Here is a 55,876-nt window from a genome sequence, read left to right on the forward strand (position 1 = left end):
GCGACCCGGTCTCCGCCGAGGCGTTCGCGCAGATCGGCCGGTGGCTGGGCACCAGCCTCGCCGACATGGCGCAAATCCTCGACCCGCAGACCCTTGTCGTCGGCGGCGGCGTGATCGACGCCGGTGACCTGCTGCTCGGCCCGACGCGCCGCTCGTACCTCGACGCGCTCGCCCAGCGGGGTCGCCTGCCGGTGGCCGAGGTGCTCCCCGCCGAGTTGGGCAACAGCGCAGGCGTGATCGGCGCGGCCGACCTGGCCCGCCGGATCTGAGGCGGCAGGCGATGGGCGAGGCTGCCGGCGTACCGCTGCGCGTGGTGTCGTACAACATCCACAGCCAGCGCGACGACACCGCCGCGCTGGCGGCGGTGGTCCGGGCCGCGAGGCCGGACGTGGTGATCGTGCAGGAGGGGCCCCGCCGGTTCCGGTGGCGGCAGAAGTCAGTCACCCTGGCCGAGTCCTTCGGCCTGGTGGTGGCCGCCGGCGGTCTGCCCGCGCTGGGCAACCTTCTGCTGACCAGCCTGCGCGTGCAGGTGCGCGGCACCCGTTGTCAGCGCTTCCCGCTGACACCGGGTCGACACCTGCGCGGCGCCGCGTACGCCGATTGCCGGGTCGGCGACGCCCGGTTCACCCTCGCCGGCTCGCACCTGTCCACCGACCCGGCCGAGCGGCCCGCGCAGGCCGCCGAGTTCCGGCGCGGGCTGGCCGCGGCGAGCAGTCCGGTGGTGGCCGGGGCCGACCTGAACGAGGGCCCGGACGGGCCGGCCTGGGCCACTGTGGCGCGTGACCTGACCGACACGGCGATCGCCGCCGACCGGGCGGAACGGCTCACCTACTCGTGCGCCGACCCGCGCCGACGCATCGACGCGCTGTTCGTCGATCCTCGGATCAGCGTGGTCGACTACGACGTGGTGGACACCCCGCAGACCCGCCGGGCCAGTGACCACTTCCCGATCCTCGTCGACCTGCTGCTGCCCACCGCGGTCTGACCCCACCGGTCGGACCCGCCGACCGGTCCGCGCCGGGGCTGGACATCCGGCTCCGATGTGGAGAGGATTTCGCGGCGACCGGCACCCGTGCCGCACAAAGGAGATGTCCCGGTGTCCACCTCCACCGACCACGGCCGGCCCGACCCGGATGCGACCCCGTCCGCGCAGAGCCGCGACGGCCGTCCGCTCTCCGACCGGGGCGACACGGTCTGCGTCATCGGGGCCGGGGCCAGCGGCCTGACGGCCATCAAGAATCTGCGTGAGCACGGGTTCGGGGTGGACTGCTACGAACGGGAGACAGGCGTCGGCGGCGCCTGGAACTGGCGACACGACCGCAGCCCGGTGTACGCCAGCACCCACCTGATCTCGTCGAAGCCGTTCACCCAGTTCCCCGACTTCCCGATGCCGGACTCGTGGCCGGACTATCCGCACCACAGCCAGCTCCTGGCGTACTTCGAGCGGTACGCCGACCACTTCGACCTGCGGTCGCACGTCTGGTTCGGCACGGAGGTGATCCGGGTGGAGCCCGCCGAGGGGGACCGCTGGGACGTCACCACCCGTTCCACAGGCGGCTACGGGCCCGAGCGCACCTCCCGGTACGCCGCCGTGGTCATCGCCAACGGGCACAACTGGTCGCCGAAACTGCCCCGCTACGAGGGGTTGGAGGAGTTCCGCGGCGAGATCATGCACGCGTCGTCCTACAAGGACCCGGCGCAGTTGCGCGGCAAGCGGGTGCTGGTCGTGGGCGCCGGCAACACCGGCTGTGACATCGCCGTCGAGGCCGCCCAGCAGGCGTCGCGCTGCTGGCACTCCACCCGACGCGGCTACTGGTACGCCCCGAAGTACGTCCTCGGGCGCCCGGCCGACCAGGTCAACGACGCCCTGCTGGCGATGCGGGTGCCGCTGCGGGTCCGCCAGTGGCTCTACCACTGGACGCTGCGCCTGACCGTCGGCGACCTGACCCGCTTCGGCCTGCCCAAACCCGACCACCGGGTGTACGAGACGCACCCGATCGCCAACAGCCAGCTCGTCTACTACGTGGGCCACGGCGGGATCGGCCCGGTACCGGACCTGGCCCGCTTCCGCCCGTACGCCGTGGAGTTGGCCGACGGCCGCGAGATCGACCCCGACCTGGTCATCTTCGCCACCGGTTACCTGCCGCGGTTCGAGTTCCTCGACGCCTCGGTCTTCAGTGACAGCGCCGGCACGGGTCGGCCCACGCTCTGGCTCAACGCCTTCACGCCGGGGCACCCCACGCTGGCGGTCGCCGGCCTGGTGCAGCCGGACTCCGGGATCTTCACCCTGGCGCACTGGCAGACGGTGCTCTTCGCCCGGCTGTTGCAGGCCCGTCGGGACCGGCCCGAGCGGGCCGCGGCCTTCGCGCAGCGGGTGCGCGACCGGGCCGGGGAGCGCTACTCCGGGCAGGTCAAGGACAGCAGCCGACACTGGTTCGAGGTCGGGCACGCCGACTACCTGCGCGCCGTCCAGCGCGCCCTGCACGACCTGGAGGCCAAATGACCGAGCTGCGGATCATGCGGGGGCGGGAGTGGTCCCGGCCGGTCCGGCCGGCGCGACGTGAGGTGCTCAGTGCCATTCCCGAGGTGGAGGAGGGGCGGCCTCCGCTGCTCTTCGTGCCCGGGTTCGGCCACGGCGCGTGGGCGTTCGCCGAGCACTGGTTGGGCCACGCCGCGTCGCGGGGCTTCCCGGCGTACGCGCTGAGCCTGCGGGGGCACGGCGGCAGCGAGCCTGCGCCGGAGGCGACGCTGCGCGCGTACGCCCATGATGTGGTCCAGGTGGCGGCGGGCCTGCCGCGCCAGGCGGTGCTGGTGGGGCACGGCGCCGGGGCGCTCGTGGTGGCGCACGCGCTGGCGCGCTACCCGGCGCGCGGCGCGGTGCTTGTCGCGCCGGTCTTCGGTGGCTGGGGCATGTTGTCCACGGCGCTGCGCCGCAACCCGGCCGGGACGCTGCCTGCGGTGTTCGGCGGGCCGCTGCGGCTCAGCCGCGCGCAGCTGTTCAGCCGCGAGCTGCCCGACGAGGAGGCCCGGCGGCACGTGGCGCGGCTGGGCCGGGCCGGTCGGCGGGCGCAGTGGGCGCTGCTGGGCGAGCCGGAGGCCGAGCCGGCAGTGGGCGCGCCGCCGGTCCTGGTGCTGGGCAGCCCGGACGACCGGGTCGTGCCGGCGTCGACGTTGACGCGGATCGCCCGCCGCTACGGGTCGGCGCCGCTGCTCTTTCCCGGCATGGGGCACGACCTGATGCTCGACGCGCGCTGGGCCGAGCCGATCGACGCGATCCTCGACTGGCTGGAGAAGGAGCCTGCGGCGCGTTGAGTGGGCGGGCCGGTCAGCCGCCGGTGTGTTGCGTGGCAGTGGTGACCCGGGTCGCCGGGCGCGGCACCACGGCGGCGCCGTCGGTGCTGGTGAGGCGGCTGACCATGGCGCCGCTCTCGTCCAGGGCGCTCAGGTAGGAGCGTGCCCAGGCCCGGATGTCGTGCTGGTGCAGGTGGGCGCGCATGGCCCGCATGCGTGCGGTGACGTCGGCGGGGCTGGCCCGCAGCGCCGTCCGCAGCGCCTGCTTGAGCCCTTCCAGGTCGTGGGGGTTCACCAGGTACGCCTGGGACAGCTCGGCTGCCGTGCCGGCGAACTCGCTGAGCAGCAGCGCGCCGGTGTCGTCCACCCGGGCGGCGACGTACTCCTTGGCGACCAGGTTCATGCCGTCGCGCAGCGGGGTCACCGCCATCACGTCGGCCACCCGGTAGAGCGCGGCCAGCTCGGCCCGGTCGAAGGGCTGGGTGAGGTAGTGGATGGCGGGCTCACCGACCCGGCCGAACTCGCCGTTGATCCGGCCCACCTCGCGCTCGATACGTTCGCGCAGGATCTGGTACTGCCCGACGCGTTCCCGGCTCGGCATGGCGACCTGCACGAGCACCGTGTCGCGGACCTTGACGTCGCCGCTGGCGAGCAGCTCGCTGTACGCCTTGAGGCGCTGCTCGATGCCCTTGGTGTAGTCCATCCGGTCCACGCTGAGGATGACCTGACGGGGATCGCCGAGATCCTGGCGGAGACGGCGGGCCCGCGCGGCCACGTCGGGGCGGGCGGCGAGGGCGGCCATCTCGGCGGTGTCGATGGAGACCGGGAAGGCCCCGATGCGGACCACCCGGTCGTCGATCCCGATCCGGCGGTCGGTGGCCGGCAGCTCCAGCACGCGGGTGACCAGTTGGGCGAAGTTGTGCGCTGCCTGGGCGCGCTGGAAGCCGACCAGGTCGGCGCCGAGCATGCCGCGCAGCAGTTCGGTGCGGCGGGGCAACTGCATGAACAGCTCCGGCGGTGGGAACGGCACGTGCAGGAAGAAGCCGATGCGCAGGTCGGGGCGCAGCGCGCGCAGTAGCCCGGGGACCAGTTGCAGGTGGTAATCCTGCACCCAGACGACGCCACCCGGCTCGGCCACCTCGGCGGTCGCCTCGGCGAAGCGCTTGTTGACCCGCTGGTAAGCCTCCCACCAGCGGCGGTGGTGCTCGGGTTGCTCGACGGCGTCGTGGTAGAGCGGCCAGAGGGTGGCGTTGGCGAAGCCCTCGTAGTGGTCGCGCAGATCCTCCTGGCTGAGGGCGACGGTGTGCATGTGGACGCCGTCCACGTCCGGCAGGGCGGGCGCCGAACCGGTGCCGCCGGCCCAGCCGACCCAGATCGCCGGGGTGTGCCGGAGCAGGGGGTGCAGCGCGCTGACCAGCCCACCCGGGCTGCGGCGCCACTCGCAGGCTCCGTCGGGCGCCTGGCTGTCGTCGATGGGGAGGCGGTTGGCCACCACCACGAGGGAACTCTGTCGCATCTCGGGCATTCCGATCAGCAGAGGACTGACCGCCACGAGCAAGGAAAAACCGGTCAGTCAGCGGGGGAAGTGACGTACAGCGGTATTCCTACTGACAGTAAGTTACACCATTGTTACGCCCCGGGCGGGGGCGTCGTCGTCCCGCGATGCGGTCCACGGGCGCGGGCGTCAGACGACGGCGCCGTTGTCCGGGTCGTCGTCGTTCTCGTCGCCCGGACGCAGCCGCCAGATCAGCGTGACGAAGCCGGCCAGGATGCCTGTGAACCCGAACAGGGTGACCGCCGAGCGGTCCACCGGGAGTAGCGACGGGAAGAGGAAGAGCACGAACCCGACGACCACCGCGAGCGCGCCGACGACCGCGTACTTGGAGATCCGGGGCAGCGGTGGCGGGGGTGGCGGGTGGTAACCCTCGTCCTCGTCGTCGTCGGGCAGGTCGGCGCCGAAGGTGTCCAGACCGTCCAGCAGCGAGGGCTCGTCGCCCCGGGTGCTCCGGCCGACCGAGATCCCGGAGAAGTCGGTCGCCGACGGCAGCCGACGGACGTCGGTGGCGGTCGGCCCGGGCTCGTCGGCGCCGGAGCGGGCGAGCGGACCGGCAGTCGACTCGTCCCGGGTGTCCCGGTCGTCGTGCTCGTCCACGTCCTCCGCGGCCGGCCACGGGCGCTCGTCGGTGGTCGAGGTGGTGTGGAAGCCGGCCACGATCCGGGCCCACTCGGCGTCGATGTCCGGCTCGTCGCGGGCCGGCGGCTGCTCCGGGGCGCTCTCGTCGGCGAGCTGCGTGAGGTAGTCGCGGGCGGTGGTCAGGTGCGAGCGGTCGACGTAGAGCCGGTCGACCGGACGGGCCGGAACCGTGGTGGTGCGGGTGACCGGGTTGAGGTCGGCGGAGGGCTGCAGGTAAGCGGCGATCCCGCCGGCGGCAAGCACGTCGAGCAGGTGCTCACCGACGCGCGGATCGACGTCGCCCACGATGGCGTACTCGTTCGCGTCGAGCCCGTTGTCCCGCCGTCCCCGGCGGGCCCCACCCGCTGACACCCGGCAATCCTCCTCAACGCGCCCTGCGGCGCGGCCCCCTCGGCGCCCGTACGCACGCCGTGCTCTGAATCGTGACACGTCGGAGGCCGGTTCCGGGAGTGCGTTGTGTCGCGTCTTCCAAAGTCAGGGGCGCTGCCGCAGGTCGTGGGGGTGGCTCTTTGTCCGTTCTTGCGCGACACGTGCGATCTCGGTGATCGTTGGCTACCGGTCGGTTCGACACTCCCACGCCGCGCTGCGGAGCCATCGACGATCGGAAAGCTGAGAGGCATCAACGTCCGTTGTGGTGTGCGCGCGGGCTTCGTAGGCTCGTCGCGACGACGGCGCTCCCGGCATGGTGCCGTCGCGGGCACACCACGGGAAAGGACGCCGGTGCTCTACTGGCTGTTGAAGTACGTTCTCCTCGGTCCGCTGCTCAAGCTGATCTTCCGCCCGCAGGTCGAGGGTCTGCACCACGTGCCGGCGACCGGGCCGGTGATCCTGGCCAGCAACCACCTCTCCTTCTCCGACTCGATCTTCACCCCGTTGATCATCTCGCGGAGGGTCACCTTCGTGGCCAAGGCCGAGTACTTCACCGGCAAGGGCATCAAGGGCTGGTTGACGAAGATGTTCTTCGTCGGCACCGGCACCATCCCGGTGGACCGCTCCGGCGGCCAGGCCGCCCGCGCCGCCCTGGACACCCAACTGCGGGTGCTGCGCGCCGGGGGAGTGGCGGGCATCTACCCCGAGGGCACCCGCTCCCCGGACGGGCGGCTCTACCGGGGCAAGACCGGCGTCGCCCGGCTCGCGCTGGAGAGCGGCGCGGTGGTGGTCCCCGTGGCCATGCTCAACGCCGACGAGATCCAGCCGCCCGGCACGCTCATCCCGCGGATCGACCGGGTGCGGATCCGCTTCGGCGCCCCGCTGGACTTCTCCCGCTACGCCGGGCTGGCCGGCGACCGGTTCGTCGAGCGCGCGGTCACCGACGAGATCATGTACGAGCTGATGGAGCTCTCCGGCCGCGAGTACGTCGACATCTACGCGCAGAAGCTCAAGCCGGTGCCCGCCTGAGTCGTCTCAGCAGGCCACGGCCGGCCCGGTCGGGCTGATCGGCCGGCCGGCCAGCGCCAGCAGGCCCGGGGCGTCGTTACGCAGCGCGAAGGTGCGGACCTCGGCCCGCGGCAGCCGGGCGCCCACCGGGTCGCCAGCGCGGGTCAGCTCCGCCGCCGCGAGGGCCAGCGCCAGCACCCGGTCGCTGACGTCCGGGATCCGCCCGTACGTCTCGGCGGCCGCCAGGTGCAGCTCGGCCGCCCGCCGGTGGTCGCCGTCGGCGGCCGCCACCGCCGCCGTCACCGTCCGCAGCGCGGCCTCCGACCACGGTGTCCGATGCCCGACCCGGTCGAGCATCGCCCGAACCCGCACGGAGGTGTCCCGCCCGGCCAGGGCGGCGGCGTACGAGGCGGCGGCGATCCACTCCCCACTGGCCAGCGCCGGCACCGACGACCACGACCGATCCAGCTCGTCGATCAACGCCGCCGCCTCGGTGTCGCGGCCCTGCAGCGCCCGACACAGCGCCGCCATGCTCAGCATCGTCCAGCGCAGCCGGTGGAAGTCGCTGCGCCGCGCGGTGGTCAGCGCGTCGATCAGGTCGGTCGGATCCTCGTCGTCGCGTAGCACCAGCAGGCAGCAGCGCAACCCCCGTACCTGCATGTCCCAACTGCCGGTCGGCGTGTCCACGAACGCCTCCGCCGCGGCGAGCAGCCGGCCGAAGTCACCCTCGAACCAGGCCCGCATCGCCTCGGCCGAATAGCTGGTGGTGAGCGTCTGGCCGCTTGCCGTACGCGCCGGCGCGGCCGAGAGCAGGGCGTTCGAGCGCAGCCAGTCGCCCTCCTCGCGGATGGCCCAGGCCAGGTTCTGGGTGGCCCGGGGCAGCGCGAGCAGTTGACCGGCGCGGGCGAACTCGACTATCGCGTGCAGCTCGTCCAGGCCGACCCGGTCACCGGCCTGGTAGCGGGCGGTGGCAGCGGTGATCCGCGCGTTTGTGCGCGTCTCGGTCAGGCCCAGCCGCTCCGCGATCTCCGCCGCCGTGTCCGCCGCCGACACGGCCGGGTCGCGCTCGTAGTTGAGCATGTGCAGGCGGCCCAGCTCGGCGTACGCGTCGGCCTTCTGCGGGCTGTCCGGCAACGACTCGAACAACTGGACCGCGCGATCCAGGCAGGCCAGCCCGTCGCCCCGGTCGGCGCGTAGCCAGGCGGCCTGGCCGAGCAGCGTCCACGCCCGTGCGGCGCACGCGTCGTCGCCGTGCGCCGACAGCCGGTCCGCCAGAGCGTGCACCTGCTCCGGCCCACCCCCGGAGAGGAACGCGTTGCCGTCGCGGTAGAACGAGATTTCCGTGCTGAGCAGCTCCAGTTGCAGCCGGCCCACCGGGTCGCTGTCGTCGGCCAGGCCCAGCGCCCGACCCGCGTGGCTCGCCGCCGCGTCCAGCCCGTGCAGGGCGTACGCCCGGCGGGCCGCCCGGTGCAGCGCCTGCCGCGCCGGCCCCGCGTACCGGCGGACCGGCATGCCCAGCGAACGGGCGATCTCGTGTGCCGCCCAGCGGTGGTGGGCGAGAACCTCCGCCAGGTCGGTGTCGCGGCTCTGCGACAGCGCGTCGAGCCAGTCCGCCGCCCGCTCGTGCCGCGCCACCCGCTCGGTGCGTGGCAGCCGCTGGTAGCAGACGTCGCGCACCAGCACGTGTCGGAACCGGAACTCCGCCTGCCCGGCCATCGTCGACGCGGCCTGCTCGTGCACGAAGTCGCGCTGCTCCAGCCGGCGCAGCGCGCGTTCGACCGACTCGACCGGCTGCCCCAGCGCGGCGGCCACCGCACCCGGCCAGAACTGCACCCCGACCACCGAGGCCGCCAGCAGCACCGAGCGGTCCTTGGCGTCCAGCAGGTCCACCCGGTTGGCGATCACCGCGTGCACGCTCTCCGGCATGGTCAGTTCGAGTTGCTTGTCCAGCGACCAGCCCCGCCCGGACTGGCGCAACGCGCCCTGTTCGATGAGCATCCGGACGTACTCGTGCGCGTAGAGCGGGTTGCCGCCGGCCACCTCGATGAGCGGGGTCAGCATGTCGGCGGAGAACGCCGCCTGGCCGAACAGGTGCGCGTACAGGGCGGCGATGCCCGTGTCACGCAGGGGCGGCAGGGTGATGGTCACCGAGCCGGTGATGGTCCCCGCCCAGCTCGGATCCCTGTCGACAAGCTCCGGACGGGCGGTGCAGAGCAGCAGCAGCGGCGCTTCGCGGGCCGCCGCCCCGAGCAGCTCCACGAAGCGCAGCATCGCGTCGTCGGCCCAGTGCAGGTCCTCGAAGACCAGCACGGTGGGGCGGCGGGCGGCCAACGCCAGCAGGAACCGCCGCCACGCCGACTCGGCCTCCTCCGCCGGCAGCGGCGTGCCGGGCAGCCCGACCAGCGGGCGCAGGGCGTCCACCACCCGGTCCCGCTCGCCCGGGCCGATCAGCTCGCTCACCGCGCCGGCCAACCGCTGTGCCGCGCTGGAGGCCGGGTCGGTGTCCAGGATGCCGGCCTCGGTCTTGACGATGTCGGCAAGCGCGGCGAACGTGACGTTCTCCCCGAACGGCGGGCAGCGCCCCGTCCGCCACGTCAGCGGCTCGTCAACCAGCCGGCCCGTGTGCCGGTAGAGCTCGCGCAGCAGCCGGCTCTTACCGATGCCGGCCCGACCGAAGATCGTCACCACCTGCGGCAGCCGGTCGCGCAGCGACCGGTGCAGGGCGTTGACAAGCATGCCCAGCTCGTGTTCCCGGTCGACAAGCGGCGTGGTGTCCGGCTCGCGGTCGGTGGGCAGGCGCCGCAGCGGCGACAGCGCCAGCCACACCTCGGTCGGCGACGACCGGCCGCGCAGGGTGACCGGGGGCTGCTCCTCGTAGCGGATCGTGTCCCTGGTCAGCGCGTGCGTGGTGCCGCACACCAGCACCCCGCCCGGAGGCGCGATCGACTGCATCCGGGAGGCTGTGTTCACCACGTCGCCGGCCACGATCGCCTGCCCGCCGTCACGGGCCGCAGCCACGTCGACGAGGGCCTCTCCGGTGGCCACTCCCACCCGGAACCGCATCTCCGTGCTGCCGGTAGGCGCGAACCGGGTGAGCACCCGCTGCAGCTCCAGCCCGGCCCGGACACAGCGCAGCGCGTCGGTCTCGGTGGCGATCGGCGCCCCGAACAGTGCCATCACCGCGTCGCCGATGTACTTCTCGACCACCCCGCCGTACTGGCCGACCACCCGGCGGGCCGCCGAGAAGAAGCCTGTCTGCATACCGCGGACCTGCTCCGGGTCGGCCCGCTCGACGTACGGGGTGAAGTCGATGAGGTCGACGAAGAGCACGCTCACCCGGCGGCGGTCCTCCTGCGGGGTGGCCGCGGTCGCCCGGTCCGTGCCCGGCCGGGCTGACCCGCACGAGGTGCAGAACGTGACGTCCGAGGCGAGCGGGCGAAGGCAGTGCGGGCAGACGGCACCCAGCTCGGCACCGCAGCCACCGCAGAAGCGGTCGCCGTCGGCGGCCGTGCGTCCACAGCGCCCACACTGCGCGGCGATGACACACCCTCCATGGCGAACCGGGCCGACGCCCCCCGTCGCCCCCTCACAGGGAGTATCACCGCTGGGGCCGCTGTCAGGTAACCGGCCTGTTGGCTTGTGGACAGTCCACCAAGGGTCTGGCGGACTACATTCAGTCCGCCACATATTCGATCAGCGACCAGAGGGGGAGAGGTCAATGGTGTACGTCAAGTTGGAGAGCGACTGGACCGACGGCCAGGGGGTCAGTCACTCCGCGGGCGAATCGGTGGACGTCGACGCCGCCACGCTCGCCACGCTCCAGGCCGAGGGCATCGTCAGCGAGCAGTCCCACGGCCCGGGTGGCGAGGGCAAGGGCCCGGACAAGTGGGCCGGCCCGGGCAGCTCCGGAGCCTGAACCACGCGTCGGTGACGCGACGACCCGGCCGGGCCGCCCACTGGCGACCCGGCCGAGTCACGTCCAGGGTGTGCCGCGGCGTCGCGCGGCTCTGCGGTCGTTCGCGCCGGAACCGCGTCGGCGGCTCAGCGGTCGTTCATGCCGGCGCGGCGGCGCAGCGCCGCCACGTCGGTGACCACGATCCGGCGGCCCTCGGTCCGCAGCCAGCCGCGGCTGGCGAAGGAGCCGATGGCCTGGTTGACGCTCTGGCGGGAACCGCCGGCCATCTCGGCGAGCTGGCTCTGGTTGAGCTCGATCGTGATCATCGGGGCCTGGCTCTCGCCGGCCAGCCGGACCAGCGTCTTGGCGACCCGGCCGGGCAGGTCGAGGAAGACGTGGTCGGCGTTCTGCTCGGTGAGCCGGCGGATCAGCCCGCCCAGCGAGCGCATCACCGCGTCCAGGATGCGCGGGTTGGAGTGCACCAACTCCATGAACGCGCCCCGGGACAGGGCCAGCGCCGCGCAGTCCTCGATGGCCTCGGCCGAGGCGGACCGGGTGGAGGCGTCGAGCAGGGAGACCTCGCCGAGCACGTCCGGCGGACGGATTACCGACAGGACAGCCCGCTCGCCTGTCGGCGCGGTGCGGAAGACCGCGACCGCGCCGCGGCGCAGCACGATCAGCGACTCGCCCGGGTCGTTCTCCACGAAGAGCAACTGCCCCTTGCGGTACGTCCGGGGGACGGCGGCCGCGATGACACGCTGGCGCACCTCGGGCTCCAGCCCGGCGAACATCTCGACACCCGTGAGCGCGTCACCCGGCTCCGGCAGGCGCATCTCCACGGCCCAACCCCTCCCCGGTCATGGACCACACAATCGCTCACCGGGTGAACCTGATGGCCCTGACAAGGTGAACTGACACCGATTCGGCGTCCGGTAGCGGTACACATCAGATCATGACGGTCCGGTCGCTTGCTGTACACCCCTCGAAGCACTTCCGTGACCGTCGCGAGCTGCGGCGTACCCCCTGCACGGGCCCTTGGTCGCAGGTCGGCGGCCCGGTCGCCGCTGGTCCGCGGCCAACCGGCCGGGGATCGCACCCGGGCCCCCGCCGGGTGTCGCCGCCCGGCGGTGGGCGAGGATGCCCGGAATGGTCTACCGCTATTTCTACGACTGCGAGTTCATCGAGGACGGCCGGATCGTCGACCTCGTGTCGATAGGTGTCGTCGACGAGTACGGCCGCGAGTTCTACGCGGTCTCCACCGAGTTCGACGACTCCCGTGCCGTGCCCTGGGTCCGGCGCAACGTGCTGGACCGGCTGCCGTCGCCGGCGGACCGGGCCTGGCGTTCCCGGGAGCGCATCCGTGACGACCTGTACGACTTCCTCATCGAGCCGATCCGGGACCGGCCGGGGGAGCAGATGGAGCTGTGGGCCTGGTACGCGGCGTACGACCATGTGGTCCTCGCCCAGCTCTGGGGGGCGATGCCGGCGCTGCCCCGGGAGATCCCCCGGTTCACCAAGGACCTCCGGCAGCTCTGGGACGACAGGGGCCGGCCGACCCTGCCGGACGCGGACGCGGCGCGACACGACGCCCTGGTCGACGCCCGGCACAACCTGGCCCGGTGGCGGACGATGACGGCGCGCTGAGGTCGTCGTACCTCTGCAGGTTTGGCCGGTTCTGTCCCGGGCAACGGTTCGACCAGTCGAGCCGAGGGAGACTGCCATGAGCAACGATCCGACAAGCGTCGCCGAGGCCCGGGCGCGGGTCACCGAGCTGGTCCGCGCCGCACGGATCTGCATGCTCACCACGATCGCCCTGGACGGGCGACAGGTGAGCCGGCCGATGGGGCTGCAGGAGGCCGAGTTCGACGGTGACCTGTGGTTCTTCGCCTACGCCGATTCGGCCAAGGCGCGTCAGATCCGGGTGAATCCGGAGGTCAACGTCGCCTTCTCCGACCAGAAGCACAACGCCTGGGTGTCGGTCTCGGGCACCGCCAGCGAGGGCTTCGACAGAGAACGCGCCGAGCGGCTGTGGAACCCACTGCTCAAGACCTGGTTCCCGGACGGGCTGGACACGCCCGGCCTGACCCTGATCAAGGTGCACGCCAGCTCAGCCGAGTACTGGGACTCGCCGAGCAGCACCGTGGTCAACCTGCTCGGGTTCGCAAAGGCCGCCGTCACCGGCCATCCGCCGTCGGCCGGCGAGAACCACGAGGTGACCTACTGACCCGTCGCTCCCGGGGCGCGCTGTCGTCGCGCAGGCAGGCCGACTACAGTGCGCAGTGACGGCCCGCCCCGGGCCGGCAATGGCGCCGATGGTCTGACCTGACACATACCCTGGGGCATATCGGGCTTTACCTGATGCTCCAGGAGGATGAGCGGATCATGCGTATCGGCGTGCTCACCGGCGGCGGCGACTGCCCGGGTCTCAACGCGGTCATCCGGGCGGTGGTCCGCAAGGGCGTCGCCACCTACGGTCACGAGTTCGTGGGCTTCCGGGACGGTTGGAAGGGCCCGCTGGAGGGTCTGTCCCGTCCCCTGGGCATCGCGGACGTCCGCGGCATCCTGCCCCGCGGCGGCACCATCCTCGGCTCGTCCCGGACCAACCCGTTCAAGATCGAGAACGGCGTCGAGCGGATCAAGGACAACCTCGCCGCCCAGGGCGTCGACGCGCTGATCGCGATCGGCGGCGAGGACACCCTCGGCGTGGCCACCAAGCTCTTCGAGCTGGGCGTGCACGTGGTCGGCGTGCCGAAGACCATCGACAACGACCTCGGTGCCACCGACTACACCTTCGGCTTCGACACCGCGGTCAACATCGCGATGGAGGCCATCGACCGGCTGCACACCACCGCGGAGAGCCACCACCGCACCCTGGTCGTCGAGGTGATGGGCCGGCACGCCGGCTGGATCGCCCTGCACGCCGGCCTGGCCGGCGGCGCCAACGTGATCCTGCTGCCCGAGCGGCAGTTCGACGTCGACCAGGTGGCCGGCTACGTCGAGAAGCGCTTCCAGCACCAGTACGCCCCGATCGTGGTGGTCGCCGAGGGCGCCCAGCCGCTGGACGGTCAGATGGTGCTCGCCAACCAGGAGCTGGACTCGTTCGGCCACGTCCGCCTGGGCGGCATCGGCCAGTGGCTGGCCGAGCAGCTGGAGGCCAAGACCGGCAAGGAGGCCCGCACCGTGGTGCTGGGCCACATCCAGCGCGGTGGCACCCCGACCGCCTTCGACCGGGTGCTCGCCACCCGCCTGGGCCTGCAGGCCATCGACGCGGTCAACGAGGGCGACTGGGGCAAGATGGTCGCGATGCAGAGCACCGACATCGTCCGGGTCCCGCTGGCCGAGGCCACCCGCGAGCTGAAGACGGTGCCGCTGGAGCGGTACGAAGAGGCCGAGGTCTTCTTCGGCAGCTGATCGACGGTAGGCGGCGCGGCGGCCCCTGCGGTCGTCGCGCCGCCAACCGACGTTCGACGGCGCGTACGGCCCCGCGGCCCGCCGCGCCGTGACCCGACGTTCGACGGCATAGCGGGCGGGTGGCCCGTCGCGCCGCAGCACGACGCGAGGGGGTACGGCCGAGATGTCAGCCGGGGTGCACACGGTCGCGGTGATCGGCGCGGGCAAGATCGGCGAGCTGATGCTCTCCGGGCTGCTGCGCTCCGGATGGCCTGTGGAGCGGCTGCTCGCCACCGCCCGCCGACCGGCCCGCGCCGAGGAGCTGACCGCCCGCTACGGCGTCCGCGTGGTCGACAACCTGACCGCCGTCGACGAGGCGGCGGTGCTCGCGGTCTCGGTCAAGCCACAGGACGCCGCCGCCCTGCTGGACGACATCGGCCCCAAGGTGCCCGCCGACAAGCTGGTGATCTCGCTCTGCGCCGGCCTGCCCACCAGCTTCTTCAACCGCCGACTGCCCGAGGGCACCCCGGTGGTCCGCGTCATGACCAACACCCCCGCGCTCGTCGACGAGGCGATGACTGCCATCTCGGCGGGCGCGTACGCCACCGGGGAACACCTCGCCCTCGCCGAGGAGATGTTCAAGCCCCTCGGCCAGACCATCCGGGTGCCCGAGTCACAGCAGGACGCGGTCACCGCACTGTCCGGCTCCGGTCCGGCCTACTTCTACCTGCTGGTCGAAGCCATGATCGACGCCGGGATCCTGCTCGGACTGCCCCGGCAGGTGGCGCACGAGTTGATCGTGCAGACCGCGATCGGCTCCGCCGTGATGCTGCGTGACTCCGGCGAGCACCCGGTCAAGCTGCGCGAGGCGGTCACCTCGCCGGCCGGCACCACCATCTCCGCGATCCGCGAGCTGGAGAAGCACGGCGTCCGCGCGGCGCTGCTCGCCGCGCTGGAGGCCGCCCGGGACCGCGCCCGCGAACTGGCCGCCCAGGCCGACTGACGTCTCGGCGAGCGGGCCGCGCCCGCCGACCGACACGTCCCGCGACTTGCCGGGCGTGCGCGGCGCGGCAGTTGCGCGACTCGGGGGGTGCCGCTGCGGCAGTTGCGGGACTCGCCGGGCGTGGGCGGCGCGGCAGTGGCGCGACTCGCGGGGGCGTGCGCGGCGCGGCCCGTGGCGCATACTGGCGGCGTGTTCACACTCGCTCAGGCCCGGCACCTGGTGGCCACCCTGCAGCCGCGGGTCGACGAGCTGATCCGGCTCCGCGCCGACCTCGCCGAACTGCGCGTCGACCTGGCCGACCACGGCGTCAGCGCGCTCGGTGGGCTGGCCGAGGTGAAGGGGTTGGAGGCCCGGCTGCACGGCATCGTCGAGGAGCTGCACCAGCACGAGATCCAGGTCAAGGGCATCGCGCCGGTGCTGCTCGACTTCCCCGGCGAGCGGGCTGGCCGTGCGGTGCTCTGGTGCTGGCTGGAGGGCGATTCTGACGTGCGCTGGTACCACCGCGCCGAGTGCGGCTTCGCCGGCCGCCGCCCGATCTGACGCTGGGCCCGCCGGCTCCCGTGCATGATCGATTCGGGATTCGGGAATCCGGGGCATCCGGCCGAGCCGGACACCCCGACTTCCAGGAAGGCGAGTCGATCACCCGTCGGCGACCGCGAACACCACGACGTTGTCCCGGTAGTGCCCGCGCCGCCTGTCGAAGTCGCCACCGCAGGTGACGAGACGCAGCTCCGGCCCGGGCGTCGGGCCGTAGACCACGGCCGTCGGGAAACGATCCTTGCGGGTACGCAGCGACCCGGTCACGCGGAACGACAGCCACCGTCCGCCGCGCCACACCTCGACCCGGTCGCCGGAACGCAGCTCATCGAGCCGGGCGAAGACCGCCGGGCCGCTCCGCGAGTCCAGGTGCCCGGCGAGCACGGCCGGACCCGTGTCACCGGGCGCCGGGCCCCCGCCGTACCAGCCGGCGGTGTCGAAGTTGCTAGGCGGAACGAGCGCGCCCGCACGGTCGAGGCCCAACACCGTGAGCCCCGAGTCGACGCCGATGCGCGGTACGCGTACCCGAGTGGGTGGACCCGCCGGCCGCGGCGACGCGGCCACCGACGGGCAGCCGTCGGCACAACCGGGGTGCCAGCTCGCGGCCGGGGGCGGCGGGCCGGTCGTGGCCAGCCCGACCCCCGTCCCGGCGGCCAGGCAGACCGCCGCGCCGGCCGCGACCAGCGCGGCCAGCGGCGCGCGGCGGTCGCGGTGCCGTCGGATCGCGGCGGCGGGCCCGACGCTCACCAGGTGGTGCGCCGCCGCCGACGCCACAGGAGCACGCTCGCCACGCCGGCCGCCGCGGCCAACCCGCCGGCCATCAGGGGGTACGCGCCGAGCCCCGCACCGGACGTGCCGCCCGCGCCGGTGTCCACCCCACCCGCGGGTACGACGGAGCCGCCCTCGGCGTCGCGGCGCAGTTCCGCCGTGAGCCCGCCCTGCTTGCCGTCGAGCACCAGCAGCGAGTAGACCGCGCCGCCGGTCAGCCGCACCTCGGCGTCGGTGCTCGGGCCGCCCGCGCCGGTGAGTCGCAGCCGCCAGGCGCCCGGTTCGACCTGCTGGTAGTCGGTCGTGGTGGCGAACTGCACGCCGTCGGCGATCGTCGGCCCGTCGGCGGCGGCCACGTCGAGGACGGGCGTCCGCACGGACGCCTGCACGACGCGCACCTTGGCCCGGCCCTGCGCGGGAGCGCTCAGATCGTCGGTGAGCACCCGCAGTCCCAGGTCGGCGTGCCGGCCGACGCCGGCCACCGTGTACGCGCGACCGCTGACCACCGCAACCTCGGTGGTGAGCACCGGTGGCTCGCTGGCGGGGGTGCCGGCCACGCGCATCGCCACCGCGTAGCGGCCCGGGGGCAACTTGAGGTAGTCGGAGACCACGCCGTAGCCGACGCCTGGGAACACCTTCGGCTTCGCGGCATCGGGGGCGGCCAGATAGACGTCGACGGCCGGAGTGTCGGGGGAGAGGTGGGCGAGCCGGACGTATCCGACGGTGTCCGCGCTGGCCGGGGCCGCAGTGGCGGCGGTGGCGAGGGCGGTGCCGAGCAGGAGCGCGCCGGCGCCGGCCAGCAGCCGGCGGGACGCGGTACGAAGCGTGTGCATGTCGCCTCCGGAAGACACGTTCGGTGAACGGGCGGCAACCCACGGACAGAGTCCCGTGTGTGGGACTCCAGCGCAAGTTGTACGCGCGAAGTTTCTCCACGCCCCCGGGGCGGGGGCGTTACCGGGGGCGTTCGGCGAGGAAGCCGAACAGGTCCGGAACGCCGCCCGAGCTGGCCTCGACGAACCGGACCGGTCGGAGGCCGGCGGCCACTGTCGCGTTGAGCAGGTCGGCCAGCGGAACGTGCCACGCGCCGACCCGGACCCGGACGCCCTCGGTGTTCCAGCTGTCGAAGCTGCGGGACCGGTCGGCGTAGCGCTCGTCGACGATGACGCTCGGATGCCGACCCCAGTCGGCGAACGCGCCCACGAAGCACGGGTGCACGCCCACGTGCACGAACCGCCCGCCCGGGCGCAGCACCCGGCCGACCTCACGCAGCACGGCCGGGTAGTCGGGGACGTCGGTGCTGGACAGGACACACATCGCGGCCGGCAACGACGCGTCGGCGATCGGCAGGGCGCTCGCGTCACCCCGGGCCACCGGTAGTCGCCCGCGCGCGTGCCGCAACTGCCCGCCGGACAGGTCCACACCCAGCGGCGTCCAGCCCAGGCCGCCCGGCACAAAGGCGTGCGTGCCGGTGCCGCAGCAGATGTCGAGGCAGGGGCCCGCACCGGTTCCGAGCAGGTCCGCCACTGTCGCGTGCACTCGTCGGAGATAGTCGCCGCCACCGGAGATGAAGCCCTCGTACCAGTCCGCATGGGCGTCGTACGCGGGTGTGCTCGTCGCTCCCATCCACCGATGCTAGGGACGCAGGCCTGGCGCGCGGTCCCCATTCTTCTCAGGGCAGACGCGACCCGTCGTACACCCTTATCCTCGGTCGATGCGGGATCGCCGTGTGGCGCTGGTGTGGGCGGCGTTCGTCGTCGTCGCGCTGGTGTCCTGTGTGCTCGTGCTGACGCGCGACGATCGTCTGTCCGACCTGCACATCTACTATGGCGCGCTGTCCGATCTGCACGCCGGGCGTCCGCTGTACGAGTACCGCGCCCTCAACGGCGGACCGTTCACCTATCCACCGTTCGCCGCCCTCGTGCTCGGCCCGATCACCGCCGTCAGCGAGGGTGTGCTCCAGGGCGTCTGGCTGGTGGCGACGTTTGCGGCGGTCGTCGCCATCGCCGGCCTGGTCGGCGTCGCGCTGCACGTTCGACTGTCGCACCGTCCACTTGTCGTCGCGGTGGCCGCCACGGTGCTGCTGCTCTCGGCGCCGGTGCAGAGCAACCTGCGCTTCGGGCAGGTCAGCATCTTCATCGTGTTGCTGGCGCTGCTGGACGGGATGGGCGTCGTCCCACCCCGGCTGCGCGGGGTGCTGGTCGGGGTGGCTGCGGCGATCAAGTTGACCCCGTTGCTGTTCGTCGCGTACTTCCTCGTCACCGGTCGCTACCGCGACGCCGGTCGCGCGGTGGCGACGTTCCTGGCCTGCGCCGGGCTGGCGGCGGTCGTGCTGCCCGGCGAGAGCTGGACCTACTGGACCGAGGCGGTCCGGCAGACCTCCCGGATCGGCAACCTGGCCTCGCTGGGCAACCAGTCGGTGCACGGGATGCTGTTGCGCATCGGGGTCGACGAGGCGACGCTGCCGCTGCTCTGGGCCGCTCTGGTGGCGGTGATCTGCGGGGCGGGGTTGCTGCGTGCTCGGCAGTTGACCGGGCAGGGTCGCCCCGGGCACGCGGCGGTGCTCGTCGGCTGCGCCACGGTTGCCGCGTCCCCGGTGTCCTGGACCCACCACCAGGTGTGGCCGGTGCTCGCCGCGATGCTGCTTGTCGGCGCGTCCGGCGTCACCCAGCGGGTGGCCGGCGTGGCGTTGCTCGCCGCCATGGTCGTCTCGCTGGGGGCGGTCCTCGGCCCGGTGTCGACGCGACCTGGCGTGCAGTTCCTGTTCGAGAACGCCCGTGCGGTGGGCGTGTGCCTGCTGTGCCTGGCCGGCTTCGGCGGTGTCGCGGTCGCGACCGCCCGGAGCAACCGGCGGCCGGCGGCCGGCCGGGCCTGGCTGCGGGTGGGCGTCACGGCCGCGGTGGCCCTCGCCTTCTTCGCCGTGCAACCGCTGCCGGCCGGAGCGGATCCGACGTTCAAGGCGTACGCCCTCGACGACGTGGTCAATCCGCGGTATTTCTTCGTCTGCCGGGGCTCGGCCGAGTGCGCCGCCTACGCCACCGACGCGCCTGTCACCTTCGGCACGCGGGCCGAGAAGACGAAGGTACGCGTCAACGGCGTGGTCTCCGCGCGGGTGGCCCGGCTGGCGTACTACTCCGCCCCGGGCGGCGCGCCCCGCGACATTCCCCTGCTGGCGGCCTATCCCGGCACGCGGACGTTCTCGTTCCGGTCGGCGAGCATGGCGCAGGGCCGACTTGTCGCGTACGCCGCGGACGGTCAGCCCGTCGCCAGCTACGACGACGAACTCGCCGCCGCCCTGGAGACGGCCACCCGGTAGGCGGTCGTCCCAGGACGACGGCGGGTGCTCAGCGGGTGGCGGCGGCCAGCGCGGCGCGCAGCTTCTCGGCGTCACCCGGTGCGGGGCTCTCCCAGTCGGTAGGCGTCGCGGAGTAGATCGTGCCGTACGCCGGGGTGTCCGGCTGGTAGCGCCACCCCTCGGCCAGCGACCCGGCGTCCACCGCGTCGTAGCCGAGCCGGTCCAGGAAGGCGGTCACCTCGGCCTTCGCGGCGGCGTCGTCACCGGCGATCGCGAGAGCGCTGCGGTCGGCCGCCCCGGACGGCCGGGGGAGCGCGGCCAGTGCCTTGAAGTAGATGTTGTTGAAGACCTTGACCACCCGCGAGGTCGGCAGGTGCTGCTGGAGCAGCTCGCTGCTGGTGATCTCGCCGGCGTCCAGCTCCGGGAAGGCCCCGTCGCGCTGGGGGTAGTAGTTGTTGGTGTCGATGACGACCTTGCCGGCCAGCGGCTCCGCGGGCACCGCCCGGTACGCCTTGAGCGGTACGGTGACCACCACCAGTTCGCCGACCTGGGCCGCGTCCTGCGCCGTGCCGGCGCTCGCCCGTTCGCCCAGCTCGTCTACCAGTTCGGTGAGCGTCTCCGGCCCGCGCGAGTTGCTCAGCACCACGTCGTAGCCGGCGGCCACCGCCAGCCGGGCCAGGGTGCTGCCGATGTTGCCGCTGCCGATCAGTCCCACTGTTGTCATGCTTCTTCCCAACTTCGTCCACCCACGACGCATTCCCGACCGGCGCGGTGGGTTATTCCGGTTGCCCGGCGCCGAACGCCCACGCGGACGGCCGGCGCGGACGCTCGCCTGCGCTACGAGCCGGTCGTGCACAACGTACTGCCCACGGACGCTGCCGACCGGGCCTGCGGGAACGTTCCACCCCTCCGGTGGGCAGCCGTGCCGGCCTCCCACCTGGTGATCAAGAGGTTTGCGCCAGGTGGAGGCTCATCCGTGACGCGAACCTCTTGATCACCGCGGGAGAGTCGGGCGGGGAGGCCGGCGGAGCTGCGGGCGCCTCAGGCGGGGGTGGGGAGGGTTTTCTCGATGGCGGTGCGGAGGTCTTCGGAGTCGGGTTCGACAGTGGGGGCGAAGCGGGCCGCCACCCTGCCGTCCGGAGCCACCAGGAACTTCTCGAAGTTCCAGCGGACGTCCCCGGTGTGCCCGTCGGTGTCCGGAGCGTCCACCAGGGCGGCGTAGAGCGGGTGCCGGTCGGGCCCGTTCACGTCGACCTTCTCGGTCAGCGGGAAGGTCACCCCGTAGTTGACCTGGCAGAAGTCACTGATCTCGGCGGCGGTGCCCGGCTCCTGCCCGGCGAACTGGTTGCACGGCACGCCCAGCACCACCAGGCCACGCTCGCCGTAGGTGTCCGCGAGGGTCTGGAGGCCTGCGTACTGCGGGGTGAGGCCGCAGCGGGAGGCGACGTTGACCACCAGCAGCGCCTGGCCGCGGTACTGGGCGAGGTCGGCGGGCCCGCCGCTGAGGGCGTCGATCGGGATGTCGAAGACGGTCATGGGCCGAGGCTACGCGCAGGGCGATGAGCCGCCCGGGCGGGCGGGCAGGGGCACTCCACGCACCAGGGGAAATCGAAACATGGACATCTTGACGAAGTGATGACGGCGTGAGTACCGTCTCACCATCTCTTTTGGAAAGTTTCCTAACAGTTCGGGAGACGCCTCATGAAAAGATCGCTCCGCCGGGCCCTCTGGGCCGGTGCCGTGGTCGCCGTGACCGTCGCGGCGGTGCCGATGACGACCGCGTTCGGCGCCGGCACGGTCACCACCACGTTCACCAAGGCGCAGGACTGGGGGACCGGTCACGAGACGAAGGTGACCGTGACCAACGGCTCCAGCGCCACGGTCGCCACCTGGCGCATCGAGTTCGACCTGCCGTCGGGCACCACCATCAGCAGCGCGTGGGACGCCGACGTCACCAGCAGCGGCAACCACTACGTCGCGGTCAAGAAGAGCTGGGCCGGCGGGCTCGCGCCGGGCACCTCGTTCAGTTGGGGCTACAACGGCAGCGGCGCCTACAAGGCGCCGCTGAACTGCACCGTCAACGGCGCGCCGTGCGGCGGCGGAAACCCGACCACCCCGCCGACCACCACCGCGCCGCCCACCACGGCCCCGCCGACCACGGCCCCGCCCACCACGGCCCCGCCCACCACGGCGCCGCCGACCACGGCACCCCCGACCACCACCCCGCCGAACACGGGCGGCAAGAAGGTCGTCGGCTACTTCGCCGAGTGGGGCGTCTACGGGCGCAACTACCACGTCAAGAACATCCAGACCAGCGGCTCGGCCGCCAAGCTGACCCACATCCTGTACGCCTTCGGCAACACCACCGGCGGCCGCTGCACCATCGGTGACAGCTACGCCGACTACGACAAGGCGTACACGGCGGCGGAGAGCGTGGACGGCGTCGCCGACACCTGGGACCAGCCGCTGCGGGGCAGCTTCAACCAGCTGCGCAAGCTCAAGCAGCTGAACCCGCACCTCAAGGTGATCTGGTCGTTCGGTGGCTGGACCTGGTCCGGCGGCTTCACCCAGGCCGCGCAGAACCCGGCCGCGTTCGCCGAGAGCTGCTACAACCTGGTCGAGGACCCGCGCTGGGCCGACGTCTTCGACGGCATCGACGTCGACTGGGAGTACCCCAACGCCTGCGGTCTGAGCTGCGACACCAGCGGCCCCAACGCGTTCAAAAACGTGATCGGCGCGCTGCGGTCGAGGTTCGGCTCCAGCGCCCTGGTCACCGCCGCGATCACCGCGGACGGCAGCAACGGCGGCAAGATCGACGCCACCGACTACGCCGGCGCCATCGGCAACCTCAACTGGCTCATGCCGATGACGTACGACTATTTCGGCGCCTTCAACGCCCAGGGCCCCACCGCCCCGCACTCGCCGCTCACCTCGTACACCGGCATTCCGCAGCAGGGCTTCAACTCCGACGCGGCGATCCAGAAGCTCAAGAGCAAGGGCGTCCCGGCCAACAAGCTGCTGCTCGGCATCGGCTTCTACGGCCGGGGCTGGACGGGTGTCACGCAGGCCGCACCGGGCGGCAGCGCCACCGGTGCGGCGCCGGGCACGTACGAGGCGGGCATCGAGGACTACAAGGTCCTCAAGAACACCTGCCCGGCCACCGGCACGATCGCCGGCACCGCGTACGCCAAGTGCGGCAGCAACTGGTGGAGCTACGACACCCCGTCGACCATCAACGGCAAGATGACGTACGCGAAAAACCAGGGCCTCGGTGGCGCGTTCTTCTGGGAGCTCTCCGGTGACACCGGCAACGGCGAGCTCATCGGCGCCATCAAGGGCGGCCTCGGCTGAGCCGAAGGTCGACGCATCACCCACACGCGTGGGGAGAGGCCCGCACCGCCTCTCCCCGCCCGTGACACAGCGGCCCGGTCGACGCCCAGCGTCGGCCGGGCCGCCGGCCGCCGGCCGTGGGCGGGTCGGCCGGGCCGCCGGCCGTGGGCGGGTCGGCCGGGCCGCCGGCCGTGGGCGGGTCGGCAGGGTCGCCGGCCTTGGGTGGGTCGGGCCCGATGTGGCAGACTCGCGGCTCGGCACGTCTCGATTTCCCGTCGACGGAGGTGGTCATGCGCCCGATCCACCGCAGGCTGGCGGCGACCGCCGCCGGGCTGGTGCTGCTCCCGGTAGCCCTGGTCGGCTGCGGGATCGGCGGCGGTGACGAGGACGAGTCGACAGCCACGCCCGCGCGCGTCCCCGCCGAGGAGGCCGGCACCCGGTCCCGCGAGCGCGTGCAGGCGTACCTCGACGCGATGACCGCCAAGGACGTCGCCGCCGGCCGCAGCCAGCTCTGCGAGCTGCTGCACGACGGGTTCGACCTCGCCGCGACCGGCCCCAACGGCGACTTCGCCGACCACTTCCAGGTGCCCTCGGCGACCATCACCGACGTCCGGTCCGGCCCGCGCGGCCAGGAGGTGAGCGTCTCGGTCTCGGTCACCGCCGGCAAGAGCAAGGTCACCCGCCCGCTGGTGTTCACCGTCACCCGCGACGGCGGCGACTGGTGCATCGCCGGGGAGGCGCCGGGCAAAACGGCCACCCCGTCGTCGCCGGCGGCACCACCGCGCCCCAAGGGGTAGCCCCGCCGCGTCCAGAGCGGAGCAGAGCAAGGGATTTTGATCTCCCATCTGCCGGAACCGTCCCCCTCGCCGCCCGGGCACGCCCACGGTCGCCGTACGCTTTCTCTCATGCGCCATGAGTGGCATCAGCTGAGCCATCCCGCGGTGGGCAGCCCGGGCCTGCAGACCAGCCGTCCGACAGTCGACTCCGCCGAGGACGCCGCCCTCGGTCTGGACCGCTGGCGGGAGCTGCCCCGCGAGCAGATCCCACCGTGGTCCGATCCGGCCGCCGTCGCCCAGGTCTGCAAGGTGCTCGACACCGTGCCCTCGGTCGTCGCGCCCTATGAGGTGGACCAGCTCCGACAGAAGCTGGCCCTGGTCTGTGAGGGCAAGGCGTTCCTGCTCCAGGGCGGTGACTGCGCCGAGACCTTCGTCGACAACACCGAGAGCCACCTGCTGGCCAACGCCCGTACCCTGCTCCAGATGGCGATCGTGCTCACCTACGGCGCATCGCTGCCGGTGGTCAAGGTCGCCCGGGTCGCCGGCCAGTACACCAAGCCCCGTTCGCTGCCGACCGACGCACGTGGCCTGCCGGCCTACCGTGGCGACATGATCAACTCGCTGGAGGCCGACCCGGCCGCCCGGGTCGCCGACCCGCAGCGCATGATCCGGGCGTACGCCAATTCGGCCGCCGCGATGAACATGTTGCGGGCGTACCTCGCCGGTGGGCTCGCCGACCTGCACGCGGTGCACGACTGGAACAAGGGCTTCGTGCGGACCTCCCCGGCGGGGGAGCGCTACGAGGCGATCGCCCGGGAGATCGACCGGGCGTTGGCCTTCATCCGGGCCTGCGGGATGACCGACGACGAGGCGCTGCGGACGGTCACCCTCTACTGCTCCCACGAGGCCCTCGCCCTGGAGTACGACAGGGCGCTCACCCGGGTCTCCGACCGCCGGGCGTACGGGCTGTCCGGGCACTTCCTCTGGGTCGGCGAGCGCACCCGGCAGATCACCGGCGCGCACATCGACTTCATCTCCCGGATCGCCAACCCGATCGGCGTCAAGCTCGGCCCGACCACGTCCCCGGACGAGGCCATCGAGCTGTGCGAGAAGCTCAACCCGGACAACATCCCCGGCCGGCTCACCCTGATCAGCCGGATGGGCAACCACCGGGTCCGCGACGCCCTGCCGCCGATCGTGGCCAAGGTCACCGCGTCCGGCGCCAAGGTGGTCTGGCAGTGCGACCCGATGCACGGCAACACCCACGAGTCGTCAAACGGCTACAAGACCCGGCACTTCGACCGGATCGTCGACGAGGTGCTCGGCTACTTCGAGGTACACCGTGGCCTGGACACCCACCCGGGTGGCATCCACGTCGAGTTGACAGGTGAGGACGTCACCGAGTGCCTCGGCGGCGCCCAGGGCATCGAGGACCTCGACCTGCCCGACCGGTACGAGACCGCCTGCGATCCGCGGCTGAACACCCAGCAGTCGCTGGAGCTGGCCTTCCTCGTGGCGGAGATGCTCCGTGGCTGACGCGAGGAGTGAGCTTGCGAGCCCCGCAGTCGGCAGCCGAAAGGTTGACTCCGTGGCTGAGTTGCCTGGCCCCACGGTCGGTGGACGAAGGGATGATCATGGCTGACGCGTTCGTGGACCTCCGGTCCGACACGGTGACCCGGCCGACCGCCGGTATGCGGGAGGCGATGGCCGCCGCCGAGGTCGGTGACGACGTCTACGGCGAGGACCCCACAGTCAACGCGCTGGAGGCGGAGGTCGCCGCGCTGTTCGGGCACGAGGCGGCGCTCTTCGCCCCGAGTGGGTCGATGGCCAACCAGATCGCCCTACAACTGCTGGTGTCGCCCGGCGACGAGCTGCTCTGCGACGCCGACGCGCACGTCGTCACGTACGAGATCGGGGCCGCTGCCGCGTACGGCGGAATCTCCTCGCGGACCTGGCCGGCGGTCGGTGCGGACATCGACCCGGAGCTGGTGGCCCGGATGATCCGTCCGGACGGCTACTTCGCCGTGCCCACCCGCGCGATCGCCGTCGAGCAGACCCACAACCGGGGCGGTGGCGGCGTGATCCCGCTGGCCACCCTGCGGGAACTGCGCGGTGTCGCCGACGAGGCGGGGGTGGCGCTGCACTGCGACGGCGCCCGGATCTGGCACGCGCACGTCGCCGACGGGGTGCCGCTGATCGAGTACGGCCGGCTCTTCGACACGCTGTCCGTCTGCCTCTCCAAGGGGCTCGGCGCGCCGGTCGGCTCGCTGGTGGTGGGCAGCGCGGAGAAGATCCAACGGGCCCGGATGATCCGCAAGCGGATGGGCGGCGGCATGCGCCAGGCCGGCATCCTCGCCGCCGCCGGCCGGTACGCCCTCGCGCACCACGTCGACCGGCTGGCCGAGGACCACGCGAGGGCGGCCCGGCTCGCCGAGGCGATCGCGCCGTTCGGGGTGCTCGCCAGCACGGTCCGCACCAACCTCGTCCCGCTGGACCTGACCAAGCACGCGTTGGACGCCCGCGCTCTCGCCGCCGCCGCCCGTGCGGAGGGCGTACTGGTCTCGGTGCTCGGCCCCCGTACCGCCCGCCTGGTCACCCACCTGGGCATCGACGACGCCGCGATCAACCGAGCGGCCACCGCTCTGACCGCGATCCTGGCCGCCTGACCCCGAAGCTGCTGTTGATCAGGAGGTTTGCGTCACTCCCAGACCAGGATCTGACACAAACCTCTTGATCGACGAGGAACGCGCCGGTCAGGGGCGCAGGCGGGTGAGGGTCGCGATGTCGGCCGCGTGGCCCAGCTGCTTCTCGCTGGGGGTTTCCACAACGATCGGGACGCCGGCGGTGGCCGGATGGGTCATCAGCTCCGCGAAGGCCGGCTCGCCGATGGTGCCCTTGCCGATGTTCTCGTGCCGGTCCCGGGTGGAACCGCACAGATCCTTCGAGTCGTTGGCGTGCACCAGCCGCAACCGGTCGGACCCCACGGTGGCCACCAGCGTGTCCAGGGTCGCCGTCATGCCGCCCTCGGCGGCCAGGTCGTGCCCGGCGGCCCAGGCGTGGCAGGTGTCGAAGCAGACCCCCAGCATCGGGTGCCGGTCCACCGCGTCGAGGTAGGGCCCGAGCTGCTCCACGCGGGAGGCGAGCGAGCGGCCGCCGCCGGCGCTCGGCTCGACCAGCAGCATCGGCCCACCTGCCTCGGCGGTCCAGTCGAGCAGGGGCAGCAGCTCCTGACGGACCTGCCGCATCGCCGCCTCGGCATGCCCCTCGTCCACCGAGCTGCCGGCGTGGAACACCACCGCCCGCGCGCCGATCGCCACGCCCCTGCGCAACGCGTGCGCGAGCGTCTGCGCCGACTTCTCGACAGTGGCCGCCGTGGGCGAGCCCAGGTTGACCAGCAGCGAGGCGTGGATGAACGCCGGGATGCCCCGCTCGACGCAGCCCGCACGGAACAGCGCGTCCTGCGCCGGGTCACCCGGGGGCAGCGCCCAGCCCCGCGAGTTGGAGACGTACACCTGGACGGCCTCGGCGCCTGTCGCGTCGAGGTACGGCAGGGCCGCCCGGGCCAGCCCGCCGGAGGTCGGAGTGTGCGCGCCCACCGGACGCGAGGAGACCGCGGTCATCAGAAGCACGTGATGACGACAGGGGTGCCGGGCGGCACCTGCGAATTCTCGCCGGGAGCCTGGATCCGGGCCACCGCGTTCGGGTTGATCGCGACGGTCACCGGGAAGCCCTGGCTCTCCAGCACCTGCTTGGCCTGCTGACAGGGCAGGTCGATCACCCGGGGCACCACGACCAGCGGCGGACCCTTGCTGACGTCCAACTTGACCTGGGTGCCCTTCTCCACGCCCGTCCCGTCGGCCGGGCTCTGCCCGAGGATCTCGTCCTTGGGCTTGTCGGAGTCCTTGTAGGTCTCCACCAGCTTCAGGCCGAGCCCGCTCAGGGTGGCCCGGGCCTCGGCGAGGCTCTTGCCCACCAGGTTCGGCACCGACACCGGCGCCCGGCCGCGGCTCAGGATGAGCGTGATCTTCGTGCCCGGCTTGACCTCGGCGCCCACCTTCGGGGAGCTGTCCAGGACGACGCCGGCCGGCAGGGTGTCGTCGTAGCGGGAGGTGCCCTTGGCCGCCACCAGTTTCAGGTTGACCAGATCGGCCTCGGCCAGCTCGTACTCCTTGCCGATCACATCCGGCACCGGGAAGCGCTCCGGACCCAGCGAGAGGGTAAGGGTGATCGTGCCCCCCTTGACGATCTTGCTGGCCGATGCCGGGTCCTGACCGAGGACGCTGTCCTTCGGTGCCTTCTCGTCGTAGCGCGGCTCCCCGTACGCCAGGGTCAGGCCGGCGCGGTCGGCCTGAGCCTGCGCGTCGGTCTTGCTCAGGCTGACCAGCTGCGGGGCGGACGTGTAGCGGCCGACACCGAACCACCAGCCGCCCAGCGCGGCCACCAGGCCCAGCGTCACCACCACGGCGGCGACGGCCAACCGGCCGCGCGGGTTGCCCATCACGGCGCTGCGCAGCGCGGCAAGCCGGGCACCCAGGCCCTCGGCCGGCTCCGGTGCGGCCCGTCGCCGGCCCGGCCCCTGGCTGCCGCCCTCGGGCAGCCGGGCCCAGGTCGGCCGTTCGGCCGGGCGGACCGTGGCGACCATCATGGTGGGCTGGGAGACCGGCGGCTCGTCCGTCACCCGACGCAGCACGGCGGTGCTGCTGCTGTTGACGTCACCCAGGCGGTCCCGGGCGACCTGAACCTCGGCCAGCAGCGCTCCGGCGTCGGCGGGCCGGGCGGCGGGATCACGCCGGGTGGCCCGCTGCACCAGACCGTCGAGTGCCGGCGGCAGACCGGGCACCAGCGTCGAGGGCGCCGGCACGTCCCGGTCGACGTGCTGCCAGGCCACGTCCACCGGGCGGTCCCCGTCGTACGGCACTCGACCGGTGAGCATCTCGAACAGCACGATGCCTGCGGAGTAGACGTCGGTGCGCGGGTCGGCCCGACCCTCGGTGACCAGCTCCGGGGCGACGTACGCCACGGTGGCCATCAGTTGGTTGCCCTGCTCGTCGTCGGCACTGGCCTCGACCGCGCGGGCCAACCCGAAGTCGGCCACCTTGACGACGCTGTCCACCAGGTTGGCGACGCCGCCGGTGGGTGCCTCGGCGACCAGGACGTTCTCCGGTTTGACGTCGCGGTGCACGAGGCCGGCCCGGTGCGCGGCGGCGATCGCGGCGAGCATCTGCTCGGCGATGGCCAGCGCCTCGTCCGGGTTGAGCCGGTGTCGCTCGGCCAGCACGTCGCGCAGTGTGCGGCCGCGGACGTACTCCATCACCAGGTACGGCAGGCCGGCGTGGGTGCCCTGGTCGTAGACCGCGACCACGTTCGGGTGGGTCAGCCGGGCGATGGTCTTCGCCTCGTCGGTGAACCGGGCCACGAAGTTGGCGATCCGGGCCCGCGCCTCGGGCGCCTGGGTCGGGTGAATGATCTTGACCGCGACGGTGCGCTCGAGGCGTTCGTCGGTGGCGGTGTACACGGTCGCCATGCCGCCACGGGCCACGCGACCGCGAATGCGGTAGCGCCCGTCGATCAGCGAGCCCAGCAACGTGTCGGCGACCTGTGTGTCCATCGGCAGGGAGTCTATGTGTCCAGTCGGTGGGAGTTGAACAGGATGCTACAGCCCGGAGCCGTACCTGGTCCGTCCCGTTGTGATCGCTGGCGGGCTCGGACCGGTCGTACGGGGTGCCGGTGGTCCTCGCCGGCGACGGCGTGGCAGGGTGATCGGGTGACCGAATCCGTACCCGACCAGGCCGTACCCGGCCCCGAGCTCGCCGGCCCCACCGACCCGGCGGGCTGGCTCGCCCTGCCCGACGTCGCCGAGCGGCTCGACGTGTCGATCAGCAAGGTGCACCAGATGATCCGCGACCGGGAGCTGTTGGCGGTCCGCCGCGACGGCATCCGCCGGATACCCGCGGAGCTGGTGGCCAACGACGTCGTTCTCAAGCACCTGCCCGGCGTGCTCAACCTGCTCGCCGACAATGGCTACGACGACGAGGCGGCGCTGCGCTGGCTCTACGAGCCGGACGACACGCTCCCCGGCAACACCCCCGCCGCCGCCCTCTCCGGCGACCAGGCCCGCGAGGTCAAACGCCGAGCCCAAGCCCTGGGCTTCTAACCCCCCGCCCTCCCCGGCTCTTCCCGCGTTGATCATGAGGTTGGCGGCGCGACACGCCGAGGCGAACGCCGCTAACCTCATGATCAACCAATAGGGGCGCGCGCCGGGTTAGTCGGCTCGGCGGGTTGCGGCTATGGCCAGGTCTACCAGGGCCTGGCGGGCCTCGGTGTCCAGGTCCACGGCGGTCAGCGCGGCCAGCGCCGAGTCGGTGAGCGTGACGATCCGCTGCTCGGTGCGGGCCAGTGCCCCACTCGCGTCGATCAGTTCGCGGAGCCGGGCCACGCCCTGCTCGTCCAGGTTCGGGTCACCGAGGCGACCGAGCAGCAATTCCCGGCCCGCGTCGTCGGTGGCCTCCACGGCCGCCGCCACCAGATAGGTGCGCTTGCCCTCGCGCAGGTCGTCCCCGGCCGGCTTACCGGTCTGCACGGGATCGCCGAAGACCCCCAGCACATCGTCGCGGAGCTGGAACGCCTCGCCCAGCGGCAACCCGTACGCCGAATAGGTCGTCCGGACGTCCTCCCCGGCGTCGGCCAGCGCGGCGCCGAGCAGCAGCGGACGTTCGACCGTGTACTTCGCCGACTTGTACCGGGCGACCTTGCTGGCCCGTTCCACAGACGTGTCCCCGGTGACCTGGGTCAGCACGTCGAGGTACTGCCCGACGGTGACCTCGGTGCGCATCTCGTCGAAGACCGGCCGGGCCCGGGCCACCGCCCGCAGGTCCAGGCCGGCGGAGTGCAGCAGCTCGTCGGACCACACCAGGCAGAGGTCGCCGAGCAGGATCGCGGCGGCGTCGCCGAATCCGTCCGGATCGCCACCCCACCCGGCCGCCCGGTGCCGGGTGGCGAACCGCCGGTGCACCGCCGGCTCACCGCGTCGGGTGTCGGAGCGATCCATCAGGTCGTCGTGGATCAGGGCGCTGGCCTGCACGAACTCCAGCGCCGCGAGGGCCGTGAGAACCTGGTCGTCGTCCACCCCGCCGGCGCCCCGGAACCCCCAGTACGCGAAGGCCGGGCGCAGGCGCTTGCCGCCACCGAGCACGAAGGCTTCGATCGCCTCCGCCACCGGGACGAGGGCCTCGTCCACCCGGGTCAACCGAGCCCGCTGGCCGGCCAGGAACTCGGTGAGCGCCTTGTCGACCCGCTCCCGCAGGCCGGCACGGTCGACGGGAGACACGGGAGCAGCGTGGGTCACGCCACGACGCTAGCCGGTCGCTCAGGATCGCGCTCCACCGCCACGCGCAGTCCCGCCGGGACGCCCGTCGGCGTGACCCGCACCGGACCGGCCGGCCGGCCGCGCACCCGCCACCCCGCGCCGGCCCGGCCCGGCGGCTGCCGCCCGGCGGGTTCGGCGGGTGCGCGCGGCCGCCTCGGCCAGCACCACCAGCGGCACGTCAAGCACGACGGCGAGCCAACCGAGCCAGAACCCGCCGGGCACGCGCCGCTGCCGTTCCCACCGGGACACCTCGTGGCGGCTCAACGTCGGCACGCCGGCGGCGGCGCACAACTCGGCGGCGGTGTGCTGCTGGCTCCAACCCCGGGCCAGCCGCAGCCGGACCAGGAGCGGCCCGAGCGGGGTGCGGGTCGGCGATGGGGGCGAGGTCATGGGTCCTCCCGGCGGGGCGTCGGCGCGGTGACACCCACCCGTCCGACGGGACGGGACCGGTGCACCTCTCGGCTGCGATGACCCCCGCGCCGGACCCCCGGGCCGACCCCCACCGCCCCTCCCGCGCCCCTCCTTCCTACCCCCGGGGTACGACGGTCTTCCCCGCCGGTGGGAAGCGCCTGGGTGTCGATGGCGTCGCCCGCTAGAGTCGGGTCGTGGCGCTCGGTCTTCCCTCGGTACTCCCCAATCCGCAGCCGGCGATCGGGGAGCTCATCCGTGACCGCCAGCCGACCTTCTCGTTCGAGTTCTTCCCGCCCAAGACCGAGGCGGGGGAGCGGCTGCTCTGGCAGGCGATCCGTGAGCTGGAGTCGCTGCGCCCGTCGTTCGTGTCGATCACCTACGGCGCGGGCGGTTCGACCAGGGACACCACAGTCGCGGTGACCGAGCGGATCGCCACCGACACCACCCTGCTGCCGATGGCACACCTGACCGCTGTCAACCACTCCGTGGCCGAGCTGCGGCACGTGATCGGCCGCCTCGCCGGGGTCGGGGTGCGCAACGTGCTGGCCGTACGCGGTGACCCGCCGGGCAACCCGGGCGGCGAGTGGGTCCGGCATCCCGAGGGCGTCGACTACGCCGAGGACCTGGTCCGGCTGGTGCGCGACTCCGGTGACTTCAGCGTCGGTGTGGCGGCCTTCCCGTACAAGCACCCCCGCTCACCGGACGTGGCCAGCGACACCGCGCAGTTCGTCAGCAAGTGCCGGGCCGGCGCCGAGTTCGCGATCACGCAGATGTTCTTCGAGGCCGACGACTACCTGCGCCTGCGCGACCGGGTGGCCGCCGCCGGCTGCGACACCCCCATCCTGGCCGGGGTGATGCCGGTGACCCAGATCGGCACCATCGAGCGGTCCGTGCAGCTGTCCGGGGCGCCCTTCCCGCCGGCGCTTGCGGAGCGCTTCGAGCGGGTGGCCGACGACCCGGAGGCGGTGCGCCGGCTCGGCATCGAGCAGGCCAGCGACATGTGCCGTCGACTCCTGGACGAGGGCGTTCCGGGAATCCACTTCATCACCCTCAACCGGTCCACCGCCACCCGGGAGGTCTGGCAGAACCTCAAGGCCGGCGCGCGGGTGTGAACCCGGAGTCTGCGACACCTGATGCCCGGCACTACGGTTGATCCTCAGGTGGGCACACAGCTGAACTGGGACCAGTACGCCACGGCGTGGGCGCGGTTGCACGGCGGGTTCGACCCGCGGGTCGCCGCGCCGGTGGTGCGCGCCTGGCTGCGGTTCGCGTACCACGTCGGGTATGTGCTGGGTCGGCTGCGGGTCGGCCCCACCCCGGTCACCGTGGCGGGGGTGCTGCTCTGCTTCTGCGTACCGTTGCTGGCGACCCGGCCCGGCGACGGCCCGTTCCTCGGCGCGCTGTTCGTGCTGCTCGCCGCGGTGGCCGACAGCGTGGACGGCGCGGTGGCGGTCGCCACCGGCCGCACCACGCGGCTCGGCTACGTCTACGACTCGCTTGCCGACCGGCTCGGCGAGGTGGCGTGGCTGCTGGCGTTCTGGCTGGTCGGCGCGCCGGGCGCGCTTGTCGTGGCGGGCGGCGCGCTGTCCTGGCTGCACGAGTACGTCCGGGCCCGCGCGGTGTCCGCCGGGATGCGCGACATCGGCGCGGTGACCGTCGGCGAACGACCCACCCGGGTCTCGGTCGCGCTGGCGGGCCTGGTGGTCGCCGGGCTGGCCGGTCTGATCGAGCCGGACCTTGCCGCCGGCACCATCACCATGGCGACGGCGGTGTGGGTGCTGCTGGCCGGCTTCGGGCTGGGGCAGCTGCTCTCCACCGTCCGCCGCGCCCTGCTCGACGCCGGCTGACCTGAGCGGGCGGCCTACCAGGCGGGGCCGATCTCGTCGGCGACGATCTGCGCGGAGAGGGTCACCATGGGCAGGCCGCCGCCGGGGTGGCTGGAGCCGCCCACCAGCCACAACCCGTGCGCCGGGCCCCGGTTGGCCGGGCGGAGCAGCCCACCGGCGGTGCCGTAGATCGTGCCGCCCGGCGCACCTGTCGCCGCGTCCAGGTCGGCCGGGGTGCGCACCTCGCGGAACAGCAACCGGTCCCGCACGTCGACGCCGCGCTCGGCCAGGACGTCCAGGACCCGGTCGGCGTACGCGTCGGCCAGCCCCGGGCGTCGCCAGTCGACCGCGCCACCGGCGGTGCCCTGCCGGGCGGCGTTGACAAGCACGAACCACGCCTCGTGCCCGGCCGGGCGGACCGTCGGGTCGTCGGCCACTGTGACGAACACCGTCGGGTCGGCCGCCGGTCGGGCCCGTACGCCCCGTCCCGGGTCGCCGAAGACCGCGTCGAACTCCGCGTCGTAGTCGCGCGGGAAGAAGACGTTGTGGTGCGCCAGGCCGGTGCTGCCGGAGACGCCGAGCAGCAGCACGAAACCGGCGAGGCTGCGGTCGGTCAACGTGGCCAGCCGGCGGGCGTGCGGCAGCAGGTCGCGGTACACGGTGAGCGCGTCGACGTTTGCCACCACCACGTCGGCGGGCACCGGCGCGTGGACGCCGGCGAGGCGTACCCCGTGCACCCGCCCGCCCGCCGCGTCGATCCGGGTCACCGCGGTGCCGGTCTGCACGACCACGCCGAGGTCCAGGCAGCGGGTCAGCAGCGCGTCGGCGAGCGTGCCCAGCCCGCCGCGCAGGTACCACCCGCCGTAGGTCAGCTCGGCGTAGGGGACCGCGACCAGCGCCGCCGGGGCCCGGCGCGGGTCGGCGCCGGTGTAGGTGGCGTACCGGTCCAGCAGCATCCGCAGCCGCGGGTCGGACAGGTGCCGGCGACCCAGGCCGCGCAGGGTGCGGCCCGGGGCGATGGCGGCCAGGTCGCCGACGCGCCAGGCCAGCGACGCGAGGTCGCGGGGGGAGTCGACGGTACGGCGCAGGATGTCCCGTTCGGAGGCCCGCCACACCCGTTCGGCGCGGTGCCACAGTCGCTGCCAGTCGGCCGCCGCCCGGTCGCCGAGGGCGGCCCCGATCCGGGTGGCGAACTCCACCGGGTCGGCGCACGAATCCACTGTCGGGCCGCCACCGGGGAAGACGTGCCGGACGATCGGGTCCAGCGGAGTCAGGTCCAGGTACTCGTCGAGCTTCGCCCCGGTCGCCTCGAACAGGTCGTGGAAGACCTGCGGCAGGGTGAGCAGGCTCGGCCCGGTGTCGAAGTGGAACGTCCCGGCCGGGGTGTCGTGCGCGTACCGGCCGAGCTTGCCGCCGACCGTGTCGGCGGCCTCGAAGACTGTCACCTGGTGCCCGGTTGCGGCCAGCCGGGCGGCGGTGGCGAGGCCACCCACCCCGGCGCCGACGACCACGATCCGCGCCATGCCGCGCCTCCTAGCTGACCGGGCGGCCCCGCCAGGTCAGGCGGCGTCGCTTTCGCAGATGGTACGACCGCAGCGTCAACCAACCGAGGACCACGACCGACACGGGGTGTGCGAGCGCGTCGGGCCACCACCGGCCGCCTGTCGCGCGGGCCGTGAGCACCCGCCCGGCCACCCCGAGCAGGTAGGCCGCCAGGCCCACGGCGGCCACCCGCGTCGAGCCGACCGCGAGCCCGACCAGCGCGACCAGCGGCGGGGCGGTGTAGAGCAGGAGCAGCAGTGTCACCACGGCGGCCGCCGCACCGGGGTGCCCGAACGACGCCCACAGCGACTTCGAGTACCCGTCGCGCAGTTGCGGCCAGTCGTCGTACATCCGGCAGGTGGCAAGCCGGGAGCCGTCGGCCAGGGCGATCCGCCCGCCGGCCCGCTTGACCGCCCGGGCCAGCTCGACGTCCTCCAGGATCTTGTCGGCGACGGCGGCGTGCCCGCCGGCGGCGGTGTAGCCGGCCCGGTCCACCACCAGGAACTGCCCGCCCGCCGCGGCCAGCGACGGCCGCCGCGAGCGCTCCATCGCCCGCAGCGGCAGGAAGGTCAGCCACAACCACTGCAACAGCGGCTGTACGAGCCGGTCGGCAACCGTCGCCACCACGATCCGGGGGTACGGCGACAGCAGCGTCACGCGGGCGGCGCGCAGCTCGGTGACGGCGGCGGCCACGGCGTGCGGGGCGAGCACCACGTCGGCGTCGACGAAGACCAGCGCGGTGGCCGCCGGGTCGGCCCGGGTGGCCAACTGCCAGCAGGCGTGCGGCTTGCCCAGCCAGCCCGGCGGCGGGGCGACCCCGCTGAGCAGGGTGACCCGCGGGTCGTCGCCGACGACCGCGCGGACCACGTCGGCGGTGCCGTCGGTGGAACCGTCGTCGAGGACCACGATGCGCAGCGCCGGCACGCCACGCTGGGCGAGCAGGGCGCGGAGGCAGGGCGTGACGCGGGCGGCCTCGTCGCGCAGCGGCAGCAGGACGGCCACCGGCTCGTCGACGTCGTCGGGCCGGTCGGTGGGTCGGCGTAGCCATCCGGCGGCGTTGACCCAGGTGTGCCCGGTCAGCGCGGCGACGGCGAGCAGCAGGGCGACCAGGACGATCATCGGGTCGCGTCGACGCCGGTGCGGTGCGGCTGGTGGTCGTCCCGGCGCGCGTGGTGGGGCCGGCGGGCGCGCAGCAGGGTCACCGCCAACGGCACGGCGGTGACCGCCATGCCGGCGGCGCCCCAGAGCGCCGACGCGGGCAGGTCCAGGAAGACCGCGTGGGCCAGGATGCTGGAGAAGTACGTCCACAGGTACAGCGCGACCATCGGGTGGTCCCGCCGATCGGTGTGCTCGGCGGCCGGCCCGGCCAGCGGGCGCAGCGCGCTCATCAGCAGCACCGCGAAGAGCAGCCAACCCAGGTAGTTGCTGACCGGGATGCCGGCCAGGCCGGGCAGCGCCGGGGTGGCGTCCCGCCAGACCCAGTAGCCCTCGGCGACCATCTGCGGGTCGAGGAAGAGGTCCCAGGCGGCCAACCCCACCGTGGCCAACGCGATCCTGCCCACCCACCGGCCGACCGTCGTGCCGCTGTCGGCTGGCGTGCCGCTGTCGGCTGGCGTGCCGCTGCCGGTCGGCGTGCCGCTGCCGTTCGGCGTGCCGCTGCCGCCGGTGAGGCGGACCGCGGCCAGCCACGCCGGCCAGGCCATCCAGGTCCACGCCAGCGGGATGATCAACGGCACACCGGCCAGCTTGGGACCCAGCTCACCCGAGTAGTCGTAGCTGCCGAACGGCACACCGGTGGCCACCCCGATCGCCTCGATCGCGAACCCGCCGCCGGTGGCCACCGCGACAAGCGCCGCCGCGACCCGGGGCCCGCGACTGAGCAGCGCGTGACCGACCGAGAGCAGCCAGCCGAGCACGACAGTGGCCACGGTCAGCCCGGCCCGGGTGGCGCCGGTGGTCAGCGGGTAGCAGATCTGGGCGAGCACCAGGACGGCCAGCAGCGTCCAGGAGATCCGCCGGGTCATGACGCGGACGGCTCAAGCGGCAGATCTCGACCGAGTACGCCGAAGGGCCGTTCGTCACCGGGGAAGTGGAAGTCGCGCAGCACGTCCACGAAGCCGAACCGCCGGTACAACCGCCAGGCCCGCGAGGTCTGCTCCTCGGCCTCCGGGGTGGACAGCAGCGTGGTGTCGCCCTCGGCCATCGTGAGCAGCGCCCGCAACTGCCCGGCGCCCAGCCCGTGCCCCTGCGCCGGCGGGCGGACGTGCAGCTCGACCACCTCGAAGCAGTGGGTGAGCCAGCGCTTGCGGGTCGGGCCGTCCAGCGCCCGGTACACCTGGTCGTGCCACCACTGGCCCGGACCGCCCAGATAGCCGTACCCGAAGCCGGCGAGGTGACCTTCACTGGTCAGGCTGGCCACGGCCCGGAATCCGGGCCGGCGGACGTGGGTGGCGATGTAGCCGCGCCGGGCCTCCAGCAGGTCGGTGCGGTATCCCATCGCCTCGCCGTAGACGGCCACCACATCGTCCAGCCGTCGGACGAGATCGTCCGGCGTCCAGCGCACCAACCTCATGCCCGTCCACCCTTCACTGTCGCCTGGTCGTCGTCGGCGACCCATCCGAGGACCGTCCGGTCGCCGGCCACGTCGCGTACCTCGAACCGGGCGAACAGCTCCTCGGCGTACCAGCCCGCGGTGGGGGTTCGCATGATCGCCGCCCGATGCTCCGGGTGACGGTACGCGAACGCCACCAGGTCCGTCGGGTCACGCCACACGCTCACCGTGCCCTGCCAACCCAGCGGGGCCTCACCGACGCCGAACCGGGCCAGCAACCCGGGCGCGTCGCGCAGGGCGGCGGCCACCGGCGGGATCGCCCGCCAGAAGGTGGCCGCCCGGCGGGCTCGCAACCGGGCCCGGGTCAGCGCCAGCACCGGGCCGGTGACCCGGCCGCCCGGCGGTTCGCCGAACGGCCGCCGGCCGGACCACTCGCCCCGGCTGCTCAGCGGACGCAGGTCGACCCGGGCCTGGGCGTGGGCGATCCGTGCCCAGGCGCGTCCGACCGGCGAGTCGTCGAAGCCGGCCGCCGCGCCGGGGGAGTCCCAGACGGTAAGCGCCGCCCACCGGGTCAGGTCCGCGTCACCAGGCCCGAAGCCGGTGCCGGTCCCCGTGCCCAGCAGCTTGCCGAATCGGACGCCCGGCAGGGCCCGCAGCCGACGCGGGTCCACCGCCATCCGGGTCAGCGCCCGGGGCAGCGCGCCCCGGGAGGTCCGCCACACGTGCAGGGTGACCAGCTCCGGTACGGCGTTCACGCCACCTCGGCCGGGGTGCCGGCGGTGACGCGCAGCAGCTCGGCGTAGGTGGTCGGGAAGACCGCCTGCGGTACGCCGCCCGCGGCCCAGATCTGCGGGTACGCCGCCAGCGCCGTGTCCACCAGGGTGCGCAGTGCCCGCGGGTGCCCGAGCGGGGCGACTCCGCCGATCGGTTGCCCGGTGTGCTCCCGAACGAACTCCGGGGTGGCCCGGCGCAGCCGGGTGACGCCTATGGATGCGGCCAGGCCGGCGGTGTCGACCCGGTGCGCGCCGGAGGTGAGCACGAGCAGCGGCGCGTCGTCCGCGTCGAAGATCAGCGAGTTGGCGATCTGGCCGACCTCGACGCCGAGCGCCTCGGCGGCGGCTGCCGCGGTGTGCACCGCGTCGGGCAGCAGGCGGACCGTGCTGGGCTGGCCGGCGCCGTCGCGCGCCCCAGCCCCGTCGAGTGCGTCCTGCACCGCCCGTACGTTCGGGTGTGGCTGCATGGGGACATTCTTCCCGGTCTGCCGTGCGTCGTTTCACCCCGGTGTACATCGACGGCGAGCCACGGCGCGTCACACGTTGCATTTTCGTCGGAGGGGAGGTGTACTGTCAGCAGCAGTTAGAACGAGTGTTCGATTGCCTCGAACGCCCGTTCCAACCAGCCGGAGCGCGGTGTTTCGCGGCGCCAGCTCCGGGCGGTGTGGCTTCGCGGGCCGCACCTGGGTTTCCGGGCAGTCGCGAGCCCGGTCCCATCAGGCAGGAGCGTCGCTCGCCGCCCACGACCCCCGGGCGGCGGGCGACGAACCCGCCGGTACGCCGGCCGGGTGTGGTGTGGGGAAGCATCCACACCCGGCCGGCCGCCCCCGGTGCGTCTTCCTCCGCACCACCCGACCTCGGCGTCTCGTCGGCGGCACCACTGCCCCGGCCGACGCCCCGGCCACGTGGAGGAGACAGTCCATGCCGACCAACCCGGCTCAGGCACCGACGGTGCCGGCGCACGTGCTGCCGCACCGCACCCCTGCCCAGCTCCTCACCCTGGCCCGCCGTGGGCTGGTCGAGGCCGGCCAGACCCGACCCGACGGCCTGCGCTACGCCGCCGCCCACCTGGCGGCGCTGCGCGCGGCGGCCGCCCTGCTCGCCGCCCGGGCCCGACCCGCCCCGAGCCGACGCAACCGGATCACAAGCGTCTGGGTCCTGCTCTGCGCCGTCGCCCCCGAGCTCGACGAGTGGTCTCGGTTCTTCGCCGCCGGGGCCAGCAAGCGAGCCGCCGCCGAAGCCGGCATCCCCCGGGTGGTCAGCGCCCGGGAGGCCGACGATCTGCTCCGCGCCGCCGAACAGTTCGTCACGGTGGTGGAGACCGCGCTCGGCGTGGCGCACCAACCGGCCCTGGACGGCCTCGCCGCGTGAGCCCGCCGTGACGCCGACCGCCTGGAAGGGAAGCCGGGCGGGCGGCGTCACGGTGCGTCGGTCCTGATCTGTTCCACAGCAACGACGGGGGGTTGGTCCATGGCGGGCCGCATGGTGGTCGGTTCCGCCGCACTTGCCGATCTGGTGCGCCCGGCGAGCGCACCCGATCCGGTCGGCGGCCACCGGGTGCTACCTGTCGCGCCCGAGCTGACCGGCCTGCTGCCCAACCGGGGCCTGCGCCGGGGCAGCACGATCGCGGTCGCCGCCGGTCAGCCCCGACGCAGTGGCGGCACCTCGCTGGTGCTGGCGCTGCTGGCCGAGGCGTCCCGGGCCGGTTCGTGGTGCGCCGTGGTCGGCGTGCCGACGTTCGGCGCGGGTGCGGCAGCCGAGCTGGGCATCGCCCTGGACCGGCTGGCCCTGGTGCCGAATCCCGGCCCCGAGTGGGCCACAGTTGTCGCCGCGCTGATCGACGGGGTGGACGTCGTGGTCACCGCCGTACCCGCCGCGGTCTCCGCCTCGGTCGCCACCCGGCTGGCCGCGCGGGCCCGACAGCGCGGCAGTGTGCTCGTTCCGTACGGCAGGTGGGACGGCGCGGACGTGACGTTGCAGGTGGTCCGGGGTGTCTGGGAAGGGCTCGGCCAGGGCCGGGGGCGGCTGCGTCGCCGGGAGGTCACCGTCTCGGCGCGCGGGCGCGGAGCAGCCGCCCGCCCCAAGGAGATCAAGGTCTGGCTCCCCGGCGCCGAACTCACGCGGGTCATTCCCGGGACGGTGCGGTCGACAGTGAGCCGTCCGTCCGTGCCGCTCGCCCTGGTCGGCTCGGGGTGACCGGCGCGCCGATCCGGACCCTGCTGTTGTGGTGCCCGGACTGGCCGGTGCTCGCCGCCGAGATCGTCGACGGAGTGCCGGCCACCGAAGCGGTAGTCGTGCTGCACGCCAACCGGGTGGTCGCCTGCTCCGAGCGGGCACGCGCCGAGGGCGTACGCCGAGGGCTGCGCAAGCGGGAGGCACAGGGGCGTTGCCCGCAGCTCACCGTCGTGGAGTACGACCCCGGCCGGGACGCCCGAGCGTTCGAGCCTGTGGTCGCCGCGCTGGAGGAACTGGTTGCCGGCGTCGAGGTGGTCCGTCCGGGCGCCTGTGCGGTTGCCGCCCGGGGCCCGAGTCGTTACCTCGGCGGCGAGGAGGCGGCCGCCGAACGGCTCATCGAGCACGTCGCCCAGTCCTGTCTGGTGGAGAGTCAGGTGGGCATCGCCGACGGGGTGTTCGCCGCGGGGTTGGCCGCCCGCGCCGGCCGGGTGGTGGCGCCGGGCGGAACACAGGCGTTCCTGGCCGGGATGCCGGTCGAGGCGCTCGGTCGGTCCGCACTGGCCGACCTGCTGCGCCGGCTGGGGGTGCGGACCCTCGGCGACTTCGCCGCGCTCCCGGCGGGCGACGTGCTGGCCCGGTTCGGGTTCGACGGTGCGCTGGCCCATCGGCTGGCCGCCGGCCGGGATCATCGCCCGCTCGCCGTCCGGCAGCCGCCGACCGACCTGACGGTGACCTCTACGTACGACGAGCCGATCGACCGGGTCGACGCGGCGGCGTTCGCCGCCCGCGCGTTGGCCGAGCAGTTGCACGACCGGCTCGCCGGGCACGGGCTGGCCTGTACCCGGCTCGGCATCGAGGCGGTCACCGAGCACGGGCAGGAGCTGCACCGCGTGTGGCGGCACGACGGCCTGCTCACCGCCTCCGCCATCGCCGACCGGGTGCGCTGGCAGCTCGACGGCTGGCTCTCCGGCAGCAACGGCCGCGCCGGTGCCCGACCGGCCCGGCCGACGGCCGGCATCATCCGGCTGCGGCTGATCCCGGACGGGGTGCTCGCCCAGGCCGGCCTGCAGACCGGTCTCTGGGGGGAGACGGGTGAGGAGCGGGAGCGGGCGCACCGGGCATTGAGTCGGGTGCAGGGCATCCTCGGCCCGGAAGCGGTGGTCACGGCGGTGCTCGGTGGTGGGCGTTCCCCGGCCGACCAGGTGCGCCTGGTGCCGTGGGGCGACGAGCGCCTCCCCGGTCGGGCTGGTGGTGGCGGTGCCGGTCGGCCCGCTGATCGCGGTGGTGAAGTTCCGCCGTGGCCGGGCCGGTTGCCGCCGCCCGCGCCCGCCGTGGTGCTGCCCAGCCCGCTCGCCGCGACCGTGCACGACGCTTCCGGCGAGCCGGTGGTGATCAGCGCGCGGTTGGCGGTGAGCGCTGTTCCCGCTCGGCTGGTGGTCGGCACCGGCCGGCCGGCGGAGATCGTGGGCTGGGCCGGGCCGTGGCCGGTGGACGAGCGCTGGTGGGCCCCCGCCGAGGCGCGGCGGCGGGCCCGTTTCCAGGTCAGCCTCGCCGACGGCACCGCTCTGCTGCTCGCCGTCGAGGCCGGGCAGTGGCTGGTGGAGGCGATCTATGACTGAGCCAGGTCGGCCCGTGACCGGCGTCGGCCGGTTCGGTGTTGGCCGGGAGGCGGACATCCTGCTGAGCCATATGACTCACAGTCATATTTATGACTCACAGTCATATCGCTCACCGCACCCATCGCCGCCAGCGAGGTCGCGTGCCGTCCGGTGGCTGATCGGCCGCGCCGTCGCCGCCGGGCCGGCCCGAGCGGTCGGCGCGGTCGGCGTGGTCCGAGCGGTCGGCGCGGTCCGAGCGGGCAGAGAGGCCGGAGTGGCCGGATGAGTTTTCACAACCCGAAGATGCCCTGGTCGGAGCTGGAGCGGGTGCTCTCCGGCCGGACCGGCGGCACCCGGACGGGTGGCGACCGGGGAAGCAGGGGCGAGCGGCACCTGCACGTGGTGGACCCGCTCGCCGTGGACGCCGACGGTGGGGATTCTCCGGCCTGGAGTCGCAGGCGCGAGCAGTACCAGCCGCCGGAGCTGGCCCGCCCCGATGGCGTGGTGCCCTACGCGGAGCTGCACGCGCACACCAACTTCAGCTTCCTCGACGGTGCCAGCCACCCGGAGGAGTTGGCCGAGGAGGCGGCCCGGTTGGGGCTCACCGCGCTCGCCGTCACCGACCACGACGGCTTCTACGGGGTGGTCCGCTTCGCCGAGGCGGCTCGCACGCTGGGCCTGCCGACCATCTTCGGTGCGGAGTTGTCCCTCGGGCTGCCCGGCCCGCAGAACGGTGAGCCCGACCCGCACGGCGCGCACCTGCTGGTGCTCGCACACGGCCACGAGGGGTACGCCCGGCTGGCCACCACCATCGCCCGCGCCCAGCTACGCGGCGGGGAGAAGGGCCGCCCGGTCTACGGGGAGCTGGAGGAGGTCGCCGCCGAGCTGCGCGACCACGTGCTGGTGCTGACCGGCTGCCGCAAGGGGCACGTGCCGGGGGCGCTGCTCACCGAGGGGGTGGACGCGGCGGCCCGCGAACTGGACCGGCTGACCGCGCTCTTCGGCGCGGAGACGGTGGCGGTGGAGCTGACCGACCACGGTCATCCGATCGACGCCGACCGCAACGACGCGCTCGCCGAGCTGGCAGCCGCGGCCGGGCTGCCGACGGTGGCCAGCAACAACGTGCACTACGCCAGCCCCGGCCGGCGTCGGCTGGCCACCACCGTCGCCGCGGTGCGGGCCCGGCGCAGCCTCGACGAGATCGACGGCTGGCTGCCCGCGGCGGCCACCGCCCACCTGCGCAGTGGCGCGGAGATGGCGGCCCGGTTCGCCGCGTACCCGGGTGCGGTGGCCCGGGCCGCCGAGTTCGGGGCCGAGTTGGCCTTCGACCTGCAACTGGTCGCGCCGCAACTGCCGGCGTACCCGGTGCCGCCGGGGCACACCGAGATGAGCTGGCTGCGCAAGCTGACCGCCGACGGTGCGCGGGAGCGCTACGGGCCGCCGCAGGCGCACCCGACGGCGTACGCGCAGCTCGACCACGAGCTGAACATGATCGAGGAGCTGGGCTTCCCCGGCTACTTCCTGGTGGTCTACGACATCGTCAGTTTCTGCCGCGAGCAGGACATCTACTGCCAGGGCCGGGGCTCGGCGGCCAACTCGGCGGTCTGCTACGCGCTGCGCATCACAAACGTGGACGCGGTCCGGCACCGGCTGCTCTTCGAGCGGTTCCTCGCCCCGGAGCGGGACGGCCCACCGGACATCGACGTGGACATCGAGTCCGACCGCCGGGAGGAGGTGATCCAGCACGTCTACACCCGTTACGGCCGGGAGCACGCCGCGCAGGTCGCCAACGTCATCTCCTACCGGCCCCGGTCGGCGGTACGGGACGTGGCCAAGGCGTTCGGCTTCTCACCCGGTCAGCAGGACGCCTGGAGCAAGCAGATCGACAGGTGGGGGTCCGTCGCCACGGTCGACGTCGAGGGCATCCCGGAGCAGGTGGTGGAGTACGCGAACGAGCTGCAGACGTTCCCCCGGCACCTGGGCATCCACTCCGGTGGCATGGTGATCTGCGACCGGCCGGTGATCGAGGTCTGTCCGGTGGAATGGGGGCGGATGCCCGGCCGCAGCGTCCTGCAGTGGGACAAGGACGACTGCGCCGCCGTCGGCCTGGTGAAGTTCGACCTGCTCGGGCTCGGCATGCTCTCCGCGCTGCACTACGGCTACGACATGATCGGTGAGAGCCTCGACCTGGGTGACATGACGCTGGACGACCCGGAGGTCTACGACATGCTCTGCCGGGCCGACTCGGTGGGCGTGTTCCAGGTGGAGAGTCGCGCCCAGATGGCCACCCTGCCCCGGCTCAAGCCCCGCGAGTTCTACGACCTGGTGGTCGAGGTGGCGCTGATCCGTCCCGGCCCGATCCAGGGCGGCTCGGTGCACCCGTTCATCCGGCGCAAGAACGGCCAGGAGCCGGTGACCTTCGCGCACCCGCTGATGCGCAACGCGCTGGAGAAGACCCTGGGTGTGCCGCTGTTCCAGGAGCAGTTGATGCAGCTGGCCATCGACCTGGCCGGCTTCGACGCGGCCGAGGCCGACCAGCTACGCCGGGCGATGGGCGCGAAACGCTCGGTCGAGCGGATGACCCGCATCGCCGACCGGCTCTACGCCGGGATGGCCGAGCGGGGCATCACCGGCGAGCTGGCCGACGACGTCTACCGCAAGCTCACCGCGTTCGCCAGCTACGGCTTCCCGGAGAGCCACGCGATGAGCTTCGCCTACCTGGTGTACGCCAGCTCCTGGCTCAAGCGTTACCACCCGGCGCCGTTCCTGGCGGCGCTGCTCAACGCCCAGCCGATGGGCTTCTACTCGCCGCAGACCCTTGTCGACGACGCCCGTCGGCACGGGGTGGAGGTCCGCCGCCCGGACATCAACGCCAGCGGCGCTCTGGCGGTGCTGGAATCCACCCCGGACACCCGGTGGGGCAGCGGGCCGGGGGAGCCGCCGCACGCCTGGGGGCTGGACGGCCCGGCCGTCCGACTGGGGCTGTCCAGCGTGCGTACCCTCGGCGCCGACGTGGCCGAGCGGATCGAGGCCGAGCGGGCGGCCGGCGGGGCGTACCGCGACATGCCTGATCTGGCCCGGCGGGTCGGTCTCACCTCGGCGCAGCTGGAGGCGCTGGCCACCGCGGACGCCTTCGCCTGTTTCGGGCTGACCCGACGGGAGGCGCTCTGGGCGGCCGGCGCGGCGGCCCAGGACAGACCGGGCCGGCTGCCCGGCACGGTGACCGGCGCGACGGCGCCCACGCTGCCCGGCATGGAGGCGGTGGATCGGCTGGTCGCCGACGTGTGGGCCACCGGGTTGTCGCCGGAGAGCCATCCGGCCCGCTTCATCAGGGGTCAGCTGGACGTGCTCGGGGCGGTGCCGATCGCCCGGCTCGGTCGGGTGGAGCCCGGCCAACGGATCCGGGTCGGCGGCATCGTCACCCACCGGCAACGCCCGGCGACCGCGGGCGGGGTCACCTTCCTCAACCTGGAGGACGAGACCGGGATGCTCAACGTCACCTGCTCGCCGGGGCTGTGGCAGCGCTACCGGCGGGTGGCCCGGACCAGCGCCGCGCTTGTGGTCCGGGGGCGACTGCAACGGCATGAGGGGGTGACCAACCTGGTCGCCGATCGACTGGACGCGATCGAGCCGCCGGTCAGTCCCGCCTCCCGCGACTTCCGCTGATCGGGGCCTCAGGTTTGAACCCCCCGAGAAGAGGAGAAGTGCAGGTCGTGGGCACAGTGGCCCGCGACCTGTTCGGGAGGGTCTGATGGCACGGAAAATGCGGGCGACCGCGTTCGCCGGGGTGCTCACCCTGGCGCTCGCCGGCTGCGGGGGAGTCGGCGGCGGTAGCGACGAGGGGGGCGGGACCGCCACCAAGGGCGCGCTCAGCACCATGGGTTTCGGCTTCTCCGACGAGATCGCCACCACCCGGGTCGACGCGTTCAAGCGAGACCACCCCGACGTCGACCTGAAGGTCACCGACGGCGCCTTCGACGAGCAGCAGTTCCTCTCCGCGGTCGCCTCGGGCAACCCGCCGGACCTGGTCTACATGGACCGCAAGCTGATCGGCACGTACGCCAAGCGCGGCTCGATCCAGCCCCTGACCGACTGCGTCAAGAAGCAGGACATCAACCTCGATCAATACCGGCCGGCCGCTCGTGCCCAGGTCACCCTGGACGACACCGTCTACGGCATCCCGGAGTTCTCCACCGTCCGGGTGGTCTACCTCAACGAGGGGCTGCTCAAGCAGGCCGGCCTGACCGCCGACCAGGTGAACCTGGCCGACTGGTCGGCGCTGCCCGCCCTCAACGCCAGGCTGGCGACGGTCTCCGGCGGTCGGCTCTCCCGGATCGGCATCGACCCGAAGGTCCCCGAGTTCCTGCCGATGTGGGCCAAGGCCAACGGTGTCGACATGCTCTCCGCCGACGGTCGCACGGCGAAGCTGGACGACCCCAAGGTGATCGAGGCGCTGACCACCGGGGTCAACCTCATCCAGCAGCAGGGCGGCTGGGGCAAGTTCAAGTCCTTCCGGGACACCTTCGACTTCTTCGGCGCGCAGAACCCGCTGTCCAAGAACCAGATCGTGGCCTGGCCGATGGAGGAGTGGTTCCTCAACCAGGCCGCCAAGAACAGCCCCAACGCCGAGCTGGTGGTCAAGCCGTTCACCGACCGGCAGGGCAAGCCGCTGACCCAGTCCGCCGGGCAGGCCTGGGTGATCACCAAGGGCGCGAAGAACCCGGATGCCGCGTGCGCGTTCGTCAAGCAGATGACCGCCACCGACACCTGGGTGGCCGCCGCGAAGGCGCGGGTGGAGGCCCGCAAGGCCGCCGGCCAGCCGTTCACCGGTGTGTACACGGCAAACGCCGAGGCCGACAAGAAGATCTTCGACGAGCTGTACCAGCCGACCGGCAACAAGCGCTTCGACGACGCGGTGGCGACCATCCGTTCGGTGCAGGACGCCGCCTTCGCGCTACCCGCCTCGCCGGCCGGTGCCGAGTTCGACAAGGCGTACTACGACGCGGTCAACCGGGTGCTCGCCGGCCAGGCCCAGCCCGCGCAGGCGTTGCAGCGCGCCCAGCAGGAGGCCACCGCGGCGCTCGACAAGGCCGCGAAGTAGACCACGATGGCCACCGTCACCGCTGAGGCACCGGGCCGGCGACGCCGCCGTACGCCGCTGGCCCGGCGGGAGGCCCGCTGGGCGTACGTCTTCCTGGCGCCCTGGATCGTCGGTTTTCTGATCTTCTACGCCGGGCCGATGGTCGCCAGCCTCTGGTTGAGCTTCACCGAGTACGACGTGATCAACGAGCCGAGGTACACCGGGCTGGACAACTACCGGGAGTTGATGAGCGACCCGGCGGTGGCCCGCAGCCTCGGCAACACGGTCTACTACACGGCCCTGCACGTGCCGCTGGTGATGCTCATCTCGCTGGGGCTGGCGCTGCTGCTCAAGCGGGTCGGCCGGTTGCAGGGCTTCTTCCGGACGGTGTTCTACCTGCCGGTGATGACCCCGGCGGTGGCGGTCGGCATCCTGTTCCTGCTGCTGCTCAACACCCAGGACGGCCTGATCAACCGGGTGTTGGGCCTGGTCGGGATCGACGGTCCGAGTTGGACCACCGACCCGCACTGGGTGATGCCCGGCATCATCCTGATGAGCCTGTGGAGCCTCGGCTCCACGGTGATCATCTATCTGGCGGCGTTGCAGAACGTGCCCCGTGACCTGTACGAGGCGGCGGCCATCGACGGCGCCGGCGCCTGGGCCCGGTTCCGTTCGGTCACCCTGCCGATGATCTCCGGGGCGCTGTTCTTCACGCTCATCGTCAACACGATCGCGTCGCTGCAGATGTTCACCGAGGTCTACACGATGTACTTCGGCAACCGGGAGACCCAGAACACATTCAACAGCGACGCGGCCAGCTTCTACGTCATCCACCTGTTCCAGGAGGCGTTCCAGTTCCTGCACATGGGCTTCGCCTCGGCGATGGCCTGGCTGCTCTTCGTGATCATCTTGATCATCACGCTGGTACAGGTGAAACTCAGCAACCGGTTCGTGTACTACGAGGGAGAAGACAAGTGACGGGCATGATGGGCCACAACGGTGTGGCCAACGCGCGACGGACCCGACTCACCGCGGGCTGGGTGCCCGAGCAGCACCTTGAGCCGCGCGAGTACCAGGTCACCGACGGGCCGGTGGCCAATGCCCGACGGTCCCGGGCGGAGGACGATCCCGCAGCCGGCGAGCAGTCGTGACCACCGCCGTCGAACGCAGCGCCGCCGCACCGGTCCCCGGCGTCGAGCCGGCCCGGGCGGTGGCGCGCCGCCCGCCGCCCGAGGAGGCCGGCCGGCCGCTCTGGCGCCGCGTGCTGTTCGTCGCGGTGCTCGTCGGCGCGGCGATCATCTTCATGCTGCCGTTCGTCTGGCTGGTCAGCGCGTCGCTGCGTCCCCGCGAGTACGTCTTCGCCCCCGGCTTCCTGCCCACCCCGTTCGCCCCGGAGAACTACGCCGAGGCGTGGCGGGCCGTGCCCCTGCTGACCTGGTTCGGCAACAGCGTGGTGGTCGGCGTGGCCGCCGCCGCGGCGGTGACCCTCTCCAGCGCCTGGGTGGCCTTCGGCTTCGCCTACTTCCGGTTCCCCGGCCGCAACCTGCTCTTCGGGCTGGTGCTGGCGACAATGATGCTGCCGTTCGCGGTCACCATGATCCCGACGTACCTGATCTGGTCGAACCTGGGCCTGACCGACACCCAGGTGCCGCTCTGGGCGGGCAACCTGTTCGGCTCGGCGTTCTACATCTTCCTGCTGCGACAGTTCCTGCTCTCGCTGCCCCGGGAGTACTTCGAGGCGGCCCGTGTGGACGGGGCGAGCTACCCGCAGCTGTTCTGGAAGATGGCCTTCCCCCTGATCCGGCCGGCGCTGCTCGTCGCCTTCGTCTTCGAGTTCAAGGCCAGCTGGACGGACCTGCTCAAGCCCCTCATCTACCTGCGCAACGAACAGCTGTACACCCTGCCGCGCGGGCTCAAGGTCGTGCTGGACCGGTTCGGTTACGGCGGCGAGCAGCAGTGGGAGATCGTGCTGGCCGGCAGCGTGCTGGCGACCATCCCGATGATCATCCTTTTCTTCCTGGCCCAACGACACTTCGTCGAGGGCATCGCCACCACCGGCCGCAAGGGCTGACTGGACCGGGTGACTAGGCTCGACCGGGTGGAGCAGACCCGAGGCCCGTTCGTCGGGCCGCCGCTGACCCCCCGTACCGCCGTGCTCTGGTCGGTGCTGCGCACCGAGTTGGACCGGCGCGGCGACGCCGAGCTCACGGTGTTGGACGTGGGCGGCGGCACCGGCGGTTTCGCCGTCCCGCTGGCCCGCGCCGGCCACCGGGTCACAGTCGTCGACGCCAGCCCGGACGCTCTCGCGGCGCTCACCCGTCGGGCCGCCGAGGCCGGGGTCGGCGACCGGGTCGTGGCCGTCCAGGGCGACGGCGACGCCCTGGCCGGGCTTGTCGAGCCGGCAGGCGTCGACCTGGTGCTCTGCCACGCCGTCCTGGAGGTCGTCGACGACCCCACGCCTGTGGTCGCCGCGCTGGCCACCGCGCTGCGCCCCGGCGGCGCGGCGAGCGTCCTGGTCGCTGGGCGGGCCGCCGCCGTGCTGGGCCGCGCCATGAACGGCCACCTGGAGGTCGCGGCGACGCTGGCCGCCGACCCGGCCGGCAGCGCCGGGCCGCGCGACACGCTGCGCCGCCGCTACGACGCCCCCGGCGCAGCCGCGCTGCTCACCGCCGCCGGGCTCGAGGTCGAGGAGATCCACGGGGTACGCGTACTGGCCGACCTGCTGCCGGCCGCGGTCGCCGACGGACAGTCCGCGGCCTTGGTCGAGCTGGAACTGGCCCTGGCCGCGCAATCGCCGTACCGGGACCTTGCCGCCCAGCTGCACCTGTTCGCCCGCCGGCCGGCATGACCGTCGCACCGACCGGGCCGCCGCCGCTTACCGTCCTCGGCCCGACTGACGGCGGGGACCGGCTCGCCGACGTGCTGCCCAGCGCGCTCGCCGTGCTGGGCGTGCCCGGGTCGACCGACCCGCTCGGGCTCGTGCCCGCGTTGGCCGGTGTACGCCGGATCGCCGTCCTGCTCGTCGACGGGCTCGGCTGGTACCAGGTGCCGACCGCCGCGCCGTACGCGCCGACGCTCGCCGGGCTGGCCGCGACCGTGGGTCGGCCACTGATCGCCGGCTTCCCGTCCACCACCCCGACCAGCCTGGTGACGCTGGGCACCGGCGTCGCGCCCGGCGCGCACGGGGTGCTCGGTTTCACCGTGCGGGTGCCCGGCACCGACCGGGTGCTCACCCACACCGACTGGGCGGCCGACCCATCGCCGCTGCGCTGGCAGCCGGTGCCCACGCAGCTCCAACGGGCGCGCGCGGCAGGGGTGGCGGTGAGCGTGGTGAGCCGGCCGGAGTTCGGCGGCAGCGGGTTGACGGTGGCCGCCAACCGGGGCGGCGACTTCCGGGGCGCCGCAGGCGTCGACGAGGTGGCCGCCACCATGCTGGCCGCGCTGTCCGCCGGCCCGGGGCCGACCCTGGTCTCCGGCTACCACGCCGACCTGGACCGGCACGGGCACCTCAGTGGCGTCGACTCGGCGCCCTGGCGGGTCGCCGCCACCGAGGTGGACAGCCTGCTCGCCCGGCTCGTCGACGGGCTGCCGCCGGACGCGGCGCTGCTGGTGACCGCCGACCACGGCCAGCTCGACGTGCCCCTGGCGCACCGCTTCGACCTGGACACCGATCCACGGCTGCGCGACGGGATCCGGGTGGTCGCCGGTGAGGCCCGGGTGCGCTACCTGCACGTCGAGCCGGGCGCGGTCGACGACGTGGTGGCCGCCTGGTCGGGGGTGCTCGGCGACGCGGCCCGGGTGCGTACCCGGGCGGAGACGGTGGCCACCGGCTGGTTCGGGCCGGTGCCCGAGGAGCACCTGGAACGGATCGGCGACGTGGTGGTGACCTGCAACGACACGTACGCCGTCATGGCCAGCCGCACCGAGCGGCCGATGGCGTCGAAGCTGGTGGCGTACCACGGGGCGGACACCGCCGCCGAGGTGACAGTGCCGCTGCTTGTCGTCCGGGGCTGAGCGACGCGCGATCCGGGCCGCGTGTGGTCCGGGGCGGTGCGGCGCTCAGGCCGCGTGGTCCGGCCGGTCGGCCGGTGGTGCTGTCGTACCCCCGGGTTAACCTGCCGGGATGGGCCGCAGCCAGTCGTTGCCCCGGGGCGACGATCCGCGCTTCGGGCCGGACGCCGACGACTCCGCCAGCCCGATCCTGCACGTCGACATGGATGCCTTCTTCGCCGCCGTCGAGGTGCGCCGCCGCCCCGAGCTGCGCGGCAAGCCGGTGATCGTCGGCGGTGTGGGGCCGCGCGGCGTGGTCAGCTCGGCCAGCTACGAGGCCCGCCGGTACGGCGTCCGCAGCGCGATGCCGACCAGTCAGGCCCGCGCCCGCTGCCCCCACGCGGTCTACCTGCCTCCGGACTTCACGGCGTACACGGCCGCGTCCCGGGCGGTCATGCAGATCTTCCGGGACGTCACCCCGCTTGTCGAGCCGCTCTCCCTCGACGAGGCGTTCCTCGACGTGACAGGCGCCCGCAGGCTGTTCGGCTCCCCGGCGACAATCGCCCGGTTGATCCGGCGTCGGGTCGCCGACGAGCAGGCGCTGACCTGCTCGGTCGGGGTGGCGCCGACCAAGTTCGTGGCCAAGCTGGGCTCCACCCGGGCCAAACCCGACGGCCTGCTGGTCGTGCCTCCGGGCCAGGTCCTCGACTTCCTGCACCCGCTTCCGGTGGACGCCCTGTGGGGGGTGGGGGAGCGCGCCGCCGAGGCGCTGCGCCGGCTCGGCCTGGCCACCGTCGGCGACCTCGCCGAGGCCCCGGTGGGCATGCTGCGCCGGGCGGTGGGTGCGGCGTCCGCCGCGCACCTGCACGAGCTGGCCTGGGGCCGTGACCCGCGGCGGGTCAGCCCCGAGCAGATCGACAAGTCCATCGGCGCCGAGGTCACCTTCGACGTCGACGTGGCCGACCCGGTGGAGATCCGCCGCGCCCTGCTCGCGCTCAGCGCGAAGGTGGGCGTCCGGCTGCGCGGCTCCGGCCAGGTCGGGCGCACTGTCACTCTCAAGGTCCGGCTGGCGGACTTTCGCACCGTCAACCGCTCCCGCACCCTCGGCGTGCCCACCGACACGGCCCGCGAGATGTTCGACACCGTCTGGGCGCTCTACACCGCACTCGACCCGGGGGAGCGGATCCGGCTCGTCGGCGTCCGGGTGGAGGGGCTCGCCCCGGCGCGGGGCGCTCCCCGCCAACTCACCCTCGGCGCGCCGGAGCGCGGTTGGCGGGAGGCGGAAGCTGCCGCGGACGCCGCGGCTGCCCGATTCGGGCGGTCCGTCATAGGTCCGGCCAGTCTGATGGGCGACCGTGACGCCCATCGAAAGGAAAATCCACCCCACCCGTAGGTCGTCCCGCTTTCCGACGCGCGACCCCCCTCGTAGACTTGCGGGTAAGCAGCCGGGTGGCTGCCACGGTCTGTCGGCCCGAGTGGGCCCGACCAACGTGACCGGGGAGGAGTGCCGTGCCGCTCTCGGAGCACGAGCAGCGGCTGTTCGAGCAGATCGAGCGGTCGCTTGCCGAGGACCCCAAATTCGCCTCGGCCGTGCGCGCCAGCGATCCGCGCTTCCACGCGCGGCGTCGCCTGCTCGTCGCTGCCGGCGTGATCATCGCTGGCTTGGCTCTACTGGTCTATGGCGCGGTGATCAAGACTCCACCGCTGGCGGTGGCGGGCTTCGTCGTCATGCTGGCGTCGGCCGCGTTCGCGGTGCAGTCGCACCGGCGGGCGCAGTCACCCGACCTGCACGTGGTGGGTGGCACGACGAGTCGTCGCCGTCCCCGCGGTGGCCGGTCCGGTCGCCGCCGGTCGATCCTGGACCGGATGGAAGACAGGTGGCGGCAGCGCCCGGAGGGGCACCGCTGAGCCCGTCCCGCCGCTGAGGCGGGCCGTACACCGCGACGAGCGGGTTGCCGGGAACACCCCGGCGACCACTGTCGTATCCGCGCGCCCACCGCTCGTTTCGCCTGCTCGCTGCCTTGCGGGGTGTTCGGCGCCTTCGTCGCTTTCCGCCGCTCTTTTCGCGTGCTCGCCGTTCGCCGTGACTGCGCCGCTCAACCAAACGGTGGCGGGTGGGCTGGGTGTGTGCGGTTCGGGGCGACGGTCCGGTGACCGTCGCCCCGAAGTTCACCAGCCTCGGTCAGCGGGCCGCCCGGTCGGCAAGCACCCGCCGCGGGTTCCACCGCAGCAGCCGGTAGCGGACCCGGCCGGTAAGCGCCACCAGACGGCCGGAGGCGTCCGCGAGGGCGATCCGCCAGCGCAGCAGCACCGACGGAGGCAGCACGGTGGCGATCAGTCGGGTCCGGCGATCCGCCCGGGTGGCGAGCGCGCCCCGGACCGCGCGGAGCGCGGGCGGCAGCGGCTCACCGGTCAGCGGGTTCCGCGCGTACCGGGCCCGCTCCTCCGCGCGGCCGAGCAGCCGCGCCGCTCCGACAGCGGCCGTGTCATCGGCGAGGGTTTCGCGGACCAGCCGGTCCGCGGTGGCCCGGGGCGTCTCGGTCTGGTCGACCCGGACCTTGAAGTCGACGAGCGTGTCCAGCAGCTCGGCCCAGGCGGCGTGCGCGTCCGCGCGGGCGCGGCTCGCGTCCGCCTCGACCACCATCACACGCCCGCCGTCGGCCGACTGCGTGTCACCGGGGACGGCGATGGCCGCTGTGGTGTCCGCCCGGCCGGCCCGCCGCCGACGCAGCGCCAGTCGACGAAGCGCCGGCACCGCCAGCAGCGCCAACAGGGCCAACACGCCCGCCGTCCACCATGGCCAGACCGGCGACTGCTCGGCCGGCTTCTCAGCGCCGAGGGAGAGCCCGGAATCGGTGTCGCGGTCGGCGTTGTCCGGGCCGGCCGGCCCCGCCGACGAGTCCGGACCCGTCGGGCTGTCCGTGGCACCCGTCTCCGGGGTGGACGGCTCGGGCGCGTCAGTGTCCGGAGCCCAGGCCGACCGGGTCGAGCCGGGCACGCCGTACGCCGGGGTGGCGTCGAACGGCACCCAGCCGATGCGGTCGAAGTAGACCTCGGTCCAGGCGTGCAGGTTGAGATTGGTAAGCGTGTACGTGTCACCGTCGCGCTTGCTGCCATTGGTGAACCCGAACGCGACCCGGGCCGGGATGCCTGCCGCACGGACCAGCCAGGCCATGGCTGCGGCGTACTGCTGGCAGTAGCCGACCTTGTTGATGAGGAAGTTGACGATGTCCTGGCCGCTGCTGCCGCTCTCGGTGCTGAGCCGGTAGCTGAACCCGTTGTCCGCCGAGAAGTGCTGGTAGATCGCGAGCACGCGGTCGTAGTCGGTGCGCTTGCCCTGGGTCAACCCCTTGACCAGCTCCTCCACCTCCGGCACCGGCACGGGGGTGGTAGTGAGATCGCGGCGGAGCGAGTGGTCGGCGGGCAGCGGCGCAGCGGCCCGCAGCGCCGCCGGCGTGTACGTCGAGCGGACGTAGTCGAAGGAGTACTTACGACCCCGGGAGTTCTCCCGGTTGGAGAAGACGACCTGCCGATCGGAGTCGTAGCGCCAGTTGCCGTTGAGGTCCTTGGTGCGCACCGGCTCGGCGTACACCGGCATGAGGGACATGTTGAGGCTCTTGGTGACCTCCACGGTCGCCTGGTAGCGGGCCTGCTGCACTCCCGGGCCGAGCTGCGCCTTCGGTTCCGGCAGATCCTGGTTGGCCGGACGGCCACTGGGGGTGCGGGCCTGAAAACCACTCGGGCGCAGCTCGTCGGCCACCGCGAAGCGCAGGTAGAAGGGATCCGGCTCGGACGTGGTCACCTTGACCAGGTCGGCCACCTCGGACTGGTTGAGCTGGCCGGCGAGCGACGCGAACAGGTCGACCCGGCCGGTCGAGCCGCCCGCGCCCCGGCCGGTGCCGCTGCCGTTACCCGTGCCGCCGGAGAGCGTGTCGAGCAGGCCGCCGGTCATGCCGGGCACCGCCAGCGGCAGCGCCACGGCCACCACCACGCCGACCACGGCGAGCCGACGGCCGGCGGAGGCCAGCGGCGACGCCTCCCACACGTCGACGTCGCGGCCGTCGCCGGTGAACCGCCTTCCGAACCGGCGGACCCGGTCGACGTTGTCGCTGACCAGCAGCCACAGGAAACCGGCGGCGCCCACCACGAACGGCACCGGGGGGACGCTGTCCACGTAGACGGCCACGGGCACCGAGTAGATCGCGAGCATCGGCAGCCCGGCCAGCGCGGGCCGCCGCAGCCCCACCGCCAGCACGTCCACCAGCACGGCCACACCGCCGACGCCGAGCACGGTGATGAACAGCAGCGGGTCCGTGTCCGGAACCTCGACGCCGTACGAGCGCATGTCCTGCATCGAGCCGCTGAGCAGGTCCGCGAAGTGCCCGATCGTGGCCGGCGTGGGCAGGAAGGCCAGCAGCTCCCCGCCGCTGGGGAACAACCAGGTCAACGCGAGCAACAGGGCGGCCAGCATGCCGAGCACCTGGCCCCAGAGCGGCGCGCGGACGAGCCGCGTCAACGCGGCGACCCCGGCCACGACGGCGACCGTGATCGCGCACTGGATCAGCCACGTCCAGGTCTGGAAGATGGCCGACAGGGGCGCCGCGGCGAGCAGTGTCGCGGCGGCCGCCACCGCGCCGGTGTTCCGGCTGGCGATCATGAGGGGAACCTTCCGTTCATCGCACGCCGCCGGCGACCGTCTCGGCCAGCGCGG

The 55,876-nt window shown here is 73.1% G+C and carries 52 protein-coding genes (2 of these 52 cut by a window edge); 31 read left to right on the forward strand and 21 right to left on the reverse strand.

The window, feature by feature from the left end; all coding sequences use genetic code 11:
• The 4 genes from ACLQ26_RS02300 to ACLQ26_RS02315 form a co-directional block, all read left to right on the forward strand.
• Positions 1–269 carry the 3' end of an ROK family glucokinase gene (locus ACLQ26_RS02300; RefSeq protein ID WP_358102431.1) on the forward strand. Its footprint begins 679 nt before the window's first position, so the window shows 269 of its 948 coding nt (coding positions 680–948); its start codon lies beyond the left edge, outside the window; its stop codon occupies positions 267–269.
• A gap of 11 nt (positions 270–280) precedes the next feature.
• Entirely contained in the window at positions 281–985 is a 705-nt protein-coding gene (locus ACLQ26_RS02305) for an endonuclease/exonuclease/phosphatase family protein (RefSeq protein WP_425742874.1), read from the forward strand.
• Between the two features lie 111 nt (positions 986–1,096).
• A complete protein-coding gene (locus ACLQ26_RS02310; RefSeq protein ID WP_425742875.1) occupies positions 1,097–2,503 on the forward strand; it encodes a flavin-containing monooxygenase in 1,407 nt (468 codons plus the stop codon).
• Entirely contained in the window at positions 2,500–3,312 is an 813-nt protein-coding gene (locus ACLQ26_RS02315; protein WP_425742876.1) for an alpha/beta hydrolase, read from the forward strand. Before ACLQ26_RS02310 ends, ACLQ26_RS02315 begins: the two co-directional genes overlap by 4 nt.
• A gap of 13 nt (positions 3,313–3,325) precedes the next feature.
• Here ACLQ26_RS02315 and ACLQ26_RS02320 read toward each other — a convergent pair whose 3' ends face one another.
• Together ACLQ26_RS02320 and ACLQ26_RS02325 are read right to left on the reverse strand one after the other, a co-directional pair.
• A complete protein-coding gene (locus ACLQ26_RS02320) occupies positions 3,326–4,807 on the reverse strand; it encodes an alpha,alpha-trehalose-phosphate synthase (UDP-forming) (RefSeq protein ID WP_425742877.1) in 1,482 nt (493 codons plus the stop codon).
• Positions 4,808–4,975: 168 nt separating this feature from the next.
• Positions 4,976–5,836 carry a DUF308 domain-containing protein gene (locus tag ACLQ26_RS02325; RefSeq protein WP_425742878.1) on the reverse strand — a complete coding sequence of 287 codons (861 nt, stop codon included), beginning with the start codon at positions 5,834–5,836 and terminating at the stop codon, positions 4,976–4,978.
• Between the two features lie 369 nt (positions 5,837–6,205).
• On the opposite strand from ACLQ26_RS02325, the gene ACLQ26_RS02330 reads away from it, so the two are divergent.
• Positions 6,206–6,883, forward strand: coding sequence for a lysophospholipid acyltransferase family protein (locus ACLQ26_RS02330; protein WP_425742879.1), 678 nt, complete (start codon positions 6,206–6,208; stop codon positions 6,881–6,883).
• 6 nt (positions 6,884–6,889) lie between these two features.
• Here ACLQ26_RS02330 and ACLQ26_RS02335 read toward each other — a convergent pair whose 3' ends face one another.
• A complete protein-coding gene (locus tag ACLQ26_RS02335) occupies positions 6,890–10,402 on the reverse strand; it encodes an adenylate/guanylate cyclase domain-containing protein (protein WP_425743131.1) in 3,513 nt (1,170 codons plus the stop codon).
• A 178-nt stretch (positions 10,403–10,580) separates the two neighbouring features.
• Here ACLQ26_RS02335 and ACLQ26_RS02340 point away from each other — a divergent pair, with 178 nt between their 5' ends.
• A complete protein-coding gene (locus ACLQ26_RS02340) occupies positions 10,581–10,778 on the forward strand; it encodes a hypothetical protein (RefSeq protein ID WP_425742880.1) in 198 nt (65 codons plus the stop codon).
• Between the two features lie 125 nt (positions 10,779–10,903).
• Here ACLQ26_RS02340 and ACLQ26_RS02345 read toward each other — a convergent pair whose 3' ends face one another.
• Positions 10,904–11,596 (reverse strand): Crp/Fnr family transcriptional regulator, encoded by a 693-nt coding sequence (locus ACLQ26_RS02345; RefSeq protein WP_007463121.1) that lies wholly within the window; start codon positions 11,594–11,596, stop codon positions 10,904–10,906.
• A gap of 307 nt (positions 11,597–11,903) precedes the next feature.
• Here ACLQ26_RS02345 and ACLQ26_RS02350 point away from each other — a divergent pair, with 307 nt between their 5' ends.
• The 5 genes from ACLQ26_RS02350 to ACLQ26_RS02370 all read left to right on the forward strand — a co-directional run bounded on the left by ACLQ26_RS02350 (position 11,904) and on the right by ACLQ26_RS02370 (position 15,690).
• The gene (locus ACLQ26_RS02350) at positions 11,904–12,401 is read left to right on the forward strand and encodes a polyadenylate-specific 3'-exoribonuclease AS (RefSeq protein ID WP_425743132.1); all 498 of its coding nucleotides are present in this window, start codon (positions 11,904–11,906) and stop codon (positions 12,399–12,401) included.
• Positions 12,402–12,477: 76 nt separating this feature from the next.
• Positions 12,478–12,981: a pyridoxamine 5'-phosphate oxidase family protein gene (locus ACLQ26_RS02355; RefSeq protein WP_425742881.1), complete on the forward strand. Its 504-nt coding sequence runs from the start codon at positions 12,478–12,480 to the stop codon at positions 12,979–12,981.
• A gap of 158 nt (positions 12,982–13,139) precedes the next feature.
• Positions 13,140–14,168, forward strand: a complete 1,029-nt coding sequence (locus ACLQ26_RS02360; protein WP_425743133.1) for a 6-phosphofructokinase — start codon at positions 13,140–13,142, stop codon at positions 14,166–14,168.
• A 163-nt stretch (positions 14,169–14,331) separates the two neighbouring features.
• Positions 14,332–15,150 carry a pyrroline-5-carboxylate reductase gene (gene proC, locus ACLQ26_RS02365; protein ID WP_425742882.1) on the forward strand — a complete coding sequence of 273 codons (819 nt, stop codon included), beginning with the start codon at positions 14,332–14,334 and terminating at the stop codon, positions 15,148–15,150.
• A 189-nt stretch (positions 15,151–15,339) separates the two neighbouring features.
• Positions 15,340–15,690: a DUF2203 domain-containing protein gene (locus ACLQ26_RS02370; RefSeq protein WP_393296269.1), complete on the forward strand. Its 351-nt coding sequence runs from the start codon at positions 15,340–15,342 to the stop codon at positions 15,688–15,690.
• 99 nt (positions 15,691–15,789) lie between these two features.
• Here the strand turns inward: ACLQ26_RS02370 and ACLQ26_RS02375 are convergent, their stop codons facing one another.
• The 3 genes from ACLQ26_RS02375 to ACLQ26_RS02385 all read right to left on the reverse strand — a co-directional run bounded on the left by ACLQ26_RS02375 (position 15,790) and on the right by ACLQ26_RS02385 (position 18,078).
• A complete protein-coding gene (locus ACLQ26_RS02375; RefSeq protein WP_425742883.1) occupies positions 15,790–16,461 on the reverse strand; it encodes a class F sortase in 672 nt (223 codons plus the stop codon).
• Complete coding sequence (locus tag ACLQ26_RS02380) at positions 16,431–17,288, reverse strand: DUF4397 domain-containing protein (RefSeq protein WP_425742884.1); 858 nt, start codon at positions 17,286–17,288, stop codon at positions 16,431–16,433. Before ACLQ26_RS02380 ends, ACLQ26_RS02375 begins: the two co-directional genes overlap by 31 nt.
• Positions 17,289–17,406: 118 nt before the next feature.
• Positions 17,407–18,078: a class I SAM-dependent methyltransferase gene (locus ACLQ26_RS02385; protein ID WP_425742885.1), complete on the reverse strand. Its 672-nt coding sequence runs from the start codon at positions 18,076–18,078 to the stop codon at positions 17,407–17,409.
• Positions 18,079–18,166: 88 nt separating this feature from the next.
• Between ACLQ26_RS02385 and ACLQ26_RS02390 the strand changes: the two genes are divergently transcribed.
• A complete protein-coding gene (locus ACLQ26_RS02390; protein WP_425742887.1) occupies positions 18,167–19,768 on the forward strand; it encodes a glycosyltransferase 87 family protein in 1,602 nt (533 codons plus the stop codon).
• Between the two features lie 28 nt (positions 19,769–19,796).
• Here ACLQ26_RS02390 and ACLQ26_RS02395 read toward each other — a convergent pair whose 3' ends face one another.
• Complete coding sequence (locus ACLQ26_RS02395; protein WP_425742888.1) at positions 19,797–20,471, reverse strand: NADPH-dependent F420 reductase; 675 nt, start codon at positions 20,469–20,471, stop codon at positions 19,797–19,799.
• Positions 20,472–20,788: 317 nt separating this feature from the next.
• Positions 20,789–21,283 (reverse strand): glutathione peroxidase, encoded by a 495-nt coding sequence (locus ACLQ26_RS02400; protein WP_425742889.1) that lies wholly within the window; start codon positions 21,281–21,283, stop codon positions 20,789–20,791.
• Positions 21,284–21,448: 165 nt separating this feature from the next.
• Between ACLQ26_RS02400 and ACLQ26_RS02405 the strand changes: the two genes are divergently transcribed.
• The 4 genes from ACLQ26_RS02405 to ACLQ26_RS02420 all read left to right on the forward strand — a co-directional run bounded on the left by ACLQ26_RS02405 (position 21,449) and on the right by ACLQ26_RS02420 (position 26,519).
• Entirely contained in the window at positions 21,449–23,098 is a 1,650-nt protein-coding gene (locus ACLQ26_RS02405; RefSeq protein ID WP_425742890.1) for a glycosyl hydrolase family 18 protein, read from the forward strand.
• Positions 23,099–23,367: 269 nt separating this feature from the next.
• The gene (locus tag ACLQ26_RS02410) at positions 23,368–23,874 is read left to right on the forward strand and encodes a nuclear transport factor 2 family protein (protein WP_425742891.1); all 507 of its coding nucleotides are present in this window, start codon (positions 23,368–23,370) and stop codon (positions 23,872–23,874) included.
• Between the two features lie 108 nt (positions 23,875–23,982).
• Positions 23,983–25,389, forward strand: a complete 1,407-nt coding sequence (locus ACLQ26_RS02415) for a class II 3-deoxy-7-phosphoheptulonate synthase (RefSeq protein ID WP_425742892.1) — start codon at positions 23,983–23,985, stop codon at positions 25,387–25,389.
• Between the two features lie 98 nt (positions 25,390–25,487).
• Entirely contained in the window at positions 25,488–26,519 is a 1,032-nt protein-coding gene (locus tag ACLQ26_RS02420) for a threonine aldolase family protein (protein ID WP_425742893.1), read from the forward strand.
• Between the two features lie 87 nt (positions 26,520–26,606).
• On the opposite strand, the gene ACLQ26_RS02425 is transcribed toward ACLQ26_RS02420, so the two are convergent.
• Complete coding sequence (locus ACLQ26_RS02425) at positions 26,607–27,473, reverse strand: deoxyribonuclease IV (RefSeq protein WP_425742894.1); 867 nt, start codon at positions 27,471–27,473, stop codon at positions 26,607–26,609.
• A complete protein-coding gene (gene pknB, locus ACLQ26_RS02430) occupies positions 27,473–29,461 on the reverse strand; it encodes a Stk1 family PASTA domain-containing Ser/Thr kinase (RefSeq protein ID WP_425742895.1) in 1,989 nt (662 codons plus the stop codon). The genes ACLQ26_RS02425 and pknB overlap by 1 nt, the downstream gene beginning before the upstream one ends.
• A gap of 156 nt (positions 29,462–29,617) precedes the next feature.
• Between pknB and ACLQ26_RS02435 the strand changes: the two genes are divergently transcribed.
• Positions 29,618–30,007, forward strand: a complete 390-nt coding sequence (locus ACLQ26_RS02435; protein ID WP_363683056.1) for an Rv2175c family DNA-binding protein — start codon at positions 29,618–29,620, stop codon at positions 30,005–30,007.
• A gap of 108 nt (positions 30,008–30,115) precedes the next feature.
• Here ACLQ26_RS02435 and ACLQ26_RS02440 read toward each other — a convergent pair whose 3' ends face one another.
• The gene (locus tag ACLQ26_RS02440; RefSeq protein WP_425742896.1) at positions 30,116–31,198 is read right to left on the reverse strand and encodes a polyprenyl synthetase family protein; all 1,083 of its coding nucleotides are present in this window, start codon (positions 31,196–31,198) and stop codon (positions 30,116–30,118) included.
• Positions 31,199–31,219: 21 nt separating this feature from the next.
• A complete protein-coding gene (locus tag ACLQ26_RS02445) occupies positions 31,220–31,609 on the reverse strand; it encodes a helix-turn-helix domain-containing protein (RefSeq protein ID WP_425742897.1) in 390 nt (129 codons plus the stop codon).
• A 215-nt stretch (positions 31,610–31,824) separates the two neighbouring features.
• On the opposite strand from ACLQ26_RS02445, the gene metF reads away from it, so the two are divergent.
• Positions 31,825–32,742, forward strand: coding sequence for a methylenetetrahydrofolate reductase [NAD(P)H] (metF, locus tag ACLQ26_RS02450; RefSeq protein WP_393296297.1), 918 nt, complete (start codon positions 31,825–31,827; stop codon positions 32,740–32,742).
• 21 nt (positions 32,743–32,763) lie between these two features.
• Positions 32,764–33,477, forward strand: a complete 714-nt coding sequence (locus tag ACLQ26_RS02455; RefSeq protein WP_007463082.1) for a CDP-alcohol phosphatidyltransferase family protein — start codon at positions 32,764–32,766, stop codon at positions 33,475–33,477.
• A 14-nt stretch (positions 33,478–33,491) separates the two neighbouring features.
• Here ACLQ26_RS02455 and ACLQ26_RS02460 read toward each other — a convergent pair whose 3' ends face one another.
• From ACLQ26_RS02460 to ACLQ26_RS02485, 6 genes are read right to left on the reverse strand one after another with little or no spacing between them, the layout of a single operon-like run.
• Positions 33,492–34,979, reverse strand: coding sequence for a phytoene desaturase family protein (locus tag ACLQ26_RS02460; protein ID WP_425742898.1), 1,488 nt, complete (start codon positions 34,977–34,979; stop codon positions 33,492–33,494).
• Between the two features lie 10 nt (positions 34,980–34,989).
• Positions 34,990–36,117, reverse strand: a complete 1,128-nt coding sequence (locus ACLQ26_RS02465; RefSeq protein ID WP_425742899.1) for a glycosyltransferase — start codon at positions 36,115–36,117, stop codon at positions 34,990–34,992.
• On the reverse strand, positions 36,114–37,022 hold the full coding sequence (locus ACLQ26_RS02470) for a carotenoid biosynthesis protein (protein ID WP_425742900.1): 909 nt from the start codon (positions 37,020–37,022) through the stop codon (positions 36,114–36,116). Before ACLQ26_RS02470 ends, ACLQ26_RS02465 begins: the two co-directional genes overlap by 4 nt.
• Positions 37,019–37,570, reverse strand: coding sequence for a GNAT family N-acetyltransferase (locus ACLQ26_RS02475; protein ID WP_425742901.1), 552 nt, complete (start codon positions 37,568–37,570; stop codon positions 37,019–37,021). The genes ACLQ26_RS02470 and ACLQ26_RS02475 overlap by 4 nt, the downstream gene beginning before the upstream one ends.
• Positions 37,567–38,304 (reverse strand): monooxygenase, encoded by a 738-nt coding sequence (locus ACLQ26_RS02480; protein ID WP_425742902.1) that lies wholly within the window; start codon positions 38,302–38,304, stop codon positions 37,567–37,569. The genes ACLQ26_RS02475 and ACLQ26_RS02480 overlap by 4 nt, the downstream gene beginning before the upstream one ends.
• The gene (locus ACLQ26_RS02485) at positions 38,301–38,789 is read right to left on the reverse strand and encodes a YbaK/EbsC family protein (protein ID WP_425742904.1); all 489 of its coding nucleotides are present in this window, start codon (positions 38,787–38,789) and stop codon (positions 38,301–38,303) included. Before ACLQ26_RS02485 ends, ACLQ26_RS02480 begins: the two co-directional genes overlap by 4 nt.
• Positions 38,790–39,243: 454 nt before the next feature.
• On the opposite strand from ACLQ26_RS02485, the gene ACLQ26_RS02490 reads away from it, so the two are divergent.
• From ACLQ26_RS02490 to ACLQ26_RS02545, 12 genes are all read left to right on the forward strand, one after another.
• Complete coding sequence (locus ACLQ26_RS02490; RefSeq protein ID WP_007463070.1) at positions 39,244–39,693, forward strand: SAV_6107 family HEPN domain-containing protein; 450 nt, start codon at positions 39,244–39,246, stop codon at positions 39,691–39,693.
• A gap of 99 nt (positions 39,694–39,792) precedes the next feature.
• On the forward strand, positions 39,793–40,518 hold the full coding sequence (locus ACLQ26_RS02495; RefSeq protein ID WP_425742905.1) for a hypothetical protein: 726 nt from the start codon (positions 39,793–39,795) through the stop codon (positions 40,516–40,518).
• Positions 40,515–42,116 carry a DNA polymerase Y family protein gene (locus ACLQ26_RS02500; RefSeq protein ID WP_425742906.1) on the forward strand — a complete coding sequence of 534 codons (1,602 nt, stop codon included), beginning with the start codon at positions 40,515–40,517 and terminating at the stop codon, positions 42,114–42,116. The genes ACLQ26_RS02495 and ACLQ26_RS02500 overlap by 4 nt, the downstream gene beginning before the upstream one ends.
• Positions 42,117–42,377: 261 nt before the next feature.
• Positions 42,378–45,761 carry an error-prone DNA polymerase gene (locus ACLQ26_RS02505; RefSeq protein WP_425742907.1) on the forward strand — a complete coding sequence of 1,128 codons (3,384 nt, stop codon included), beginning with the start codon at positions 42,378–42,380 and terminating at the stop codon, positions 45,759–45,761.
• 85 nt (positions 45,762–45,846) lie between these two features.
• Positions 45,847–47,196 carry an extracellular solute-binding protein gene (locus ACLQ26_RS02510; protein ID WP_425742908.1) on the forward strand — a complete coding sequence of 450 codons (1,350 nt, stop codon included), beginning with the start codon at positions 45,847–45,849 and terminating at the stop codon, positions 47,194–47,196.
• A 6-nt stretch (positions 47,197–47,202) separates the two neighbouring features.
• Complete coding sequence (locus tag ACLQ26_RS02515; RefSeq protein WP_425742909.1) at positions 47,203–48,153, forward strand: carbohydrate ABC transporter permease; 951 nt, start codon at positions 47,203–47,205, stop codon at positions 48,151–48,153.
• Positions 48,150–48,326, forward strand: a complete 177-nt coding sequence (locus ACLQ26_RS02520) for a hypothetical protein (protein ID WP_007463054.1) — start codon at positions 48,150–48,152, stop codon at positions 48,324–48,326. The genes ACLQ26_RS02515 and ACLQ26_RS02520 overlap by 4 nt, the downstream gene beginning before the upstream one ends.
• Complete coding sequence (locus ACLQ26_RS02525; protein ID WP_425742910.1) at positions 48,323–49,246, forward strand: carbohydrate ABC transporter permease; 924 nt, start codon at positions 48,323–48,325, stop codon at positions 49,244–49,246. The genes ACLQ26_RS02520 and ACLQ26_RS02525 overlap by 4 nt, the downstream gene beginning before the upstream one ends.
• 9 nt (positions 49,247–49,255) lie before the next feature.
• A complete protein-coding gene (locus ACLQ26_RS02530) occupies positions 49,256–50,023 on the forward strand; it encodes a methyltransferase domain-containing protein (protein ID WP_425742911.1) in 768 nt (255 codons plus the stop codon).
• Positions 50,020–51,189, forward strand: coding sequence for an alkaline phosphatase family protein (locus tag ACLQ26_RS02535; RefSeq protein WP_425742912.1), 1,170 nt, complete (start codon positions 50,020–50,022; stop codon positions 51,187–51,189). The genes ACLQ26_RS02530 and ACLQ26_RS02535 overlap by 4 nt, the downstream gene beginning before the upstream one ends.
• 109 nt (positions 51,190–51,298) lie before the next feature.
• Positions 51,299–52,558, forward strand: coding sequence for a DNA polymerase IV (locus ACLQ26_RS02540; protein ID WP_425742913.1), 1,260 nt, complete (start codon positions 51,299–51,301; stop codon positions 52,556–52,558).
• Between the two features lie 116 nt (positions 52,559–52,674).
• Positions 52,675–53,073: a DUF3040 domain-containing protein gene (locus tag ACLQ26_RS02545; RefSeq protein WP_007463044.1), complete on the forward strand. Its 399-nt coding sequence runs from the start codon at positions 52,675–52,677 to the stop codon at positions 53,071–53,073.
• Positions 53,074–53,347: 274 nt separating this feature from the next.
• On the opposite strand, the gene ACLQ26_RS02550 is transcribed toward ACLQ26_RS02545, so the two are convergent.
• Both ACLQ26_RS02550 and ACLQ26_RS02555 read right to left on the reverse strand, forming a co-directional pair.
• The gene (locus ACLQ26_RS02550) at positions 53,348–55,822 is read right to left on the reverse strand and encodes a transglutaminaseTgpA domain-containing protein (RefSeq protein ID WP_425742914.1); all 2,475 of its coding nucleotides are present in this window, start codon (positions 55,820–55,822) and stop codon (positions 53,348–53,350) included.
• Between the two features lie 16 nt (positions 55,823–55,838).
• Positions 55,839–55,876, reverse strand: the final stretch of a protein-coding gene (locus ACLQ26_RS02555; protein WP_425742915.1) for a DUF58 domain-containing protein. It continues 1,261 nt past the right edge of the window; the window shows 38 of its 1,299 coding nt (coding positions 1,262–1,299); its start codon lies beyond the right edge, outside the window — the gene reads right to left on this strand; its stop codon occupies positions 55,839–55,841.

Origin of the sequence: Micromonospora sp. DT43, from assembly GCF_049841645.1 — a bacterium.
In the GTDB taxonomy this organism is placed as follows: Bacteria; Actinomycetota; Actinomycetes; order Mycobacteriales; family Micromonosporaceae; genus Micromonospora.

What these genes read in the sequence shown, in the direction of transcription:
- ACLQ26_RS02445 (WP_425742897.1), bottom strand. Translation starts at nt 31,609, where the DNA reads ATGACCTCGCCCCCATCGCCGACCCGCACCCCGCTCGGGCCGCTCCTG.
- proC (WP_425742882.1), top strand. Translation starts at nt 14,332, where the DNA reads ATGTCAGCCGGGGTGCACACGGTCGCGGTGATCGGCGCGGGCAAGATC.
- ACLQ26_RS02350 (WP_425743132.1), top strand. Translation starts at nt 11,904, where the DNA reads ATGGTCTACCGCTATTTCTACGACTGCGAGTTCATCGAGGACGGCCGG.
- ACLQ26_RS02425 (WP_425742894.1), bottom strand. Translation starts at nt 27,473, where the DNA reads ATGACCGCGGTCTCCTCGCGTCCGGTGGGCGCGCACACTCCGACCTCC.
- ACLQ26_RS02385 (WP_425742885.1), bottom strand. Translation starts at nt 18,078, where the DNA reads ATGGGAGCGACGAGCACACCCGCGTACGACGCCCATGCGGACTGGTAC.
- ACLQ26_RS02410 (WP_425742891.1), top strand. Translation starts at nt 23,368, where the DNA reads ATGCGCCCGATCCACCGCAGGCTGGCGGCGACCGCCGCCGGGCTGGTG.
- ACLQ26_RS02340 (WP_425742880.1), top strand. Translation starts at nt 10,581, where the DNA reads ATGGTGTACGTCAAGTTGGAGAGCGACTGGACCGACGGCCAGGGGGTC.
- ACLQ26_RS02380 (WP_425742884.1), bottom strand. Translation starts at nt 17,288, where the DNA reads ATGCACACGCTTCGTACCGCGTCCCGCCGGCTGCTGGCCGGCGCCGGC.
- ACLQ26_RS02320 (WP_425742877.1), bottom strand. Translation starts at nt 4,807, where the DNA reads ATGCGACAGAGTTCCCTCGTGGTGGTGGCCAACCGCCTCCCCATCGAC.
- ACLQ26_RS02535 (WP_425742912.1), top strand. Translation starts at nt 50,020, where the DNA reads ATGACCGTCGCACCGACCGGGCCGCCGCCGCTTACCGTCCTCGGCCCG.
- ACLQ26_RS02550 (WP_425742914.1), bottom strand. Translation starts at nt 55,822, where the DNA reads ATGATCGCCAGCCGGAACACCGGCGCGGTGGCGGCCGCCGCGACACTG.
- pknB (WP_425742895.1), bottom strand. Translation starts at nt 29,461, where the DNA reads ATGGACACACAGGTCGCCGACACGTTGCTGGGCTCGCTGATCGACGGG.
- ACLQ26_RS02510 (WP_425742908.1), top strand. Translation starts at nt 45,847, where the DNA reads ATGGCACGGAAAATGCGGGCGACCGCGTTCGCCGGGGTGCTCACCCTG.
- ACLQ26_RS02405 (WP_425742890.1), top strand. Translation starts at nt 21,449, where the DNA reads ATGAAAAGATCGCTCCGCCGGGCCCTCTGGGCCGGTGCCGTGGTCGCC.
- ACLQ26_RS02540 (WP_425742913.1), top strand. Translation starts at nt 51,299, where the DNA reads ATGGGCCGCAGCCAGTCGTTGCCCCGGGGCGACGATCCGCGCTTCGGG.
- ACLQ26_RS02400 (WP_425742889.1), bottom strand. Translation starts at nt 21,283, where the DNA reads ATGACCGTCTTCGACATCCCGATCGACGCCCTCAGCGGCGGGCCCGCC.
- ACLQ26_RS02415 (WP_425742892.1), top strand. Translation starts at nt 23,983, where the DNA reads ATGCGCCATGAGTGGCATCAGCTGAGCCATCCCGCGGTGGGCAGCCCG.
- ACLQ26_RS02505 (WP_425742907.1), top strand. Translation starts at nt 42,378, where the DNA reads ATGAGTTTTCACAACCCGAAGATGCCCTGGTCGGAGCTGGAGCGGGTG.
- ACLQ26_RS02460 (WP_425742898.1), bottom strand. Translation starts at nt 34,979, where the DNA reads ATGGCGCGGATCGTGGTCGTCGGCGCCGGGGTGGGTGGCCTCGCCACC.
- ACLQ26_RS02395 (WP_425742888.1), bottom strand. Translation starts at nt 20,471, where the DNA reads ATGACAACAGTGGGACTGATCGGCAGCGGCAACATCGGCAGCACCCTG.
- ACLQ26_RS02455 (WP_007463082.1), top strand. Translation starts at nt 32,764, where the DNA reads ATGCCCGGCACTACGGTTGATCCTCAGGTGGGCACACAGCTGAACTGG.
- ACLQ26_RS02475 (WP_425742901.1), bottom strand. Translation starts at nt 37,570, where the DNA reads ATGAGGTTGGTGCGCTGGACGCCGGACGATCTCGTCCGACGGCTGGAC.
- ACLQ26_RS02470 (WP_425742900.1), bottom strand. Translation starts at nt 37,022, where the DNA reads ATGACCCGGCGGATCTCCTGGACGCTGCTGGCCGTCCTGGTGCTCGCC.
- ACLQ26_RS02495 (WP_425742905.1), top strand. Translation starts at nt 39,793, where the DNA reads ATGGCGGGCCGCATGGTGGTCGGTTCCGCCGCACTTGCCGATCTGGTG.
- ACLQ26_RS02420 (WP_425742893.1), top strand. Translation starts at nt 25,488, where the DNA reads ATGGCTGACGCGTTCGTGGACCTCCGGTCCGACACGGTGACCCGGCCG.
- ACLQ26_RS02355 (WP_425742881.1), top strand. Translation starts at nt 12,478, where the DNA reads ATGAGCAACGATCCGACAAGCGTCGCCGAGGCCCGGGCGCGGGTCACC.
- ACLQ26_RS02305 (WP_425742874.1), top strand. Translation starts at nt 281, where the DNA reads ATGGGCGAGGCTGCCGGCGTACCGCTGCGCGTGGTGTCGTACAACATC.
- ACLQ26_RS02485 (WP_425742904.1), bottom strand. Translation starts at nt 38,789, where the DNA reads ATGCAGCCACACCCGAACGTACGGGCGGTGCAGGACGCACTCGACGGG.
- ACLQ26_RS02315 (WP_425742876.1), top strand. Translation starts at nt 2,500, where the DNA reads ATGACCGAGCTGCGGATCATGCGGGGGCGGGAGTGGTCCCGGCCGGTC.
- ACLQ26_RS02360 (WP_425743133.1), top strand. Translation starts at nt 13,140, where the DNA reads ATGCGTATCGGCGTGCTCACCGGCGGCGGCGACTGCCCGGGTCTCAAC.
- ACLQ26_RS02390 (WP_425742887.1), top strand. Translation starts at nt 18,167, where the DNA reads ATGCGGGATCGCCGTGTGGCGCTGGTGTGGGCGGCGTTCGTCGTCGTC.
- ACLQ26_RS02515 (WP_425742909.1), top strand. Translation starts at nt 47,203, where the DNA reads ATGGCCACCGTCACCGCTGAGGCACCGGGCCGGCGACGCCGCCGTACG.
- ACLQ26_RS02490 (WP_007463070.1), top strand. Translation starts at nt 39,244, where the DNA reads ATGCCGACCAACCCGGCTCAGGCACCGACGGTGCCGGCGCACGTGCTG.
- ACLQ26_RS02465 (WP_425742899.1), bottom strand. Translation starts at nt 36,117, where the DNA reads ATGATCGTCCTGGTCGCCCTGCTGCTCGCCGTCGCCGCGCTGACCGGG.